We start from the raw sequence: 54,324 nt of genomic DNA, 5'->3' as shown, positions 1-54,324 counted from the left end.
CTCCTCGATGGCGGCCAGCACCCGGGCGCGGGTCTCGGGCAGCACCGCCTCGGGGCGGTTGATCACGTTGGAGACCGTGCCCACGGAGACCCCGGCCTGCCGGGCCACGTCCTTGATCCCTGCCACACGCGCCACTTGTCCTGCCCCACCGGTGCCCTCGGCCGCGCTCTTCCAGCGGCGTCGCCCCATCGTACGGACGGGCCCCGATACCGCTCGGACGGGCGTGAGTGAATTGTTTCAACCGGGTCGGGACGCTAGCCGTCGCACCGAACCTCGTCAAGGATCTTGAGTGAATCGATTCATACGGGCGGCGTTCCGACACGTCCCGGAGCGGCGCCGGCCGGGACCCGGAGCGGGCCGGGGCCGGGTCAGATGCCGTGCTTCTTCAGGATCGCCTCGATGTCACTGAAGTCCTCGTCGGGCGCACCGGAGGACCGCTTGCCCGCGTTCTGCCGTGCGGGGGCGGTGGAGCCGGTTCCGGCGCCGAGCGAGGGGGCCGAGGCCGCGGGCTCGACCGCGCCCTCCCGGGCCGCACGGGCCGCGGCCCTGCGCTCCTTGCGGGTCCCCCCACCGCGCCGTTCGACCGCACGTGTGGTGGCGAACAGCACCCAGGCGACCCCCAGCAGCCCGAAGCCGAGCCACACCCCGGGCTTGAAGGCGATGCCCGACAGCCACTCCACGGTCCCGGTCAGCACCAGGCCGATGGGCACCAGGGAGTAGGCCGCGATCCTGGCGGCGGTGAGGAAGCGCTTCCGGTACGCGGTCACCGCGGCGATGCCCAGGCCCGCCGCCGACACCGCGGAACAGATGGTCTCGGCAAGCATCGGTGCCTCCAGGCGCAGGGGAAACGTCCCTTCCATCCTGCACCGGCGACCCCGGGGGCGGCCACGCCCCCTGCCCACCTCAGGGACATTTCAGGGCCGGGCTCCTCCCCAGGTGCCGCTTCGCCCACGCCGTACGGACGAGTCCGCCCCGCTCCCCCGCGGCCCGGACACCGGTCGTGAGGAGCGCGGACGCCCTGGGAGACTGGGCCCATGAGCGATTCCACCCCCGCCGCGCCGGTCGTCCTCGACCTCTGGTGCGAGCTCCAGTGCCCCGACTGCCACCAGGCCCTCGCCGATGTCCACGCCCTGCGCGCCCGGTACGGCGACCGGATCGAGATCCGGTTCCGGCACTTCCCGCTGGAGAAGCACAAGCACGCGTACGCCGCCGCGCAGGCGGCCGAGGAGGCCGCGGTCCAGGGCAAGGACTGGCCCTACATCGAGGCGGTGCTCGCCCGTACCGACGAACTGGGGCGGTCCGGGGAGAAGCTGCTGATCGAGGTGGCGAAGGAACTGGGTCTGGACGCCGAGGAGTTCGACACCGCGCTGATCGACGGCCGGCATCTGCTGATCGTCGACGCCGACCAGGCCGAGGGCAAGGCCATCGGTGTCACCGGCACACCCACCTATGTGATCGGTGACGAGCGGCTGGACGGCGGAAAGAGCCAGGAGGGGCTGCGCGAGCGGATCGAGGAGATCGCCGACCGGCTGCTCGCCGCCCAGGGCTGAGCGGCGGACGCGGCTCGGCTCCGGACGGGGCTGAGCGGCGTACTGGGCCGGAGGGCGCCTGCCGCTCCGGCCCCGTCCCGGTCAGAGCTGTTTGACGTAGTTGTACTGGGTCGGCTCGTAGCCCAGGGACTGGTAGAGCCGCAGCGCGGGCGTGTTCGACGTGACGACGTGCAGGCCGATCCACTCCTCGCCGTCGGCCAGCGCGAGCCGTTCGGCCTGGTGCATCAGCGCCCGGCCGTAGCCCCGGCCGCGGTACCGCTCGTCCACCTCGACGTCGAAGACGTAGCTGATCAGGCGGCCGGGGTGCATCTCGAAGGGCGCCACCCAGACGCTGCCGGCCTTCTCGCCCTCGTGGAGGAGGTAGTGGAGACGCGCTCCCTCGGTGGCCAGGCCCTGCGGCATGTGCCGGGCGTGCGAGCGGCGGGCCGCCTCCGCGGCCGCCTCCGGCGGTGTCCCGCGCGTCACCAGGCTCTCCGCGTAACCGGCGATCGCGCGCTCCTCCCAGTCGGCGAACTCCTCGGGAGTCATCGACCGGGCGGTCAGCCCGTCGGGCAGGGCCGGCGGCTCGGCGAGCCGCTTGATCATGTTCCGGCTGTTGTCGGTGTAGCCGAGCCCCGCGATCAGCCGCTGTCCCGCGATGTCGTCGGCGGCGGCCTCGGTCCGCACAGCGGTGCAGCCCCAGCCGCGCAGCACCTCCTCGGCCGCGAGGCAGGCGATGGTGGCCCGGCCGCGTCGACGCGTCCGCTCGTCGATCCGCACGGATCTCAGCATCCCGTGCCCGCCCGAGGCGGGCGGGTCGGCCGCGATCTCGACGGCGCCGACCGGCCGCCCGTTGTCGCACACGTCGTACGCGCGGCTCCGCGCGCCGTCGGCGCCTGTCTGGACCGGCCCGGACGGCCGGAGTGTGGTGGTCATCAGTGTTTTTCTATCCGCTGCCCGGGGGCACGTCACCCGCTTTTACGAAGCCGTGCCTCGGGAACGCGGCCGCGCTCAGGGGTCCAGATCGTCGGCCGCGCGCTCCTCGAAGACCCGCATGGCCTTGGCGGTGACCGGTCCGGGGGCACCGGGCAGCTCCCGGCCGTCGATCCGGTGGACGGCCTGCACATCGCGGAGGGTGGAGGTCAGGAAGACCTCCTCGGCCCGGTCCAGCGCGTCGAACGGCAGGTCCGTCTCCCGGGCCCCCGTCCACTCCACGGTCAGGGCCCGGGTGATGCCGGCCAGGCAGCCGGAGGAGACCGGCGGGGTGTGCAGTTCCCCGTCCAGAACGACGAAGACATTGGAGCCGGTGCCCTCGCAGAGCTGCCCGACGGTGTTGGCGAACAGGGCCTCGGAGGCGCCGTGCTCGTGGGCGCGGGCCAGCGCCAGCACGTTCTCCGCGTACGAGGTCGTCTTGAGGCCGGTGAGCGCGCCGCGTTCGTTGCGCGTCCAGGGCACGGTGATCACCGCCGTGCTGTCGGCGCGGCGCTTCACCTCGCCGAGGGCGACGACCAGTCCGGGGCCGTCCGTGCCGCGGTCGGAGCCGAGCGGGGAGATCCCGCCGGTGTAGGTGATCCGCAGCCGGCCGAGGGCGACCGGGTTGGCCTCGATGACGGCGGCGCAGGCCCGGCGGATCTCGTCGAGGTCGGGCGCGGGCAGGCCGAGGCCGGCGGCGGAACGGGTCAGCCGGTCGAGATGGCGGGTCAGCGCGAAGGGGCCGTCCCCCGTCACCCTGACCGTCTCGAAGATGCCGTCCCCGACGGTCAGGCCGTGGTCGAGCACGGACACCCGGGCGTCGTCGGCGTCGTGCAGCCCGCCGTTGACCCAGATCCTCATGGTGCGGTCCTTCCGGTCGCTTCGTAGGTGCCCGACGCTACAGCGAGCAGCCTGGACGCCTTCAGCTCGGTCTCGTCCCATTCGCGTTCCGGATCCGATCCCCAGGTGATCCCGGCCCCGGTGCCGAAGCGCAGGACGGGCGCGGCGCCGGTGCGGTCGGTCCAGAAGGTGCGGATGCCCACGGCGAGCGAGGCGGTCCCCCGGTCGGCGTCCACCCAGCCGACGCCGCCGCAGTACGGGCCGCGCGGGGCGGTCTCCAGCTCCCCGATGATCCGCAGCGCGCTGGACTTGGGGGCGCCGGTGACCGATCCGGGCGGGAAGGCGGCGGCGAGCAGTTCGGGCCAGCCGGCGCCGTCGGCGAGACGGCCCCGCACGGTGGAGACGAGATGGACGAGCCCGGGGTGCTTCTCGACTGCGCAGAGGTCGGGGACCGTGACGGATCCGGTGGCGCAGACCCGGCCGAGGTCGTTGCGGACCAGGTCGACGATCATCACGTTCTCCGCGTGGTCCTTCTCCAGGAGATCGGCCTCGGTGCGGCCGGTGCCCTTGATCGGTCCGGACTCGACCGTGCGGCCGTCCCGGCGCAGGAAGAGCTCGGGCGAGGCCGTCGCGATCTCCACGCCGTGGCCGGGGAGCCGAATCGTTCCTGCGTAGGGCGCGGGGTTGCCGCGGGCCAGCAGCGCGGTGAGCGCGTCGACGTCGGCGGCGGCCGGATCGGGCAGCGGCGCCGTCAGCACACGGCAGAGGTTGGCCTGGTAGACCTCGCCGCGCGCGATGGCCGCGCGGATGCGCCGTACGCCGTCGGTGTAGGCGGCGCGGTCCAGGGACGAGGTCCAGTCGCCCGCCGCGGGGCCGCGCCAGGCGCCGCGCACCGGGGCGGGCACGGGCGCGGAACGCACGGTGGCGAAGCGGGCGCAGACGAGACGGCCCTCGAAGTCCGCCGAAACCCCCCAGAATCCGGATGATTCCAAGGCGGCGGGATCGTGGGTCACATCCCGGAGATCGGAGGCGACGAGGCCGCCGAAGCGGGCCATGGGGGCAAGGTCGTGCACGTCGGCGAGTCTAGGACGGTGCCCCGCCGCCCGCGCCGGGGCGAGGGCAGGTCAGCACGCTGCGGAAACGCGTTTTTGTACTGGCCCCGGAATCCGCTAGAGTTCAACACGTCGCCGGGACACGCAAGTGAACCGGAACCGACAAGCGGACGTAGCTCAGTTGGTAGAGCGCAACCTTGCCAAGGTTGAGGTCGCCAGTTCGAACCTGGTCGTCCGCTCGCAGAAGATGGGGGATCTTCCCGAGCCCCCATCCCTGGTGGAGTGGCCGAGAGGCGAGGCAACGGCCTGCAAAGCCGTCTACACGGGTTCAAATCCCGTCTCCACCTCCAAGGACGATTAGCTCAGCGGGAGAGCGCTTCCCTGACACGGAAGAGGTCACTGGTTCAATCCCAGTATCGTCCACTGGTCCGCAAGGATCCCCGCGCGATTAGCTCAGCGGGAGAGCGCTTCCCTGACACGGAAGAGGTCACTGGTTCAATCCCAGTATCGCGCACGCAGTACACGCAGGTTCACCCTGCGCGATTAGCTCAGCGGGAGAGCGCTTCCCTGACACGGAAGAGGTCACTGGTTCAATCCCAGTATCGCGCACAGCCCGAAGCCCCGGTCGTCGAGACGACCGGGGCTTCGTCGTTCCCTCTCCTGCGGTCCGTGCCGGGACGGACGCGGCGCGCACGCCCCGGCACGGCTGCGGGTCAGGAGGAGAAGAGCATGTGCCCGAAGCTCTTGTGCCGGTAGTGGCCCCCGTGGTGCCCGCCGTGGTGCTGCGGGGCGCCCCAGGCCGGCGCGGGCGCCGACGGGTAGCCCTGCTGGACCGGCGGGGCCGGCGGCGCCTGCTGGGTCCACTGCGCCTCTATGCGGCTCAGCGTCTCCAGCTCGCCGTAGTCCAGGAAGATCCCCCGGCAGCCGCTGCACTGCTCGATCTGAACGCCGTTGCGGTTGTACGTGTGCATCGCCGCGTGGCACTTGGGACACTGCATCTTCGGGCTCACTCCTCGCCGTCGGTCATCCGTCGCCGGAAGGTGGGCCCGGCGGCGTCCGGGTCAGCCTACGACGGTTCCGCCGCGGCCAACTCGGGTGGGAGTGCGGCGATTCGGGCACAGGAGTCGATCATCACCTGTTCCACCTCATCCGGATTCCGCCGCTCCGCCGCGCACTTGGCGAGCGCGAGGGCGGCCGTCTGCACGGTCAGGGCACGTGCGGCGGCGTCCAGCTCGGGCCACGGGTCGCCGTCGGCGCGGACGGCAGGCCCGCCGCCCGCCCGGTAGGCGGCCAGGAAACGGTCCCAGATCCCGGGCGGCAGCAGTCCGGCCGCGAACCAGGCGGCGGGCCGGGCGAGGTCCCAGGCGGGGTCGCCGGGCCCCAGGTCGTCGATGTCGATCAGCAGCCAGCCGCCCCACGCGGACCGGCGGACGAGCTGACCGAGGTGGAAGTCGCCGTGGCAGAGCGGGCGGATGCGGTGCGCGGGTGCGGGTTCCTCGTCGCGGGCCCAGGCGGGCAGCGCCGCCCAGGCCGCGAGCACGGGCGCGGTGGCCGGGCCGTCGGGCCGGGCGGCACGCATCCGGGCCACGGCGAGCGCGGCCTTCGCGGGGCCGCGCATGGGCGGCGGAGCGGCGGACCCGGTACGGTCCGCTCCCCCGTCCCGCGGTCCGGGCACCGGCGGCGGGGTGGCGGCGGGCCGGGGCCCGACCCGGTGCAGCCGGGCGAGCAGCGCTCCGGCCTCCTCCCAGGGCGCCCGGTCCGGATCGTCGGGGTCCACCGGCGCGCCGTACGGCCAGAGGGTGACCGGGCGGCCGTGGAGTGCGGTGAGGTACGGCGCACCGGCGCCGCCGGCCGCGGAGGGGACGGGCAGGGGCGGGAGCAGGATGCCGGCGAGCCCCGGGTCGGCGGCCGGGCCGAGCCGGGCGGCGAGCGCGGCGGTGTCCGTACCGGGGGCGTGCGCCTTGGCGACGACGGCGCCGAGGCGCACCACGGTGCCGTCCGCCCGGTCCGCGAGGACGACGGGTGCGGGACAGCCGCAGGCGGTGCCCGGCGCCTCTCGGGGCTCCCCGGTCGCGGTGGTGTGGACGGCCTCGTGGGCGAGGGCACCCAGGGCACGTACGACGTCGGCGGTCACGGGCTCCCCCGGGTGGGACGGACAGGGCGGGCCGGGCCCGGTGCCCGTCCGCCGGAGAGCGTACGCCGGTGGTCCGGTGCGCTCCGGTGTCCGGGGCCTTCCGGGCCCGGACAGCGCGATGTCCGGTCAGCTCCCCAGCTGACCGGACAAACGCTGCCGTCCGCCGCACCCCCGTCCCCACGGGGTTGTTGGCCGGATGTCCCGGTCCGGACCGCTCTTCCGGACCCGGGGCGCCGCTCAGCGCCCCAGCATCACGCCCACGGACGACGCCTGTGTGACCACCGCGTCCCAGCCGCCGAAGACGACCGTGAGCAGGGCCGCCAGAGGAAGAACCATCGCCGTGGCCACCAGCGGGTGGCGGCGGCCGGTGGCCGGACGGCCGGCGAACGGGGCGTGGGCCTTGTGTCCCCGCGTACGGACGACTGTCCGCGCTGCCGTGTCCGCCATGGTTCCTCTCCTGACCTGATCGTGGGGCGGCGGGCGTGTGACCTCGGGGGACGAGTGCGAACGCCCGCCGCTTGACCTCAACACTAGGGATCCGGGCGGCGGTCGGCGTCATGCCCTCGTACCGAATGCCGGGCCTCCCGGAGGATGAGCCGTGGGGAGCCGGCGTACTCCCCTGGGTGGAGAAGGGGCTACCGGACCCCGGGGTCATCCCCCACAGTGTGCTCGGAGGGGTCCTCCCTGGGGACCGGCTGTTCGACCAGGGCGAGCACCCTGGTCGCCATGAAACGGGCGGTGCGCACGACCGAACCGCTCCTGGTGACTTCACTCACTTCGACCACCCCGCGACGGACCGCCGTCTCCACCCTGCGGCCGGCCCTGGAGGCCACTACCTCGTAGGTCCGGGTGGTGTCCCCGGCGTCCACGACTATCTCGACCCGATCGCCCTTCATTGATCCAATCCCCCTTCTGCGACTGACCCTTGAGATCTCGCACGGGTCCGGGAGCCCGGATCCCCGGCTCCCTGACCACTCCTCAAGTTTCCCACCCGGCACTGACAATCGATTGCCCGGCGAGGGCGCGGCCTCTGAGCGCCCCGGGCGGCGGGTACGTAAGCTGTGCCTCGTCAGGCGGACCAGGCAGCGGGGATGGGCAGACATGGCGATGATGCGGCTCCGGCGCGAGGACCCGCGTGTCGTCGGCTCGTTCAGACTGCACCGACGGCTCGGGGCGGGCGGCATGGGTGTCGTCTACCTCGGTTCGGACCGTCGCGGGCAGCGGGTGGCGCTGAAGGTGATCCGGCCGGATCTGGCGGAGGATCAGGAGTTCCGTTCGCGCTTCGCGCGCGAGGTGTCGGCCGCGCGGCGGATCCGCGGCGGCTGTACGGCCCGGCTGGTCGCGGCCGATCTGGAGGCGGACCGTCCGTGGTTCGCCACGCAGTACGTGCCGGGGCCCTCGCTGCACGACAAGGTCGCCGAGGAGGGTCCGCTGTCGGCCGCCGAGGTGGCCTCGATCGGGGCGGCGCTCTCCGAGGGCCTGGTGGCGGTGCACGAGGCCGGTGTGGTGCACCGGGACCTCAAGCCGTCGAACATCCTGCTCTCCCCCAAGGGCCCCCGGATCATCGACTTCGGCATCGCCTGGGCGACCGGCGCGTCCACGCTGACGCACGTCGGCACGGCGGTCGGTTCGCCCGGGTTCCTCGCGCCGGAGCAGGTGCGCGGCGCGGCGGTGACGCCGGCGACGGACGTCTTCTCGCTGGGGGCGACCCTGGCGTACGCCGCGATGGCCGATTCACCGTTCGGGCACGGCAGTTCCGAGGTGATGCTGTACCGCGTGGTGCACGAGGAGCCGCAACTGTACGACGTGCACGACGCGCTCGCCCCGCTGGTGAGCGCCTGTCTGGCGAAGGATCCCGAGGAGCGGCCCAGCACCCTGCAACTCTCCATGCGGCTCAAGGAGATCGCGGCGCGGGAGGCGCAGGGGCTGCACGACAGCCGGCCGCCGGTCCAGCGGTCGGCCCAGGAGGCCGACCGTCCGACGGGGCGGCTGAGCGGTCCGCACACCGAGCAGCAGACGCGCCGGGCCCCGGGCCCCGGGCCGGTGTCGCGCCCGCAGGGCCGGCCGACGGCGCCGGGGCGCGGCGCCCCGCCCAGGACCGGTGGTGCGCGCCCGGGTCCGCAGCAGCACTCGCGCGGGGGCACCCAGCCGGGGAAGCGGCCGAGGCCCGCACCCGGGACGAACGGCAGGCCGGGCACACGTCCGGGCACACGTCCGACCTCGGCGGGGCGGCGCCCGGCCAACCCGCGGCTGCTGCGGCAGCGTCTGGTCGTCTTCGTGGTGGTGACGCTGCTGGTCGCCCTGGGCATTGCCGCGGCCCAGGGCTGCCAGGGGCCCGCGCGCGGGCTCGGCGCCGGGCCGGGGCACAGCCTCAGCGACGGCACCGCCCCCGGGCAGGGCGGAACGCAGCCGGCCAGGGTCGGGGACGCCGACCGGGCCGGGAACGAGCGGTAGGAGTCCGGTTCAGGACTCCGGGTGGCCGGTGGCGACCGCACGTACGGGTCAGGACTCCGGGCGGCCGGTGGCCACCGCGTAGAAGGCGACCGCGGCGGCGGCACCGACGTTGAGCGAGTCGACGCCGTGGGCCATCGGGATGCGGACCCATTCGTCGGCGGCGACGAGGGCCTGGGTGGACAGTCCGTCGCCCTCGGCGCCCAGCATCAGGGCGACCTTCTCCATCCGGTGGGGGGCGGCCTCGTCGATGCTGCTGGCCTTCTCGTCGGGGGTCAGCGCGAGCAGCTTGAAGCCCGCTTCCCGGACCGTCTCCAGGGCCTTGGGCCAGGTGTCGAGGCGGGCGTAGGGCACGGAGAAGACGGCGCCCATCGAGACCTTGACGGAGCGGCGGTAGAGCGGATCGGCGCAGTCCGGGGAGAGCAGGACGGCGTCCATGCCGAGCGCGGCGGCGCTGCGGAAGATGGCCCCGATGTTCGTGTGGTCGTTGACGGCCTCCATGACGACGACGCGGCGGGTGGTGCGCAGCAGTTCGTCGGCGGTCGGCAGGGGTTTGCGCTGCATGGAGGCGAGCGCGCCGCGGTGGACGTGGTAGCCGGTGACGCGTTCGGCGAGTTCGGGGCTGACCGCGTACACCGGTGCCGGGACCTCGTCGATCACATCACGCATCAGGTCGACCCACTTCGCCGACAGGAGCATGGAGCGCATCTCGTAGCCGGCGTGGCGGGCCCGTCTGATGACCTTCTCCCCCTCCGCGATGAAGAGGCCCTCGGCGGGCTCTCGGCGGCGCCGCAGCTCGACGTCGGTCAGACCGGTGTAGTCGCGCAGACGGGGGTCGTCGGGGTCGTCGACGGTGATGAGATCAGCCACAGCTTGATACTGCCTTGTCCGGTGTGTGGTGCCAACGGTCTGGAGGAAGATCCGTTACCGATGGTTACTCGTTGATTGCGGCGGGGGTTCCGGGGCCGACCGCGACGACGTCGCCGATGACGATGACGGCGGGCGGGCGGACGCCCTCGGCCTCGGCGCGCTCGCCGACGGTGGCGAGCGTGGCGTCGACACGGCGCTGCGCGGCGGTGGTGCCCTCCTGGACCAGGGCGACCGGGGTGTCGGGCGACTTGCCGTGGGCGACGAGCGCGCGGGCGATGGCGCCGATCTTGTCGACGGCCATCAGGAGGACGAGCGTGCCGCGGAGCCGGGCGAGTGCCTCCCAGTCGACCAGGGAGCGTGCGTCGTCGGGGGCGACATGGCCGCTGACGACGGTGAACTCGTGGGCGACGCCTCGGTGGGTGACGGGGATGCCGGCGGCGCCGGGCACCGAGATGGAGCTGGAGATGCCGGGCACCACGGTGCACGGGATGCCCTCGGCGGCGAGCGCCTGGGCCTCCTCCATGCCGCGTCCGAACACGAACGGGTCGCCGCCCTTGAGACGGACGACGGCCTTGCCCGCCTTGGCGTGCTCGATCAGCGCGGCGTTGATGGCCTCCTGGGCCATGAAGCGGCCGTACGGGATCTTCGCGGCGTCGATCACCTCGACGTGCGGCGGGAGTTCGTCGAGGAGATCGCGGGGGCCGAGCCGGTCGGCGATCACGACGTCGGCCGAGGCGAGGAGGCGGCGGCCGCGGACGGTGATCAGGTCGGGGTCGCCGGGGCCGCCGCCGACCAGGGCGACGCCGGGGACGCGGGTGCGGTGCTGGGGCGCGGCGAGCGTGCCGTCGCGCAGGCCCTCGACGATGGCGTCGCGGACGGCCGCGGAGTGGCGCGGGTCGCGGCCGTGGATGTCACTGCTGAGGACGGCGACGGTCACGCCCTCGCTGCGGCCGGTGGCGGGGGTCCAGGCGGTGGCGGCGTCGGCGTCGTCGCTGCGGACGCACCAGGTGCGGGTGCGCTCGGCCTCGGCGGAGGCGGCGTCGTTGGCGGCCGCGTCGTCGGAGGCGATGAGGGCGTACCAGGTGTCGGTGAGGTCGCCGTCGGCGTACGGGCGGCGCTCCCAGCGGATCTCACCGGCGTCGGCCATCGCCTCGACGGAAGGGGTGGCGGACGGGGAGACCAGGACGATGTCGGCGCCGGCCGCGATGAGGGCGGGGAGCCGGCGCTGGGCGACCTGGCCGCCGCCGACGACGACCACACGGCGCCCGTTGAGGCGCAGTCCGACGGGGTAGGCGGGGTGATCGGCGTGCTCGGCCATGGCGGTGCGGGCTCCTCGTGCGATGCGGGGGCTGCGGGCCGCTGCGACGGTGGAGCGGCTGTGACGTGCGGTGTCGCGGATCGTGGGTGGGGTTCACGATACGGGGTGGGGGCGGGTGCGGGGACGGTGGCCGGGTGCCGACGGCGGGCCCCGGACCTCCCGGAACGGGGTGGGGCGGGTGCGGGACGGTGGCCGACCGCGGGCCCCGGACCTCCTGGAACGGGGTGCCGCGCCGCGAGGGCCCGAGGGGTCCGTGGTGCCCCTGCGGCACCGGGTCGGGTCCGGAGCGGTCCCGCCGTGCGCCCGGAGGCCGGGGCGGGACTCTCCGGACGCGGCCCGGTGACCGGCGGGCTACTTCTCCGTCACACCCGCCGAGTCGAACGTGGCGACCTCGTGCATGGCGCGGGCCGCGCTCTGCACGATCGGCAGGGCCAGCAGGGCGCCGGTGCCCTCGCCGAGGCGCAGGTCGAGGTCGACCAGCGGGCGCAGGCCCAGCTTGTTGAGCGCGGCGACATGGCCGGGCTCGGCGCTGCGGTGGCCGGCGATGCACGCGGCCAGGGCCTCCGGGGCGATGGCACGGGCGACGAGGGCCGCGGCGCCCGCGCTGACCCCGTCCAGGACCACCGGGGTGCGGAGCGAGGCCCCGCCGAGCAGGAATCCGGCCATGGCCGCGTGCTCCAGACCGCCGACGGCGGCCAGGACGCCGATCGGGTCGGCGGGGTCCGGCTGGTGCAGTTCGAGGGCGCGGCGCACCACGTCGACCTTGCGGGCGTGCATCTCGTCGTTGATGCCGGTGCCCCGGCCGGTGACCTCGGCCGGGTCCATGCCCGTGTAGACGCAGATCAGGGCGGCGGACGCGGTGGTGTTGGCGATGCCCATCTCGCCGGTGAGCAGCCCCTTGTTGCCGGCCGCGACCAGATCGCGGGCGGTCTCGATGCCGACCTCGATCGCGGCCAGGACCTCCTCGCGGGTGAGCGCGGGGCCGGTGGTGAAGTCCGCGGTGCCGGCCCGCACCTTGCGGGGCAGCAGTCCGGGCGTGGCGGGCAGTTCGGTGGCCACGCCGACGTCGACGACGCACACCTCGGCGCCGACCTGGGCGGCGAAGGCGTTGCAGACGGCGCCGCCGCCGAGGAAGTTGGCGACCATCTGGCCGGTGACCTCCTGCGGCCAGGCCGTGACGCCCTGGGCGTGGACCCCGTGGTCGCCGGCGAAGATCGCGACGGCCGCGGGCTCCGGGATCGGCGGCGGGCACATCCGGGAGAGGCCGGAGAGCTGGGCGGAGATGATCTCCAGCATGCCGAGGGCGCCGGCCGGCTTCGTCATCCGCTTCTGCCGCTCCCAGGCCTCGCCGAGCGCCTTGGCGTCCAGCGGCCGGATGCTGGAGACGGTCTCCTGGAGCAGGTCGTGCGGCTCCTCGCCGGGCAGGGCGCGGCGGCCGTACGTCTCCTCGTGGACGACCCAGGAGAGCGGGCGGCGCTTGGACCATCCGGCCTGCATCAGCTCGGGCTCCTCGGGGAACTCGTCGACGTAGCCCACGCAGAGGTAGGCGACGACTTCGAGGTGCTCGGGCAGCCCCAGGGCGCGGACCATCTCGCGCTCGTCGAAGAAGCTGACCCAGCCGACGCCGAGCCCTTCGGCGCGGGCGGCCAGCCACAGGTTCTCGACGGCGAGCGCCGAGGAGTACGGGGCCATCTGCGGCTGGGTGTGCCGGCCGAGGGTGTGCCGGCCGCCCCGGGTCGGGTCGGCCGTGACGACGATGTTGACCGGAGTGTCGAGGATCGCCTCGATCTTCAGTTCCTTGAACTGCTTGGCCCGCGCCTTGGGGAGCGACTTGGCGTACGCGTCGCGCTGGCGCTGGGCCAGTTCGTGCATGGAGCGGCGGGTCTCGGCGGAGCGGATGACGACGAAGTCCCACGGCTGGGAATGTCCGACGCTGGGGGCGGTGTGGGCCGCCTCCAGGACGCGCAGCAGCACCTCGTGCGGGACGGGGTCGCCGCGGAAGCCGTTGCGGATGTCGCGGCGCTCGCGCATGACGCGCAGGACGGCCTCGCGCTCGGCGTCGTCGTAGCCGGGGGCGGGCGGAACGGGGTCGGCCGCCTCGTCGGTGGTGTCGGCGGGGGCGTCGTCGGGCGCGGCGACGGTCTCGGCCGGCTCGGATCCCCGGGGGCCGTGGGGCTCCTGGGCCCCGGCGTCCGCCGGAGGCGTGGTGCCGTCGTGGGCGGGGGCGTCGGGCCGGGTCTCGCCCGCGGCCTCGGCCTGTGCCGGGGCCTCCGCTCCCCGGACCACGGCTTCCGCCTCCTGGACCGGGTTCTCCGCCGGTGCCTCGGGCGCCTCGCGCACCTCGGGAGTCACTCCGTCGGACTGCTGCGGCTCCGCCGCGACCGGTGCCTCGGCGGGAACGGCCGCCTCGGCCGCCACGGCCTCCGGAAGCGTCGCTTCCGGCTGGTGCCGCGTCAGGTCGGGGGTCTCGATGACCTCGGGGCCGCTCTCCGCCTCGGGTTCCGGCACGGGGCCCAGGGCGATGGGGCCGATCCGCTTCTCCGTCACCGGAGCGGTCCCGGCGTCCGCAGCCTCGGGCTCGGGCTGGGCGGCGATCTCGGCGGGGGCCTCCGGCTCCGCCGGCGGTGCGGCCGCCGCGGGCTGCTCGGCCACCGGCTGCTCCGCCGTCGCGGGCGCGGCGGACGGCGGACCGTCCGTCAGCTGCCCGTCCCCGGGCACCGGCACGCTCCCGTCCGGGAGCACCGCGTCGGGCAGGGTCGCGGGCGCCTCGTCCACGACCACCGCTTCGGACCGCGGCTCGTCCGGAAGGGTCTCGGGGGCCGCGGCCTCCACGGCAGGGGCCTCCGCGGCCACGGCTTCGGCAGGCGGCGCCTCCACGACGGGCGCCTCACCGACGGCGGCCTCGGGACGCGCGGCCTCGTCCACCGGAGCGTCCTCCGCCGGGGCCTGAGCGATCGGGGCCTGAGCGATCGGGTCCAGCGCGACCGGCGCCGCTTCGGCGGGCACCTCCGCGACGGGGACCTCGGCGGCCGGCGCCTCGACGACGGGGGTCCCGGCGGGCACCGCGGCCGTCTCGGGCACGGGCACCCCGGCGGCGGGGGCGGCAGCGCTCCCCGCCGGGGCCGGCTTCGCCGCCCTCGCGTCGGCCACGGCCTCGGGGGCCACGGCCGCGTCGGGCACCTGTGCTGGAACGGCTTCCGGAACCGTCGCCGGGACTGTCTCCGGGACGGCTTCCGGAACCGTCTCCGGGGCGGTCTCCTGGGCGGCTTCCGGGGCCGCCGGGACGACCGTTTCTGCGGCAGGGGCCTGCTCGGCGACCGGCGCGGCGGCCGGGGCCGCCCACGGGCCGGAGCCCTGGGGCGGGATCTCGCCCAGCTGTGGGCCCGGCAGGACGGCCGCCTCGTCGGCGGACAGCTCGAAGTACTCGGGTTCGGCGGTGGCGGGACCGGCGTGCCGGGCGGCGGGCGGCTGGACGGCCGTCTGCGCGCGGGGCTGCGGTGCGCCGGCCGGGCCCCGGTCGGCCAGCGAGCGGACGACGCCGATCCCCGACGTACCGCCGTACGAGGGGGACTCGGCCGAGGCCGGACCGCGGTGCAGCGGGCGGCGGACGGGCGACGGGGCCGGGGATGCGGGCGACGGGGCCGGGGCCGGCGCGGCCTGGGGCATGCGTACCCCGCCGAGGTCGACATGACCGGAGTCCCGGCCGCCGGACTCATGGGTGCCCTGGCCGGTCTGCGCGAGCGGTTCGGCGTACTGCTGGTGACCGGCGTACACCGGGGTCTGCTCCTGGAACTGCACCGGGCCCTGCGGCTGCGCGGGGCCGGGCAGCGGGTCCGTGAGCGGGTCGTGGTGCGGCGCCGGGACGATATGGGGCTCGCCCCACGCCCCCTGGGCGCTCGGCATCAGCAGGAGGTCGTCTTCCTCGGGCGTGTGCTCGGAGTGGTCGGGGAAGGAGTAGCCGTCCGGGGCGGGGATGCCCGGCTGCTCCACCATGCCCGCGTTCTCCGGCAGTCCCTCGCCCGGGATCCGGCCGGTGTCACTCATGCGTACCCCTCGCCCATCGTCAGTGCTCCTTCGGCCCTACGCCCGGGACGCCCGAACACGGCACGCGGGCGCTCGTCCAGTGGAACGAGCGGGCACGCCGAGCGGCACGAAGCGGTCGCGGACATACTGCATTCTCGCGGCCGATCGCCGCCGCGGCAGGTCATTTCGCCACGGCTCGCTGTGGACTGCGCCACGTCGCGCGTCCCCCGGTTCTGCCGTACCACAACGGGGGCCAAAACGGTCCCCTTTTCCGGACATTGACGAACGAAGCGACGAACGGCCGGGCGCGGTGCAACGATCGGCCAGCCTACCTCCCGCCGCGTGCCGGGCGGGTCAGGGGGCAAGGTCCGAACGCAGCGCGGACAGCAGGAACACGACCGTGCGTTCGCGCTCCGACCATGCGGACGTGTCCAGTTCGACGGACTGGAGGAGGGAGCAGCGGACCGTGTAGCCGTTCTCGCCGAGGGCGGCGCCCAGGGCCTCGGCCTCGTCGCGGGTCGAGGCGTGGGTCACGATCCGTTCGGGCCTGCGGTCGGCGACGGCGGTGGCGACGGGGACGCCGCCGCCCCCGATGCGGACGACGTCGGGTTCGGGCAGCCGTTCCAGGACGTGCGGGGCGCGTCCCTCGACGACCTGGAGCTGGACGCCGAAGGTCCGGGCGGCGGCGGTGGTGCGGGCGCAGGCCTCCGGGTCGCTGTCGACGGCCAGGACCGCCGCGCCGAAGCGGGCGGCCTCCACGGCCAGCGCCCCGGAGCCGGAGCCGATGTCCCAGACGAGGTCCCCGGTGCGCGGTCCCAGATGGGCGAGCTGGGCGGCGCGCAGCTGCGGGGACTCGCCCTCGCCCGTCGTGTCGGGGAGCTTCCGGCCGGTGTCCTCCCGGTAGGCGTCGGCAGGCAGCGCCCAGCCGCGCAGGCCCCGGGGGTAGGCGGGGTGGCGGCCGGCGATCCAGCCGGCGTCGGCGCGCTGTTCGGGGCCCTGGCCGACGACGATGACGACGTTCGGGTCGCGCCAGACGTGGTCGGCGGCGGTGTCGGAGGTGACGACGGTGACCTGTTCGCGTGCGGTGCCGAGTTCCTCGCAGATGACGAAGGTGCGGTGGACGCCTTCGAGGAGGAGGGCCAGTTCGGCGGGGCCGGCGCCGGGCGAGGTGAGGACGGCGACCTTGTGGTGGGCGCGGCAGACGTTGACCGCGCGGCGCAGGGTGCGGGGGTGGGCGACGACGGTCTGGGCGTCCTCCCAGGGCATGCCGGCGCGGGCGAAGGCGGTGGCGACCGAGGAGACGGCGGGCACCACTTCGACCTCCAGTCCGTGCTCGGGGGCGCGCAGGGTGCGGACGACGCCGAAGAATCCGGGGTCGCCGTCGGCGAGGACCACGGCGCTGCCGCGGTGGCCGGCGATACGGCGGGCGGCGAGGTCGACGGAGCCGAGGCGGATGCGTTCGGCGCGTGCGGGGACCTCGGGCAGCGCGAGGTGGTGGGCGGCCCCGGCGACGAGGGTGGCGGCCGAGAGCGCGGCGGTGGCCGCTCTGGTCAGTGGTGAGCCGTCCCAGCCGATCACTGTGACCCGGTCGGCCATCTGTCGTCAGTCTCCTGGAGTCGTCGCAGGTGGGGGCTTGCATGCCCGGGGACGGGCAGGGTGAGGTTACCCGGTCCGGACCAACGCGGCGCGCCCGCCCCGGCGCCCGGTCAGTTCCAGTCCTGGTACGTGCCGTAGCCGCCGGCGTCGGCGAGCTGTTCGGCCACGCCTTCGAGGTCCTCGGGGAGCAGGCCCCAGACGATCAGGTCGGTCCGGATGTCGGTCCATCCGCCGTCCTCGGTCTGCGACCGGGCTATCCGGGCGTTGCGCAGGACGCCCTCGCTGATGCAGCCGAGCTTCTGCGCGACCTGCTGGGCGGCGGTGTTGTCGGCGGCGGTGCGCAGTTCGAGCCGTTCGAAGCCCTGGTCGCGGAAGAGCCACTGGGCGAGGGCCAGCACCGATTCGGTGGCGTATCCCTCGCCGCGCGCCCAGGGGGCCGTGATGTACGCGGCCTCGGCCGAGCGGGTGCGCCAGTCGGTGCGGCGGAGGCGGACCGAGCCGACGAGGCGCTGGGTGAGGAACTCGGTGACGGCCAGGGCGATGCCGTCGCCGCCGGTGCGCTTGCCGGGGGCGATCCGGCGGACCCAGCGTTCGGCGTCGACCCGGGTGTAGGGGTGGGGTGCGTCGGTCCAGGCCGTGACGAGTTCGTCGTTCATCATCTCGATGTACGCGGGGACGTCCGTCATGTCGAACGGGCGCAGCACCAACCGGTCCGTGCTGATGGAGATGTCCGGGAAGGTGGAAGTCATGCGCAGCTCCATGCCGAAGACCGTGTAAAGGCACAGCATGCAGCATCGGGTGGGGCGCGCGCATGGCCGGGTGGGCGCGACGGAGCCCCGCGCACCCGGGCGGGGTGTGCGGGGCTCGTCGGACAAGTGCCCTGCCGGGGTCAGGACTTGGCGGCGGTACCGAAGGCCGGGATGACCGAGCCCTGGTAGGTGTCCTCGATGAACTTCTTGACCTCGTCGGAGTGCAGGAGCTGCACGAGCTTCTGGACGCGGGGGTCCTTCTCGTCGCCCTTCTTCACCGCGACGATGTTGGCGTACGGGTTGCCGTCGGCCTTCTCCAGGACGAGGGCGTCGTCGGCGGGCTTGAGCTTCGCCTCGATGGCGTAGTTGCCGTTGATGACGGCGGCGTCCACGTCGTTCAGGGCGCGGGGCACGGTGGCGGCCTCCAGCTCCTTGAAGGACAGGCCCTTCTTGTCGGTGATGTCGCTGAGCTTGGCGCTGGTGCCGACGCCGTCCTTGAGGGTGATCAGGCCGTTCTCGGCGAGGAGCTGGAGCGCCCGGCCCTCGTTGGTGGTGTCGTTCGGGACGGCGACGGTCTGGCCGGCCTTGATGCCGGAGAGCGCCTTGACCTTCTTGGAGTAGAGGCCGAGAGGCTCCAGGTGGACGGTGCCGACGGAGACCAGGTGGGTGTTGTTCTTCTGGTTGAAGTCGTCCAGGTAGGGCTGGTGCTGGAAGAAGTTGGCGTCGACCTGGCCGGATTCGGTGGCGGTGTTCGGCAGGACGTAGTCCGTGAACTCCTTGACCTCCAGCTTGAGACCGGCCTTGGCCGCCAGGTTCTTCTGGACGAAGCCGAGGATGTCGGCGTGCGGCGTCGGGGACGCGGCGACGACGAGCGCCTTCGAGGTGTCCGCCGAGGCGCCGGACCCGCTCTTGGCGGAGGGGTCGGAGTCGGTGCCGCAGGCGCTGAGGCCGAGGGCGAGGGCGGCGGTGGCGGCGGCAGCCGCGGTGAGCTTGATGTTCTTACGCACGAAGAGTGCCTCTTTCAGGTGGTGATGGTGGTGCGCCCGGACAAGGAGTGCGGGCTCGGAGGAGAGAAGTCTCAGGAGGCGGTACGGCCGCGGCGGGCCAGCAGGCGTACGGCCGTGTCGCCGATCAGCTGGATCACGGTGACGATGACGACGAGCAGCGCGACGGTGACGAGCATGAACCGGTTGTCGAAGCGCTGGAATCCGTAGGTGACGGCCTTGGAGCCGAGTCCTTCGCCGCCGACCGCGCCGGCCATCGCGGAGTAGCCGATGAGCACGATGACGGTGGTGGTGACCCCGGAGACGAGCGACGGCAGCGACTGCGGCAGCAGGACCTTGCGCACGATCGTGGGGATGGACCCGCCCATGGACTGGACGGCCTCGACCAGCCCGTGGTCGACCTCGCGCACGGCCGTCTCGACGAGCCGGGCGAAGAAGGGGATGGCACCGACGGCGAGCGGCACGATCATGGCGGTGGGGCCGATGAAGGTGCCGACGATCCAGGTGGTGAACGGGATCAGGGCGATCAGCAGGATGATGAACGGCAGCGAGCGGCCGATGTTCACGATGACGCCGACGACCTTGTTCACCGGGGTGTTCTGGAGCAGTCCGCCCTTGTCGGTGAGGACCAGCAGGACGCCGAGCGGCAGGCCGACCAGGACCGTGACGACGGTGGACCACAGGACCATGTAGAGGGTGTCGACGGTGCCCTGCGTCAGCAGCGGCTGCATTTCGGACCAGGTCACTTCGCCACCTCCTTGGTGAGCGGTGCGGAAACGGGTGCGGTGTCCGGGGCGAGGGCGTCGTCGACGAGTTCGGCCTGGAGACCCTGCTCGCGCAGGAAGCCGATCGGGACGACGTTCTCCTCGAAGCGTCCGGGCAGTTCGATGCGCATCCGGCCGATCTGCTTGCCGCCGACGGTGTCCATGGCGGCGCCCAGGATCGAGATGTCGATGTTGTACGTACGCGAGAGCTGCGAGATCACGGGCCGGCCGGCGGCGTCGCCGTGGAAGGTGACGTCGACGACGGTGCGGTCGGGTCCGGAGGCGGTGCCGCCGACCGGGAACAGTTCGTGGGCCAGTTCGGATCCCGGGGTGGCGAGGAGGTCGCCGACGGTGCCGGACTCGACGATCCGGCCCCGCCGCATCAGCGCGGCGGAGTCGCAGACCGTCTTGACGACGTCCATCTCGTGGGTGATGAGCAGGACGGTGAGGCCGAGCTGCCGGTTGAGGTCGCGCAGTAGCTGGAGGACGGAGCGGGTGGTCTCGGGGTCCAGGGCGGAGGTCGCCTCGTCGGAGAGGAGGACCTTGGGGTCGCCGGCCAGGGCGCGGGCGATGCCGACGCGCTGCTTCTGGCCGCCGGAGAGCTGTCCGGGGTAGGCCCCGGCCTTGTCGGCGAGGCCGACCAGGTCGAGGAGTTCGAGGGCCTTGCGGGAGCGTTCGCGGCCGGTGACGCCGAGGATCTCCAGGGGCAGTTCGACGTTGCCCCGGACGGTGCGGGAGGCCAGCAGGTTGAAGTGCTGGAAGACCATGCCGATACGGCTGCGGGCCTCGCGCAGTTCCTTGCCGGCCCGGCGGCCCCGGCCCGCGAGGGCGGTGAGGTCCCGGCCGGCCACGGTCACGGTGCCGGAGGTGGGGCGTTCCAGCAGGTTGACGCAGCGGATGAGGGAGGACTTGCCGGCGCCGCTCTGCCCGATGACGCCGTACACCTCGCCCTCGCGGACGTGCAGGTCGACGCCGTCCAGGGCGGTGACCTCACGGCCGCGCGACTGATAGACCTTCGTGAGGCCCGTAGTGGTGATCACAGGGTTTCCGTCACTGTCGAGTGCGCGGCGCGGTGTCCGCCGGGCACGGGGCATTCGTCCGTCGAGACTGTCCGGACGTTTCGGTCGGACGTTCCGAGCCGGCTTCCGGCGTGGCCCTGCGCGCTGCGGCAGCGGGGCGGCGTCTCATGGAAGGGCACGTTCCGCTGGGTGCGGACGGCTGGGCTCGGTCTCGCTTCGGGGCGCGAGGCTCTGGCGTGGGCCCTCAGAAGGCGCGCATTCGACCCATACAACGAGCACCGGGCGTCGTGTTCGCCTCGGTCGCAAGGGTGCGGCTGCTCGTCGTGGTCATGCGCCAAGTAAAACAGACGTCATGGTTCCGCCGAACCCGCTGTCCGGATAGCGGACAGTGGTGGATGGTGCGGCGGACCGGCGCGGCATGGTCCCTCTACGGCTCTGACCTGCGCAAACACCGCACCACCCGAAGATTCTGCGACCCCGGGCCCGGACCGGCCCCGAAGGCGGGCTGTGGTCAAGGCCACGGCGGCCGCGGGCGGTCCCGGGGGCGCACGCGGGGGGCGGAACCGCCCGTAATACCCTCGCCTCATGCTCGACGCCCTGACGATCGCGGTCGCCGCGGCCGCCCTCGCCCTCGCCGCCTGGTGCGGATTCGCCGCCTACCGGGACCAGCCCACCAAGGACTGGCACTTCATCGGCATGGCCGTGGTCTCGGTGCTGGCACTGGCCCAGCTGGTGGTGGGCGTCGTCCAGCTGGCCCGCGGCGAGCGGCCGGACCAGGGCATGACCATCTTCATCGCCTATCTGATCGGGGCCTTCCTCGCCGTACCGGCGGCCGGCTTCCTGTCGTTGAGCGAGCGGACCCGGTGGGGTTCCGTGACGGTGGCGGCGGGCGCGGTGGTGCTGGCCGTGCTGGAAGTACGGCTCTACGACATCTGGGGAAACTGACCGTGACCGACACCGAGAGCGGCCCCGCGACGGCCGCCGACGCCAAGCGCCCCTTCGACCTGGGCACGGGCCCCGGCCGGGTGCTGGTCTGGTTCTACGGGGTCTTCACCGTGGCCGCGGCCTCGCGCGCCCTGGTGCAGATGATCCTGGACTTCGGCAGGGCGCCGCTGTCGTACGTGCTGTCGGCGGGCGCCGCCCTGGTCTACGGCTTCATCACCTACTCGCTGGTGCGCGGGGGCGAGCGGGCGCGCCGGACGGCGCTGGTGTGCTGCGCCGCCGAGCTGGCCGGGGTGCTGGTCGTGGGCACCTGGACGCTGGTGGAACCCTCGGCGTTCTCGGACGCCACCGTGTGGTCGTACTTCGGCCGGGACTACCTGTTCATCCCGGTGATCCTTCCGGTCACCGGGATGATGTGGCTGCGCCGCGCGCGCACCGCGTGAGCCCTCAGGCGCTCTGCACGTACGCGGGCGCCGTGGCCTCCTTCTCCAGCAGGATCATCCGGACGCCGTCGACGCCCGTGATGTTCCCGACCGGGGCGTAGCCCACCCGCCGGTAGAGCCGCAGATTGCCCTCGCTGCGGTGGCCGGTGTACAGCCGGAAGCGGGTCGCCGCGCGCTGGTCGGCGAGGCCCTCCTCCGCGGCGCCCAGCAGCCGGGCGCCCAGCCCGTGGCCCTGGAGCCGGGGGTGGACGCAGAGCCGTCCGATCTCGCCGGCCCCGTCCTGTCCGGTGGATCCCCGTACCGAACCGACGACCTCCTCGCCGAGCCGCGCCACGAACACCAGGTTCGTCGCGATCTCGGCGCGGACCGAGTCGAGGGTCTGGACGAGCGGGTCGATCCGGTAGTTCCCGTACAGTTCCGCCTCGCTCTGGAAACAGAGGTACTGGAGTTTCAAGATCTGCTCGGCGTCCCGCGTCTCCGCCGCCGAGATGATCACGCTCATGCCCATCTGCGCATGCCTCTCGCTCACCTGTTCCGCCGGTTGTCTACCGCTCCTTTCCCCGCAGTTCAGGAGCTACAACCTCCGCCGCGAGCATTCTGCGCAGACAACCCAGGCATCGGGAACGCATCGGGCCCAAACTCCCCTGTGACATACCCAACGCCCCCGCGATCTCGCGGTAGGTCGGATCGTGCGGGGCGAGGAGCGCCTCCAGTAAGCGGGCGCAGGGCGCGGAGAGCCGGGCGACCGCGGCGCGCAGGATCCGTCGTCGGTCGGCGCGGAGGAAGGCCCGCTCGGGGCAGCCGTCGGGGCCGGCGGGGACGGCGGCGGTCCGGTCGTCGTAGGGCTGCTCGCGGCGGGCGGCGCGCCGGGCGCGGCGGGCCTCCGCCCGGACGGTGTCGCGCACCCAGCGGCCGGGGTCGGCGGGCGCGCCCCGGTCGGCCAGCTGCTCCAGCAGCCGCAGCCAGACGGTCTGTTCGAGGTCGGCGGGGTCGACGGCCGCCCCGGTGGCGCAGGCTTCCGCCCGTGCCTCGGCCCCGACCAGCGGATACAGGGTGCGGACGAGGGCGGCGGCGCCGTGGGCGGACGGGGTGCGGGAGAGATCGGTCGTGGTCACGCCCCCACCCGACCCGGTACGGGCCCCGCCGGTCGCGGAACCGGCCGGGACCACCCGACCGGGGCACGCCCCGGCCGGGTGCTGACGCGGGCGGTTACTTGCCCGCGAAGTCCGCGGCGGCCAGGAGCGCGGTGTCGGGGTTGTCGGAGAAGATCCCGTCGATGCCGGTGGCGAAGTACGCGGCGAAGGCACCGAAGGCGTCGCCGTAGGCGTTGGGGTCGGTGCCCCGGCGGAACTCGGCCGGCAGGAAGGTGTTCTCGTTGCGCATCGTGTACGGGTGGAGGACGAGGCCCTGGGCGTGCGCGTCGCGCACCAGGGTGGTCGGCTCGGTGAGCCGGCCGGAGGCGTCCTTGGGGATGATCAGGTCCAGGGTGGGCCCGATGCCGTGGGCGTAGGAGGCCATCCACTTCAGCCCGGCCGGCCGGATCAGGTCGTCGGTGGTGCGGGGGTCGCCGGTGGCGACGAAGTCCCAGGGCCTGGAGCCTGCGCCGGAGAGCAGGACGATGCGCGGGGTGGCGACGAGCTTCGAGAGCCGCTGGACGCTGCTGGGCTCGAAGGACTGGAGGATCAGCGGGGACTGGGCGCGGTGCCGGCCGTAGCGGCGCAGCAGCTTGGCGAGCGGCTCCTCCAGGCCGAGACCCAGGCCTCGGAAGTAGGTGGGGTGCTTGGTCTCGACGTACAGCCAGACCGGCTTCGACCGGCGGCGGCCCTCGCGGTCGGCCCAGCGCAGGACCTCCTCGAAGGTGGGGACCTCCCAGCGGCCGTCGTACAGCGTGTTCTTCTGGCGGTTGCCGGGGATGCGCTCCTTGGCGCGCAGGGTCTTCAGCTCGGCGAGGGTGAAGTCCTCGGTGAACCAGCCGGTGAGGGCGGTGCCGTCGACGGTCTTGGTGGTCCTGCGGCTCGCGAACTCGGGGTGGTCGGCAACATCGGTCGTGGCGGTGATGTCGTTCTCGTGGCGGCAGACGAGATGGCCGTCCCGGGTCGGCACCAGGTCCTGCTCGATGATGTGGGCGCCCATGTCGAGGGCGAGCTGGTAGGAGCCGAGGGTGTGCTCGGGGCGGTAGCCGCTGGTGCCGCGGTGGCCGATGACCGTGGGGACGGGCAGGTCGAGGCGGTGTCCGGCGCCGTGTCCCGCGGACGTTCCGGCGTTCTTCTCCGCGGCCCGTGCCGTGCCGGTGACACCGAGGGCGGCGGCTCCGACTACGGCGGCCCCCGCGCCCATGACGGTCCGTCGTCCGGGGGCGGCCTGCGCACGCTCTGACATGAATGCTCCTCGCATGTGATGTACGGCACCTGTCGTGCGAGGATCGAGCGTAGGCAGCGGTGCCGTCCGGACGGCGGCACCTGGGCGAACATGGCGGAAACACGCATCAACACTGCGTATCCACTGGATGAACCCGATGTGCGTGCGGCGAGTACCCACGAGTATCGTCCTCACCTGCACGGACCCGCTCAATCCCCTGCCTCGGCCGGCCCGGCCACTACACCGGAGGAACCGTTGTCCCGTCTCGCACTCATCAAGGCAGTGCTCGGACCGATCCTGCGTCTGATGTTCCGTCCGCGGATAGAGGGCATCGAGAACGTTCCGGGCACCGGGCCGGTGATCCTCGCGGGCAACCATCTGACGTTCATCGACTCGATGATCATGCCGATCTGCTGCGACCGTCCGGTGTTCTTCATCGGCAAGGACGAGTACGTCACGGGCAAGGGGCTCAAGGGCCGGCTGATGGCCTGGTTCTTCACCGGCGTCGGCATGATCCCGGTGGACCGGGACGGCGGGCGCGGCGGTGTCGCGGCACTGATGACGGGACGCCGGGTGCTGGAGGAGGGCAAGGCCTTCGCGATCTACCCGGAGGGCACCCGCTCCCCCGACGGCCGGCTCTACCGGGGCCGTACGGGCATCGCGCGGCTGACGCTGATGACCGGCGCGCCGGTGGTGCCGTTCGCGATGATCGGCACGGACAAGCTCCAGCCGGGCGGCGCGGGCCTGCCGCGGCCGGGCAAGGTCACGGTGCGCTTCGGCGAGCCGATGGAGTTCTCCCGCTACGAGGGCATGGACCGCGACCGCTATGTGCTGCGGGCGGTGACGGACTCGGTGATGGCCGAGGTGATGCGGCTCTCCGGCCAGGAGTACGTCGACATGTACGCCACGAAGGCCAAGGCGGCCTGACGCCCGTCGGCCGTGCTCGCGAAGGGGCCCGTACCACTCGGTACGGGCCCCTTCGCGGTGTCCGGTGCACGGCTCAGTCGTGCACGATGCCCTCCTCCAGTTCCTGCCCGCGCAGCAGGAACCAGGCGGCGACCGCCGTGGCCACGAGGACGACGGCGCCGACCGCCGAGGCCGTGCCGAGTCCGTCGACGAACGACTGCTGGGCGGCGGAGACGAGGGTCTCCGCCTCGTGGGCGGGCAGCGCCTTGGCCGATTCGACCGCGCCGCCCAGCGATTCGTGGGCGGCGTCCGCGATGGCCGGCGGGGTACCGGCGGGGGCGGTGAACTCCGCGTAGACCCCGGTGACGATGGAGCCGAGCAGGGCGATGCCGAGGGCGGCGCCGAGTTCGTAGGCCGTCTCGGAGACCGCGGACGCGGAGCCGGCGTGCTCCTTGGGGACGCTGGAGAGGATCACGTCGGAGGTGACCGTGAAGGCGAAGCCGGCGCCCACCCCGACGACGAGCAGGAGCGCGCCGATGAGCGGGTAGCCGGTGTCCTTGTGGACGGCGGCGACCGCTGCCAGGGCGAGTCCGATGGCGGCGAGGCCGCCGGAGACCACCGTGCGCACGGAGAAGCGGCGGGCGGCGGTGCCGGCCAGCAGACCGGCCGTGACCGCGCCGACGGCCGCGGGCAGTTCGGCGAGTCCGGCCTCCAGCGGTCCGCGTCCCTGGACCAGTTGCAGGAACTGGGAGAGGAAGAAGACGAGGCCGGAGAGGCCGAGGATGGTCAGCAGATCGGCGAGGACCGCGCCGGAGAAGCCCCGGTGGTGGAAGAGCCGCATGTCCAGCAGGGGTGCGGGGAGCCGGAACTGCCTGCGGACGAACCAGACGAGGGCCGCCAGTCCGCCGATGCCGGCGAGCGCGACCTCCCAGCTGCCGCCGTGCGCGGCCAGTTCCTTGATGGCGTAGACGACGCCGATCATGCCGACCAGCGAGAGCAGCACGCTGAGCAGGTCCCAGGGGCCGGGGGCCGGGTTCTTCGACTCCGGGATCATCTTGATCCCGACGGCCACGAGCACGGCCATGACCGGCAGATTGATCAGGAAGACGGAGCCCCACCAGAAGTGCTCCAGCAGGAATCCGCCGACGACGGGTCCGACGGCCGCGCCGGCCGAGGCCATCGCGCCCCAGATGCCGATGGCGAGGCTGCGCTCGCGGGCGTCGTGGAAGAGATTGCGGATCAGGGCCAGGGTCGACGGCATCAGCGTGGCACCGGCGACACCGAGCAGCGCCCGCGCCAGGATCATCATCTCGGGGGAGCTCGCGTAGGCGTTGAGCACCGAGACCGCGCCGAAGGCGGTGGCGCCGCAGAGCAGCAGCTTCTTGCGGCCGATGCGGTCACCGAGGCTGCCCATCGAGACGAGGAGCCCGGCGATGACGAAGGAGTAGACGTCGCCGATCCACAGGAGCTGGGTGCCGGTCGGTTCCAGGTCCTCGCTGAGGAACGGGGTGGCGAGGCCGAGGACGGTGGCGTCGACCGCGACGAGCAGGACGGCGAGGACGAGCACCGCGAGCGCGATCCACCGTCCCGGCCGGTACGCCTCGGGTGCGGGTTCGGGCCGTTGTTCCAGGGTGCTCATTGCTCCACGCTCCGGCGTGCGCCGCCGAGCAGCAACTCGACGATCATGTGGGAGAAGTCCTGTGCGGCCACCCGGCCGGCCTGGACGGACCAGGCGGCGCTGCTGATCAGCCCGTACAGCGCCTCGGTCAGCCAGGCGGGGGTGAGGTCGATGCGGATCTCGCCGCGTTCCTGGCCGCGGCGGAAGAACGCGGAGACGCGGGCGTCCAGCCGGTCCCAGCCCTCGTTCTGCTCGTCGCCCTCGAAGAGCTGGTTCTCGGTCACCAGGAAGGAGAGCAGTCCGGCGCTGGGCTCCACCGCGACGACGAAGCGCCGCAGGGCCTCCTCGACCGTGCCCTCGTCCAGGGCGGCGGCGTCGAGCGCCGCCCCGAACTCCTGGATGCCCAGCTCCTCCAACGCCCTGACCAGGGCGTCCCGTCCGGCGAAGTGCCGGTGCAGGGTGGCGCGGCCGATGCCGGCCGCTCGGGCGACCTCGTCCATGGTGGCGGTGGACTTCCGGGTCAGCAGGGCGGCGGCGCTGCGCAGGACCTGCTCACGATCAAGCGTCATGAGACGACACTAACCCATTTGAGACATCAATGTCTCACCGGAAAGTGGCTCGCGCCGCCGTCGCCGTCCGGAGGACCATGGCGGAATGAAGCCGCTGCTGCTGATCGACGTCGACGGTCCGCTCAATCCGTACGCGGCGCTCGACCGCCGGGTGCCGCCCGAGGGCTTCACCCGGCATCTGACCCGGCCGACCGGCTGGACCTCCGGCCGGCCCCTGCCGGTGCTGCTCGACCCGCGCCACGGCGAGGAGCTGCGGGCGCTCGGCAGCCGCTACGAGCTGGTCTGGGCCACCACCTGGAAGGGCGAGGCGAACGAGTGGATCGGCCCGCGTCTGGGCCTGCCCGAACTGCCCTTCATCGACTGGCCCGAGATGCACGGCAGCGCCCCGGCCGGAACGTACTGGAAAACCCGGTACGTCGTGGAGTACGCGGCCGGGCGGCCGTTCGCCTGGGTCGACGACGAGATCACCGACCACGACCGGGCGTGGGTGACGGAGCACGGCGGGGGCGTCGCGGCCCTGCTGCGGTGGACGGACCCCCGGGTGGGGCTGGAGCGGGCCGACTTCGAGGCGCTGGCCGCGTGGGCGGACGGGCTGGGGGCACGCGGCTGACCGGCCGGGCTCAGCTCCAGGGCAGGGCGGCGCGGTGCCGCCAGTACGCCTCCGGCTCCTCCACCAGCTGGTCCAGCCCGGCCCGCCGCTCCTCGTCGAGGCCGAGGACGGGCGCGTGGAGGTTCCCGGCGAGCTGGGCGACGGTCGCCGCTCCCGAGAGCACGACCCCGGCCCACGGCTGGTGCAGCACGAGGGCGAGGGCGACCGCGTCGGCGCCCAGCCCCTCGGCGTCCGCGATCTCCCGCAGCACGGCCGGGGCCTCGGTGCCCGCGAGGCGGCCGTTGGCCATGGCCTCCTTGACGATGACGGTGAGCCCGGCGTCATGGGCCTCGGCGAGCGCGGGCCCGGCCGAGGTCTCCAGCGCGTTGTACGTGGCCTGGACCGTACGGAACAGCGGTTCGCCGTCCACGGTCACGGTGAGGGCGGCCCGGATCGCGTCGGCCTGGCCGGGTCCGCTGGTGGAGAGGCCGACACTGACGCCGTCGGCCGCGAGCGCGGCGAGCCGGGTGTGCAGTTCCTTGTCGGTGAGCGCGGGGCTGTCGGCCGTCACCGAGTGGATCTGGTAGAGGTCGAGCCGGTCGCCGAGCAGGGCGGCGGTCTCGGCGCGCTGCCGCTCGAAGGTGGCGAGGGAGTGGTCCTTGACCTCGTGGGCCTCGGCGTCGACGCTCCAGTCGGCGGTGTAGGTGTAGCCCCATTTGCTGCCGACGACGACGTCGCGGACCTCGGGCCGGGCGGCCAGCCACGCGGCCAGGAACTCCTCGGAGCGGCCGTAGGACCGGGCGGCGTCGAAGTAGCGCACGCCCTGCGCGTAGGCCGCGTCCAGCAGTTCGTGCGTGCGCTCGCGCAGCGCGTCCACCGTGCGGGCCTCCGGCAGGTCCCGGTCGCGGTGGAGGTTGATGTAGCCCGGCCTGCCGACGGCCGCCAGGCCGAGCCCGATGTGGGCGGTCGGGGTGGTCGCTTCGGCAAGTCGGGCGAACGGCATCGCGGGCTCCTCGGTAGGCGGGGTCCTCACCCCCTACCCCCAACGTAGCCCGCGATGCGCGGACGGCTACTTGCGCGCCGCCGCCCAGGCGTGCTGGACGGCGAGGTCGGCCTTGACCTCGGCGAGCTGGACCGCGACGGCCGAGGGGGCCGTACCGCCCCGGCCGCTGCGCGAGGCCAGCGCGCCGGCCACGTTGAGGACCGTGCGGACCTCGGGGGTCAGATGCTCGGAGATCTTCGCGAACTGCTCGTCGGTCAGCTCGTCCAGCTCGATGCCGTGGTGCTCGCACTCCTTGACGCACTCACCGGCGACCTCGTGCGCGACCCGGAACGGGACGCCCTTCTTGACCAGCCACTCGGCGATGTCCGTGGCGAGCGAGAATCCGGCCGGGGCCAGTTCCTCCATGCGGGCGCGGTTGACGGTCAGGGTGGCCATCATGCCGGTGAAGGCGGGGAGCAGGACCTCCAGCTGGTCGCAGGAGTCGAAGACGGGCTCCTTGTCCTCCTGGAGGTCCCGGTTGTACGCGAGCGGCAGGGCCTTCAGCGTGGCCATCAGCCCGGTCAGGTTGCCGATCAGCCGTCCCGACTTGCCCCGGGCCAGTTCGGCGATGTCCGGGTTCTTCTTCTGCGGCATGATCGAGGAGCCGGTGGAGAAGGCGTCGTGCAGGGTGACGAAGGAGAACTCCTTCGTGTTCCAGATGATGATCTCCTCGGCGATCCGGGAGAGGTTGACGCCGATCATCGCGGTGACGAAGGCGAATTCGGCGACGAAGTCCCGCGAGGCCGTTCCGTCAATGGAGTTGCCGACCGAGCCGCGCTCGAAGCCCAGGTCCGCGGCGACCGCCTCCGGGTCGAGCCCGAGCGAGGAGCCGGCGAGCGCGCCGGAGCCGTACGGCGAGACGGCGGTCCGCTCGTCCCACTGCCGCAGCCGCTCCGCGTCCCGGGACAGGGACTGGACATGGGCGAGGACATGGTGGGCGAAGAGCACCGGCTGCGCGTGCTGGAGGTGCGTCCGGCCGGGCATCGCCACGTCCGGGTGCGCCTCGGCGAGGCCGACCAGGGCGTCCTGCAGATCGGCCACGAGGCCGCCGACGATCCTGGCGTGGTCGCGCAGGTACATCCGGAACAGCGTGGCGATCTGGTCGTTGCGCGAGCGCCCGGCCCGGAGCTTGCCGCCCAGGTCCGGCCCCAGCCGCTCCAGCAGCCCCCGCTCCAGCGCGGTGTGGACGTCCTCGTCGGCGATGGTGCCCGTGAAGGAACCGTCCGCGACGTCCGCCTCCAGCTGGTCCAGCCCGGCGATCATCCGGTTCAGCTCGTCCTCGGTGAGCAGCCCCGCCTTGTGCAGCACGCGTGCGTGAGCGCGGGAGCCGGCGATGTCGTACGGGGCGAGCCGCCAGTCGAAGTGGACGGACGCGGACAGCCGGGCCAGCGCCTCGGCCGGTCCGTCGGCGAAGCGGGCGCCCCAGAGACGTACGTCGCCGTTGCCGTTGGCGTTGCTCACTGCGTGCTCCTCGGAAGAACCAGGGGGATCGGGCACGGGGCGGCCTGCGCCGTCCACCTACGGCCGCCGCCACGATCACTGACAGGCATAACTATGCAGAGGTCTGCATGCCTTGTCAAAGTCGGCTCACCCCCTCGCGGTGCCGCGCCTCTCGGCGCGAGCCGCCGGGAGCGCCCGTCCCACGGGCTGAAATGCCCCCGGCTGCCGGGGAGTCGGGGCCGATACTCGTCGTATGGGAAAGACATACGAACGCATCGACGGCCGGCTGCGGACCTTCATCGAGGCGCAGCCCCTCTTCTTCACGGCGACCGCGCCGCTGGACGCGGACGGCACGGTCAATCTGTCTCCCAAGGGGGTCAGGGGTTCGTTCGCGGTGCTGGACGAGCACCGTGTGGCGTATCTGGACTTCGCCGGGAGCAATGCGGAGACGGTCGCGCATCTGCGGGAGAACGGGCGGATCACCCTGATGTGGTGCGCGTTCCAGGGCCCGCCGAACATCGTGCGGGTGCACGGCCGGGGGGAGCCGGTCTTCCGCGACGATCCGAGGTTCGCGGAACTCGTCGCGCGCTTCGACGGGGTCGACGTCACGGACCACGGGCTGCGCGCGGTCGTCCTGGTGACGGCCGAACTCATTCGGGACACCTGCGGATACGGCGTGCCGTTCATGACGTACGACGAGGACCGCACCCTGCACGGGCAGCGCTTCGCCCGGGAGGACGACGCCTCGCTCAGCGCCTACTTCGAGAAGAAGGAGCACATCGCCACCAGCATCGACGGGCTGCCGGGGCTCCCGCTGCCACTGCCGGTCATGCCGCCGGCGCCGTGAGCGGTTGGGCCGTACGGAGCAGGTGCGCGGGTGGGCGGGGCGCGCACGGCCTACGGTCCGGGGCATGCGCAGACTTCTGGTGGCCGGTTCCGTTCTGTTCGCCCTCGCCGGACTGGTCGGGGCCCGGCCCCCGGACGCCGGTCCGCTGCCGCTGCGGCTGGCGGACACCGGCGGGGGCCGTCAGCTGATCACGGCGGTGGCGGCCGGGACGGGTTCGACGACGGGCACCGTCACCTGGTGGAGCCTACGGGCCGGGCGGTGGGTGGCGGAGGGGTCCGCGCCCGCCCGTTTCGGGGCGAACGGTCTGGCCGAGGGCGCCGCGCGGGAGCAGGGCACCTCCACCACGCCGACCGGTCTGTTCGACCTGCCGTACGCCTTCGGGGTACGGGCCCCGTGGCCCGGACTGCGCTACCCGTACCGGCAGGTCACCGACGACTCCTGGTGGTGCCAGGACAACGCCTCGCGCGCGTACAACCGGTGGACCGAACCGCGGCCCGCCGACTGCCGGGCCGGGGAGTCGGAGCATCTGATCACGTACCGGACGCAGTACGCGCGGGCGCTCGTCGTCGGCTTCAACTACGACCGACCCGTGCGCGGCCGGGGCGCCGGGATCTTCCTGCACGTGAACGGGCGCGGTGCGACCGCCGGCTGCGTCTCCGTGCCGGCGGCCGCGATGGACCGGATCCTGGCCTGGGCGGATCCGGCCCGCCGTCCGCACCTCGCGATCGGCACCCGCTCGGGCCCGACCGCGATCACCCGCTACTGACTCAGCGCTCGTTCTGGGCGAGCCGCAGCAGATGGTCGGCGAGGGCCTGCCCGCCGGCCGGGTCGCGGCTGATCAGCATGAGCGTGTCGTCGCCCGCGATGGTGCCCAGGATGTCGTGCAGCTCGGCCTGGTCGATCGCCGAGGCGAGGAACTGGGCGGCACCCGGAGGGGTGCGCAGCACCACGAGGTTGGCCGACGCCTCCGCCGAGATGAGCAGTTCGGCGGAGAGCCGCCGCATCCGCTCCTCCTTGGCGGAGCCGCCCAGCGGGGCCTGCGGGGTGCGGAATCCGCCCTCGCTGGGCACCGCGTAGATCAGCTCGCCGCCGGTGTTGCGGATCTTCACCGCGCCCAGCTCGTCGAGGTCCCGGGAGAGCGTCGCCTGGGTGACGCTCAGTCCGTCGTCCGCGAGCAGCTTGGCCAGCTGGCTCTGCGAGCGCACCGGCTGCCGGTTCAGGATGTCCACGATCCGGCGGTGGCGCGCCGTGCGGGTCTGCGGCACGGAGGGCCCTCCGTGCTCGGTGTCCTGCGCGTCGGTCATCGTCGTCGCCCCGTTCCCCGGTACGTCATTTCGCGGATCCCCCGTCCTCGTGCGCGGCCGCCGCGTCGAGGATGCCGGGCAGCGCCCGGAGGAACGCGTCGACCTCGGCGTCCGTGACGACCAGCGGGGGCATCAGCCGGACGACGTCGGGGGCGGGCGCGTTCACCAGGATCCCGGCCTCCAGGGCCGCCTGCTGGACCTGGGCGGCGCGGGGCGCGGTGAGCACGATACCCAGGAGCAGTCCGGAGCCCCGTACATGGTCCAGGAGGGGGTGGCCGAGGCCCTCGGCGCCGTCGCGGATCCGTTCGCCGAGCCGCTTCACGGTGTCCAGCGCGCCGTCGGCGGCGAGGGTGTCCAGGACCGCGAGACCGGCCGCGCAGGCGACCGGGTTGCCGCCGAACGTGGTGCCGTGGTGTCCGGGGGCGAGCAGGTCGGCGGCCGCGCCGAAGGCCACGGTGGCGCCGATCGGCAGTCCGCCGCCCAGCCCCTTGGCGAGGGTGACCACGTCGGGTTCGACGCCCTGGTGGGCCTGGTGCTCGAACCAGGTGCCGCACCGGCCGATGCCGGTCTGCACCTCGTCGAGGACGAGCAGGGTGCCGGTGGCGCGGGTGATCTCCCGGGCCGCCTCCAGATAGCCCTTGGGCGGGACGACCACGCCGTTCTCGCCCTGGACGGGCTCGATGATCACGAGCGCGGTGTCGGTGGTCACCGCGGCCCGCAGCGCCTCGGCGTCCCCGTACGGGACGTGCGTGACGTCGCCGGGCAGCGGGGCGAAGGCCTCGCGCTTCTTGGGCTGGCCGGTGAGCGCCAGGGCGCCCATGGTCCGGCCGTGGAAGCCGCCGTCGGTGGCGACCATGTGGGTGCGCCCGGTGAGCCGGCCGATCTTGAACGCGGCCTCGTTGGCCTCGGCGCCCGAGTTGCAGAAGAAGACCTTGCCGGTGCGGCCGAAGAGCTGGAGGAGCCGTTCGGCGAGCGCGACGGGCGGTTCGGCGACGAAGAGGTTGGAGACGTGGCCAAGGGTGGCGATCTGCCGGGAGACGGCCTCGACGACGGCGGGGTGGCCGTGGCCGAGGGCGTTGACGGCGATGCCGCCGACGAAGTCGAGGTAGCGGGTGCCGTCGGCGTCCTCGACGTACGCCCCCTCGCCGCGCACCAGGGACAGCTTCGGGGTGCCGTAGTTGTCCATCAGCGACTGCTGCCACCGCTGCGCGAGCTCGGCGTTGCTCATGATTCCCCCTGTCCGTCGGGGACGACCATCGTCCCGATTCCCTCGTCGGTGAAGATCTCCAGCAGGATCGAGTGCTGGACCCGGCCGTCGATGACCCGCGCGGTCTCCACGCCGTTGCGCACGGCGTGCAGGCAGCCCTGCATCTTCGGCACCATGCCGCTGGAGAGTTCCGGCAGGAGCTTCTCCAGTTCGGTGGCGGTGAGGCGGCTGATCACGTCGTCGCTGTTCGGCCAGTCCTCGTAGAGGCCCTCGACGTCGGTGAGGACCATCAGCGTCTCGGCGTTCAGCGCGGCGGCGAGCGCGGCCGCGGCGGTGTCGGCGTTGACGTTGTAGACGTGGGCGTCGTCGGCGGAGCGGGCGATCGAGGAGATGACCGGGATCCGGCCGTCGTCGAGCAGCGCCTGGATGGCGCCGGTGTCGATGGCGGTGATCTCGCCGACCCGGCCGATGTCGACGGCCTCGCCGTCGATGACGGGCCGGTGCTGGGTGGCGGTGATGGTGTGGGCGTCCTCGCCGGTCATGCCGACGGCCAGCGGGCCGTGCTGGTTGAGCAGGCCGACCAGCTCGCGCTGGACCTGCCCGGCCAGCACCATGCGGACGACGTCCATCGCTTCGGGCGTGGTGACGCGCAGCCCGGCCTTGAACTCGCTGACCAGGCCGTGCTTGTCGAGCTGGGCGCTGATCTGCGGGCCGCCGCCGTGCACGACGACGGGCTTGAGGCCGGCGTGCCGCAGGAAGACGACGTCCTGGGCGAAGGCCGCCTTCAGCTCCTCGTCGATCATGGCGTTTCCGCCGAACTTGATGACGACGGTCTTGCCGTTGTGCCGGGTCAGCCAGGGCAGGGCCTCGATGAGGATCTGCGCCTTCGGGAGTGCGGTGTGCTTCCGCGCCGTGGTCATGAGCTGTACGCGCTGTTCTCGTGGACGTAGTCCGCGGTGAGGTCGTTGGTCCAGATGACGGCCGACGCGGTGCCCGCGGCGAGGTCGGCGGTGATGGTGACCTCCCGGTAGCGCATGTCGACCAGCTCGCGGTCCTCGCCGACGCCGCCGCCCCGGCAGACCCAGACGCCGTTGATGGCGACGTTCAGCCGGTCGGGCTCGAAGGCCGCCTTCGTGGTGCCGATCGCGGAGAGCACCCGGCCCCAGTTGGGGTCCTCGCCGTGGATGGCGCACTTGAGGAGGTTGTTGCGGGCGATGGAGCGGCCCACCTCGACGGCGTCGTCCTCGCTCGCGGCGTTGACGACCTCGACGCGGATGTCCTTGGAGGCGCCCTCGGCGTCGCCGATGAGCTGCCGGGCGAGGTCGTCGCACACGGTGCGGACGGCCTCGGCGAACTCCTTCTGCTCCGGGGTGACGCCGCTGGCGCCGGAGGCGAGCAGCAGCACGGTGTCGTTGGTGGACATGCAGCCGTCGGAGTCGACCCGGTCGAAGGTGGTGCGGGTGGCGTCGCGCAGGGCCGCGTCGAGTCCGGCGGCGTCCACGTCGGCGTCGGTGGTGAGGACGACGAGCATCGTGGCGAGGCCCGGGGCGAGCATGCCCGCGCCCTTGGCCATGCCGCCGACCGTCCAGCCCTCGCCGCCGGCGACGGCGGTCTTGTGCACGGTGTCGGTGGTCTTGATGGCGATGGCGGCCTTCTCGCCGCCGTGCTCGCTGAGGGCGGCCGCGGCCGTCTCGATGCCGGGGAGCAGCTTGTCCATGGGGAGCAGGACGCCGATGAGCCCGGTGGAGGCGACGGCGATCTCTCCGGCGCTGTGGCCCTCCAGCACCTCGGCGGCCTTCTCGGCGGTGGCGTGGGTGTCCTGGAAGCCCTGGGGACCCGTACAGGCGTTGGCCCCGCCGGAGTTGAGGACGACGGCGGTGACCTCGCCGCCCTTGAGGACCTGCTCGGACCAGAGGACCGGGGCGGCCTTGACACGGTTGGAGGTGAAGACGCCCGCGGCGGCGCGGCGGGGGCCGTTGTTGACCACGAGGGCCAGGTCCGGGTTACCGCTCTGCTTGATTCCCGCGGCGATGCCCGCCGCGGAGAATCCCTGTGCTGCCGTGACGCTCACGGTGCGACTCCGATCGTGGAAAGTCCGGTGTCCTCGGGGAGTCCGAGGGCGATGTTCATGCTCTGCAGGGCGCCGCCCGCGGTGCCCTTGGCGAGGTTGTCGATGGCGCTGATGACGAGGGCGCGGCCGGCCGCCTCGTCGTACGCGACCTGGATCTGCACGGCGTTGGAGCCGTAGACGGCGGCGGTGGCCGGCCACTGTCCCTCGGGCAGCAGGTCGACGAACGGCTCGTCGGCGAAGGCCTTCTCGTACGCGGCCCGCAGCGATGCGGCGCTCGTCCCGGGCTTCGCCTTGGCGCTGCACGTGGCGAGGATGCCGCGGGCCATGGGGGCGAGCGTCGGCGTGAAGGAGACGGAGACGGGCTCACCGGCGGCGGCGCTGAGGTTCTGGATCATCTCGGGCGTGTGGCGGTGCCCGCCGCCGACGCCGTACGGCGACATGTTGCCCATGACCTCGGAGCCGAGCAGATGCGGCTTGAGGGCCTTGCCGGCGCCGGAGGTCCCCGAGGCCGCGACGATCACGGCCTCCGGCTCGACGAGCCCGGCCGCGTACGCCGGGAACAGCGCCAGCGAGACCGCCGTCGGGTAGCACCCCGGCACCGCGACCCGCTTGCTCCCGGCGAGCGCCACCCGTCCCCCGGGCAGCTCGGGCAGCCCGTACGGCCAGGTGCCGGCGTGCGGCGAGGCGTAGAATTTCTCCCAGTCCGCGGCGTCCTTCAGCCGGAAGTCGGCGCCCATGTCGACCACCAGCACCTCGTCGCCGAGCTGCTCGGCGACGGCGGCGGACTGCCCGTGCGGCAGGGCGAGGAAGACCACGTCGTGCCCGGCGAGCACCTCCGCGGTGGTCGGCTCCAGGATCCGTCCGGCGAGCGGCCGCAGATGCGGCTGCAGGGCGCCGAGGGGCTGCCCCGCGTTGGAGTTCGCCGTGAGCGCGCCGATCTCGACCTCGGGGTGGACCAGCAACAGGCGCAGCAGTTCCCCGCCGGCGTATCCGCTCGCTCCTGCCACCGCTGCACGTACCACCATCGAAACCCTCCTCGTCGATGGCATGACTATACGCATGCATGCACTTTTATGCAAAGAGTGGTGATCATGCGGCGGGTGGCGGGTGCGGGGCCGGCCGGGCCGATTTCCGCCCGTCCCCGCGCGGCCGATGAGTTCGCGGCTTCCCGCCGGTCCAAGCTCATGACACCCGAGGAAAGGACACCGCCATGTCGGAGCTTCTGGTCGACTTCATCACGTCGCTCGACGGATACGCATCGGGAGAGGGGTGGCCGGGGTTCTGGGGCCTGGAGGGTCCGGAGTACCTCGCGTGGCTCGGTGAGCAGCCCGAGGTCACCTATCTGATGGGGGCGAACACCTACCGGCTGATGTCGGGCTTCGCCGAGGGCGAGGTCCCGGGCGGTCAGGACGAGTTCCGGCCGGAGGAGGAGGCGTCCGTGGACGAACTGACGCGGGCGTCCAAGGTGGTGTTCTCCTCCTCGCTCAAGGAGCCCCTGACCTGGCCCAACTGCACGCTCGTCCGGGGCGACGCCGTCGAGGCGGTCCGGGCCATGAAGTCCGACGGTACGGGGCTCCTCAGCACGATCGGGAGCCTCGCCCTGTGCCGGTCCCTGCTGCGGGCCGGACTCGTCGACCGCTTCCGGGTCGTGATGTTCCCGGTGATCACCGGGGCCACGGGCGAGGAGCGCATCTACGACGGCTATCCGGACGTCGCCCTCGACATGACCGGGCACCGCACCTTCGACGACAGCATCCAACTGGTCGAGTACAAGCCCCGCGTGCTCGACGGGCCGCCTCTCGGCACCCCCGCGTGAGGGCGCCGGTGCGACCGACCCCGCTGTCAGTGGCTCCCCCTACGCTCTGCGCATGGATGATCAGCAGTGGAGCGGTGTCCGCCGGCGGGTGGCCGCGCTGGGCGCCCAGCCGTCCGGCGGCGAGGTGTTCGGTTCGCGCGGACACGGGTGGGTCCTAGAGGACCCGCTGACGGACGACGAGCTCGCCGAGCTCGAAGCGCAGACAGGGGTGCGGCTGCCGGACGACTACCGGAGTTTCCTCACCTCCGTGGCCGCGGGCGGCGCGGGTCCCGCCCACGGCCTCTTCCCGGCCCGTCGGGTGGACGGCCGCTGGCGCTGGGAGGGGGACGGCGCGGACCTGACCGATCCCTCGCTGCTCGCCCGGCCCTTTCCCGACCGGGGCCCGGACCCCGAGGTCCTCGACGCGCTGCTGGCCGTGCGCCCCGAGGAGGAGGACTTCGAGGAGATCGAGGACTTCGACGACGCCATGGAGGCGTGGGACGAGCGCTGGGCATCCCTCGTCTTCGCTCCCGAGCGCACCGCGGGCGCCCTCGTGATCTGCCATCTCGGCTGTGCCCAGCGGGAGTGGCTGATCGTCAGCGGCACCCATCGCGGCACCGTCTGGTCCGACTGCCGGGTGGACGACATGGACCTCGCCCCGCTCCTCGACGCCGCCGGACGGCCGGTCACCTTCGCAGACTGGTACCTCGGCTGGCTGCGGGAGGCGGAGGAGACCGTACGTCGAGCGGCCGCGCACCCCTGATGAGGCAGCGGCCAGGCCGTGGACGACCCGGAGCGCGCGTCGCCCAGGCGGACCGCGTTGATCAGCACGTCGTCCAAACCCGCCCCCGGTCGTCCCCGGACGCCCCGCTCGGACCGGCCGGAGCAGGGCTACGGCGGTGCCCGCTTGACCTTGACACCGTGACAAGCACTTCACTGCGGTGCGAGGAGGTGGTCACGATGGCGATCACGGAACGGGACGGCGACGCGGTGACGCGGGGGCTGGAGGACGGGCGGGCGTCCGTGCGGCTGCGGGCGGCGATGGCGGTGGGGTCGGCGCCGGACGTGCGGTTCGTCGGGGTGCTGGTCGAGCGGTGCGGGGTGGAGCCCGAGTTCTTCGTGCGGGACATGCTGACGTGGGCGCTGACCCGGCATCCGGTGGAGGCTACGCTTCCGCCGCTGCTGCGGGAGCTGCGTTCGGAACGGGCGCAGGCGCGGGGTCAGGCGCTGCACACGCTCTCGAAGATCGGGGACCTGAGTGCCTGGCCGGCGATCACCGAGGCCCTGCTGACGGACGCGGACGACACGGTGGCGCGGAGCGCCTGGCGGGCCGCGGCCGTGCTCGTGCCGGAGGGCGAGGAGCGGGTGCCGGCCGCGGTGATGGCGGGGCAGCTGGGGCGCGGCGGGCGGGAGACGCGGCTGAGTCTCAGCCGGTCCCTGGCCGCGCTGGGCGAGGCGGTCGAACCGGTCCTGGAGGCCGCGGCGGCGGCCGGGCGGCCCGAAGCACGGGCGCACGCCCTCGCGACCCTGCGAGTGTTGCGTGATCCCGACGCGGATCTCGGGTACGCGATCGAGGAGGCCAAGCGCGTCGTGGCGCTGGGCGGGCCCGGTGAGGAGGGACGGTAACGCGTGCTGATCGGTGAGGTGGCGCGGCGGTCCGGGGTGAGCGCCCGGATGCTCCGGCATTACGAGTCGCTCGGGCTGGTGCGGCCCTCGGGCCGTACCGACTCGGGATACCGGGAGTACTCCGGCGAGGACATCCGGCGGATCTTCCACATCGAGAGCCTGCGCTCGCTCGGGCTGTCGCTGCGCGAGATCGGGCGCGCGCTCGACGATCCCGGTTTCGCGCCCTCCGCCCTGGTCGGCGATCTCGTCCGGCGCACGCGCGAACGGCTCGCGGCCGAGCGGGAGCTGCTGACCCGGCTGCGCCGGATCGACGCCGCCGGGCCGGCCGGCTGGGAGGACGTGCTCCAGGTGGTGGCGATCCTGCGGGCGCTCGGATCGCCGAGCCCCGACGCCCGTCAGCGGGCCGCCCTCTCCTCGGCCGACGAGGTGCCGGTCCCGGCGGAGGCCCTGGTGGAGGCCGCGCTCGCCGAGACCGATCCGGTGGTCGCCGGGGCGCTGCGCTGGGCGCTGGCCCGGTCGGAGGACGGCCGGGCGACGGCCCTGCTGGCCGAGGGGCTGAACGCGGCCGACCCGGCCGTACGCGAACGCGCGGTGCTCGCCCTCGCCGAGCTGTCCGGCGAACGTGCCGCCGCCCGGCTGGAGGGGGCCCTGGACCACGGCGACCCCGTGGTCCGCCGCCGAGCGGCGCTCACCCTCGGGGCGCGGGGCGCGGGCGCCGCCGTCGCCACCCTCGTCGACCTGATCGTGGCGGGCAGGAACGACACCGAAGCGGCCGACGCGCTCGCCGTCCTCGCGGACGACCCCGGCGCCGCCGACCGCATCACGGCGGACCTGGTCGGCCGTCTCTCCGGCACCACCCCGCCGGCCGCACGCGGCCGGCTGACCCAGGCGCTGGCCGGCATCCCCGGAGCGGCGGCCGACCGCGCGCTGGAGGACCTCGCACACGACCCCGACCGCGCCGTGGCCCTCACCGCCGCCTATCTGCTGCGCCTGCGGGCCGACGCCAGGGGGGTGGACGGCAGGGGTACGCGGGACGGGGGTACGCGGGACGGGAACGCCCCGGGGTCCGTAGACACCCGGGGTGTTCCCGACGCTTCCTGATCCGGAACGTCAGCGCGTCCCGGCGACCCTCCCGTCCGCCAGTTCCAGACGCGTGCCGTCGAACCGGGACCGCATGCGCCGGTCGTGCGTGACCAGCACCAGCGCGCCGCCGTATCCGGCGAGGGCCGCCTCCAGCTCCTCAACCAGCGCGGGGGCGAGGTGGTTGGTCGGCTCGTCCAGCAGGAGCAGGTCCACCGGTGCGCTGACCAGCCGGGCGAGTTCCACGCGGCGGCGCTGACCGTACGACAGCTCGCCCATGCGCCGTCCGAGGACGTCCGGTTCGAACAGGCCCAGGGACAGCAGCCGTTCGGCGTGGGTGTCGCGGTCGCCGGGGCGGCCGTGGGCGTAGGCGCCGAGGACGGAGAGGCGCGCGGGCCACGGCGTCTCCTCCTGCCGGAGGTGCCCCACCCGGCCCGCCACCGACACCGTGCCCGCGTCCGGGCGGAGTTCACCGGCCAGGACCCGCAGCAGGGTGCTCTTGCCCGCGCCGTTGGGCCCGGTGACCAGCAGCCGTTCGGTGCGGCCGATCCGCAGTTCCGGCAGGCCGAGCCGGCCGTCGACGACCACGCCGTCCAGCGCGGCCGCCGGCCCCTCCCCCGGGCCCGGCCCGGTGCCGGTGGTGATCCGGGCCGTGAACACCAGCGGGTCCGGCGGGGGCGCGACCGGGTTCGCGGTGAGCCGGGCGACGCGCTCCTTCGCGCTGCGGATACGGCTCATCGCTCCGTGGGCCCGGCCGCGGGCCCGGAACGCCCCGGCACCGGAGCCCGGCTTCTCCAGCTTGCGCGGGATGGCGGCCAGCCGGACGGCGTTGGACGCCGAGACCGTACGGCTGCGGTCGAGTTCGGCCCGCCAGGCCTCGTACCGCTCCTGGCGTCTGCGGCGCTCGGTGGCCTTGGCGGTGAGGTATCCCGCGTAGCCGTTCCCGTGCCGGGTGACCCGGCCGCCGTCGACCTCCAGGACCGTGTCAGTGATCCGCTCAAGGAACACCCGGTCGTGGGTGACGGCCACGACGGTCCCCCGGTGGGCCCGCAGCTGGTCCTCCAGCCAGCGCACCGCCCGGTCGTCGAGGTCGTTCGTCGGTTCGTCCAGGAGGAGCAGTTCGGGCCGGGAGGCGAGCGTCGCCGCGAGCGCCAGCCGGGAGCGTTCACCGCCCGAGAGCGTGCCGAGGCTCCGGTCCCGGGCGAGCCCCGGCAGTCCGAGCGCGTGCAGGGCGGCGTCGACGCGGGCGTCGGCACCGTAGCCCTCGCGTGCCTCGTACCGCTCGGTCAGACGCGCGTACGCCGCGAGTGCCGTGTCCAGCTCCGGGCCCGGTGCCGCCGTGGCCAGGGCGGCCGCGGTCCGGCGCAGGTCCGTCTCCAGGGCGCGCAGGTCCGCCTGGGCGACGTCCACGGCGTCCTGGACCGTGGCCCGCGCGCCCGGGGAGAGCGCCTGGGCCAGGTAGCCCGTGCCGCCCGGGGCGACGACGGTCACCTCGCCCGCGTCGGGCCGCTCCTCCCCCGCGAGAAGACGGAGCAGGGTCGATTTACCGGCCCCGTTGTCCCCGATGACGCCCGCCTTCTCGCCGGGGGCGAGGGTCAGCGAGACTTCCGCGAGGACGGTCCGCCCGTGGTAGCGCTTGGTGACGTCGCGCAGGGCGAGCTGCGAAGGCTCCACGGGGTGCGGGGAGCGTGGTGTACGGGACGAATGTGGTGCATGGGTAGCTGCTGAGTGCATGAGGAAGCCCCTGTTCCCGGCCGTGCCGGCGGAACGGATTCGATACGGACGCGTCGGGCGCCACGACGGCGGAGCGAGGCTCTACGCGGTCGTGGGCGGGGCGATCACAGCGTTCCCATGCGCATCACGGTAGACGGCGGGCCGGCCGCCCGTCATCCGGTTTTCCGGGCCACCGCCGCGGACGCGACGTTCTCCGGGCCCTGTCCGGCGTACGGACGTGGGGGCGGCCTCCGGGCCGCCGGTGAGCGGCGGTGCGGAGACCGCCCCCACGGCGGTGTCGGTACGGAACGGGTTACGAGCGCGCCCGGCGCTCCGCGTCGCGCTCCTTGATGCGCACGGTTTCCTTGCGGACCTCGGCCTGCGTGGCGCGCTCCTTGCGCAGCCACTCGGGGTCCTCCTGCTTGAGCGCGTCGATCTGCTCGGTGGTGAGGGCCTCCGTCACACCGCCGCGGGCCAGGCCGGAGATGGAGACGCCCAGCTTGGAGGCGACGACGGGGCGGGGGTGCGGACCGGTGCGCCGCAGCTCGCGGAGCCACTCGGGCGGGTCGCTCTGGAGCGCCGCCAGTTCGGCGCGCGAGACGACACCCTCCTGGAACTCGGCGGGGGTGGCCTCGAGGTACACACCCAGCTTCTTCGCCGCGGTCGCGGGCTTCATGGTCTGGGCGGTCTGGTGCGACGTCATGGCTCCAGGGTATCGAGCGTGTGCGCCGGCTCCGACCACGGCCGGTAACCTGGCGGGGTGACAGGCTCGGACGTATCCCCTTCGTTCCGGCTCGCGTATGTCCCGGGGGTGACGCCCACCAAGTGGGTGCGTATCTGGAACGAGCGCCTGCCCGGCATCCCCCTGACCCTCGTCCCGGTGCCCGCCGCCGGGGCACAGGCGCTGCTGCTCGACGGCGGCGCCGACGCGGGCTTCGTCCGGCTGCCCGTCGACCGTACGGCGCTCAGCGCGATCCCCCTGTACACCGAGCAGACGGTGGTCGTGATCCCCAAGGACCACGTGGCCGCGGCCGTCGACGAGGTCTCGCCGGAGGAGCTGGCCGACGAGGTGGTGCTGCACCCGCTCGACGACACCCTCGACTGGGAGCGGCTGCCCGGGAAGCCGGCGGTCGAGCGGCCCGCGACGACGGCGGACGCCGTGGAGCTGGTGGCGGCCGGGATCGGGGTGCTCGTCGTGCCCCAGTCGCTGGCCCGGCTGCATCACCGCAAGGACCTCACCTACCGCCCGCTGACCGGGGCGCCCGAGTCGCGGGTCGCGCTGTCCTGGCCCGAGGACCGGACCACCGATCTGGTGGAGGACTTCATCGGGATCGTGCGCGGCCGGACCGTGAACAGCTCCCGGGGCCGCACCACCGCTCCCCCGGCCAAGGACAGGTCCGCACGCGGCGACGGCGGCGCGCGCCGGGGGACGGCGGGGAAGAACCCGCGCGGCGGCTCCGGCGGTCCGAAGGGGTCCGGGGGCGGCGCCAAGGGCGGCAAGGGGGCCAAGGGCGGCGCCCGGGGCACGAAGGGCGGCGGGCCGGCCAAGCGCGGCAAGCCCCGCGGACGTTCGTAAGCCCGTACCGCGGGTCGTTGAAGCTCCTATAGATCGTCAAGCTGGTCGGTGGTAGCGGCTGAGCCGTACTGTGTCTGGGTGCGCTACTTGGCGGAGTCCTTCATCCTCGGGGCCTTGAGGCGAAGCCGTTCGGTCGAGCAGTTCCTCGGGCCGGTCGGCCCGCCCGAGCGCCGCGGTGTGCGGTATGTCGAGGTCCGGGCGGCGAGGACGTCATACGAGGTCTACGTCCATGCCGTCGAGGACGTCGGGCACGAGGGCTTTGTGGACTTGGACGTATTTCCGCCGTTCGATCAGGACGCCGAGGAAGAGGACTTCGGCCAACTCCTGGGCACCACTGAGGACCCGCAGGACGCGCTGACTCTTGCCGAGGAGCGCACGGGAGCTGTGCCCGGGCGATGGGTCAACCAGGGTGTCGTGCAGGACGAGTACCGCGACTTCGTCCGGGCCGGCCGCCGGTCCGGCATGTCGCCGGACGGGGCGTCGGAGCCGGGACGCCGGTGGCTTTGATGTGCCTGTAGACCTCGCGGGCGACAAACCTCTTCAGGCACCGCATGACGTCCTTGGTGGACATGCCTTCGGCGGTGCGTCTGGCGACGTAATCCCTGGTCCGTGAGTCGTATTGCATACGAACCAGGACGATGGTGTAGAGGGCGCTGTTGGCGTGCCGGTCTCCACCGCGGTTGATGCGGTGGCGGTTGGTGCGCCCTGAGGAAGCGGGGATCGGGGCGGCCGCGCACAGGTGCGCGAAGGATGCTTCGGACCGGAGCCGGTCGGGGTTGTCTCCGGCGGTGATCAGAAGCTGTCCGGCCGTCTCGATGCCGACTCCGGGCAGGGCGACGAGGCTGGGGGCCGCCCGGGTCACGAGGGGGGCAAGGTCGGCGTCGGCTTCTTTGATCTCCTGCTGAAGGGCCTGGTAGCGGCGGGCGAGGCGGCGCAAGGCCATCCTCGCCGCCAAGGCGGGGTCGGTCAGGTCCCCGGTGGGCCGGGTCCGAGCGAGGGTGTCGATGAGCACGGCGGTGGGCAGTCCCCGCAGCTTCTCCCGCAGGGCGGAGGGCGCGGTGACCATGAGAGAGCGGATCTGGTTGATGGTCTGGGTGCGGGCTTTGACCGCGCTCTTGCGGACCACGCGCAGCGCGCGGATGGCTTCCACGATCCCGTTGCGGCTCTTCGGCGTTCCGCTTGCGCGGCCGGAGAGGACGGCGGTGGCTGCCGCATAGGCGTCGATCGGGTCGGACTTGCCGTGGGCCCGTCTGGCCCTGCGGTCCGGGCGGTCGACTTCCACAACCGTGATGCCGTTGGCTGTCAGGAACCGGGCGAGTTCGGCGCCATAGGCTCCGGTGCCCTCCATCCCGACCGCGATGACGTCGCCCTGGGCACAATGCCAGGCCAGCAGCTGCTCGTAGCCGGCCGATGTCGTCTCGAACGACTGCGTGACCAGGTGGCGACCGACCGAGTCGATCACTGCAGCTTGGTGGATGTCCGTGTGGGTGTCGACTCCGCCGATCACCGCTATCCCGGGCGCGCTCATGCCAGTTGTGCCGTCCTTCGTACGAGGCGTAGGGGAACAGCGTGTGCTGCCCGGGCAGACGGACGAGACAGTGAAGAGGCCCGACGGCCAAGCTCCTATGAGGTCACGGACGCCCGCGAATACACGCAGTGACATCACCCGCGGGCCGACGATTCAACGCACAGGCAGCATAAGCGCCAGTCAGACCCAGAGTCAGACCCCCGAGCGATACCGCGTACATCCTCACTGTCAGACCCTGCTGGCACCATCGGTGATCATGACGCACACCGAACGCCCGATGCCGCCCCTGAACGCCGACGAGCACACCTCCCTGGCCGCCTGGCTGGACTTCTACCGCGCCACCGTCGCGCTGAAATGCGAGGGCCTGTCCGACGCCCAGGCGCGGACGGCCTCCGCCGCCCCGTCGGAGCTGACGCCGCTGGGTCTCGTCCAGCACCTCACGGAGGTGGAGCGGAACTGGTTCCGCAGGGTGCTGGGCGGGGAGGACGTGCCGCCGGTGTACGGGGACGCGCCCGGTTCCGGTGGCCACGACGGGGGCTTCGACCTGGCGCGGGACGCCACCCTCGCGGACGCCGTCGCCCGCTGGCAGGAGGAGATCGCCGTCGCGCGGGCCGCCTGTGCCGCGCGCTCGCCGGAGGACACCGCCCCGTTCATGGGCGGCGAGGTGAGCCTGCGGTGGATCTACACGCACATGATCGGGGAGTACGCCCGCCACTGCGGCCACGCCGACCTGCTGCGGGAGCGGATCGACGGCGCCACCGGGGTGTGACGGCGCCCCGCCCGGCGGTGCCCGGAATCCGGGCGCGCGCGGGCGTGAGCGACGTATCACCGCTCCCGCCCGTCACGGACACACCGGGGGATGTCAGGATGGTTGTATGACGAGCCAGGTTTACTTCGACATCACCATCAACGACGAGCCCTCCGGGCGGATCGTCTTCAACCTTTTCGACGACATCGTCCCCAAGACCGCGCAGAACTTCCGCGAGCTGGCGACCGGCCAGCACGGCTTCGGTTACAAGGGTTCGTCGTTCCACCGCGTCATCCCCGAGTTCATGCTCCAGGGCGGTGACTTCACCCGCGGTGACGGCACCGGCGGCAAGAGCATCTACGGCGCCAAGTTCGACGACGAGAACTTCAAGCTGGCCCACACCAAGCCGGGTCTCCTGTCCATGGCGAACAGCGGCCCGAACTCCAACGGTTCGCAGTTCTTCATCACGACGATCGTGACCTCGTGGCTGGACGGCAAGCACGTGGTCTTCGGCGAGGTCGCCGACGAGACGAGCATGGCCCTGGTCAAGAAGATCGAATCGCTGGGCTCGCAGAGCGGCCGCACCAAGGCGAAGATCACCATCGCCGACTCCGGCGTTCTCTGATCCCCGCACGGCGCAGCCGAACCGGAAGCGCCGGCCGACGTACACCGTCGGCCGGCGCTTCCGTCGTTCCCGGGCGGCGGCGCGCGGTCCCGGAATCGCACACATCTTCACTGTCAACCGAAGGTTGACACTCCCTCCACTGTCAACCTATCGTTGACACATGACGCAACCCAAGGGCATGAGCCACCCCGTCCGTCTCGACGACCTCATCGCAGCCATCAAGAAGGTCCACACGGACGCCCTGGACCAGCTCCAGGACGCCGTCATCGCCGCGGACCACCTCGGCGACATCGCCGACCACCTGATCGGTCACTTCGTGGACCAGGCCCGGCGCTCGGGCGCCTCCTGGACGGAGATCGGCAGGAGCATGGGCGTGACCCGCCAGGCCGCCCAGAAGCGCTTCGTCGCCAAGGACCCCGGCGAGGCGTCCGGCCTCGACCCCAACCAGGGCTTCGGCCGCTTCACCACCCGCGCCAGGAACGTCGTGATGGCCTCGCAGAACGAGGCACGGGCCGCCGGCAGCACCGAGATCGGCACCGCGCACCTCGTGCTGGGCCTGCTCAGCGAGCCGGAGGCGCTCGCGGCGGTCTTCATCAAGGGCCAGGGCGTGGTGCTGGACACCGTCCGCCAGGCCGCCACCGAGGCGCTTCCGGCGGCCACCGAGGGCGAGGTGCCCGAGCTGGTCCCGTTCGACGCCGACGCGAAAAAGGTCCTGGAGCTGACCTTCCGCGAGGCCCTGCGGCTGGGGCACAACTACATCGGCACCGAGCACATCCTGCTGGCCCTGCTGGAGCACGAGGACGGTGCGGGCCTGCTCACCGGACTCGGCCTGGACAAGGCCGCCGCCGAGGCGGCCGTCACCGAGATGCTCGCGGTCCTCACCGCGGGCGCCCCGGACACCGGCGAGAAGGACTGACCCGGCCCCCGAAGGGTCCGGCGGCGTCGCGGAACCCCGTCACGCCGCCGGACCTCCACCGGCCCCGGGGCCGCCGGTCACAGCGACGCGTACACCGCGCCGATCAGAGCCGTCTTGCGCGGGTCGTTCGCCAGGTGCGGGCCCATCCGGTTCATGACGTACCCGAGGGCGACCCCGTTCTCCGGGTCGGCGAGGCCGAAGGAGCCGCCCGCACCGTCGTGGCCGACGGCCCTCGGATTGGGTCCGTAGGTGCCGTCCGGCCCGCTCAGCCAGAGCCCCAGGGCGATCTCCGTCTCCTGGGCGAAACCACCGCCGAGCACCAGGTCGTGACAGCGGCCCTGCCCCTCGCGGACCCGTTCGGCGGCCTCCGGCGATAGGATCCGGACTCCGTCGAGGCTGCCGCCCCCGGCGAGGACGCCGTAGAGCGCGGCGACCGCGCGGGCCGTGCCGTGGCCGTTGGCCGCGGGTATCTCGGCGGCGCGCCAGCCGGAGCTGTTGGCGGCCTTCGCGCCCGTGGGCGGGTTGAGCAGGGCGGCGACGGCGACCGGTCCCAGCTGTGCGAGGAGCGCGGCCTGTGAACGCCGGCCGGACCCCGGGGCGACGAGGTCCGCGACCCGGTCCGCCGCCTTCTCGGGCAGCCCGACGGAGAAGTCCGCGCCGAGCGGTTCGGCCAGCTCCCGTCGCAGGAACTCCCCCGGCGGCATCCCGGCGACCCGCCGGATCACCTCGCCGACCAGGAAGCCGTACGTCAGGGCGTGGTAGCCGGAGCGCGTGCCGGGCTCCCACCAGGGGGCGGTCGCCGCGAGCCGGGATGTCGTCAGCTCCCAGTCGTACAGTTCCTCCAGCGCGTGCGGTTCGCGGAGCCCGGCCAGGCCGGCCCGGTGCGAGAGCAGATGCCGGACGAGGACGTTCTCCTTGCCGGCCGCGGCGAACTCCGGCCAGTAGGCGGCGACCGGGGCGTCGAGGTCGAGGAGCCCCCGGTCCGCCAGGACATGGGCGCAGAGCGCCAGCGGCCCCTTGGTCGTGGACCAGACGTTGACGAGGGTGTCGCGCTCCCAGGGGCGGGTGCGGGCGGCGTCCGCCCAGCCGCCCCAGAGGTCGACCGCGGGCCGGCCGTCGACCAGCACGGTGAAGGCCGCCCCCAGCTCGTCCCGCGTGTCGAAGTTGGCCTCGAACGCGGCGCGCACCGCGGCGAACCGCTCGTCGCAGTGGCCCTGGATCGGTAGCACTGGGGATCTCTCCTCGCCCGGTCGCGCCCGGTGTACCCGGTGCGCGTTCAACGTACCGACTGGTCGGACCGGCGGGAAGGGGCGGGCCGCGGTGATCCACGGGGAATCCCGGTCAGCGGACCCCGGTCTCCAGGCACAGGCTCCAGCGGCGCGGCAGCCCCGTGAGCGTGATCGTGGAGAGCGGGCGGACGTCCACGTTCCAGTACGTCGGGGGCGGGGCCTTCAGCGCGTAGACGAGGGCGGCCCGGACGACGGCCGGTTCGGCGACCGCGACGATGGAGCCCTCGACGGCGGGGCGGGTGTCCAGCCAGCCGCCGATCCGCGAGATGAAGGCGAGGAGGGATTCGCCGCCGTGGGGCGCGGAGCGCGGGTCCGCCAGCCAGGCGTCCACCGCCGCCGGTTCGCGGGCGGTGACGTCGGCGAGGGTGCGGCCGCGCCAGCGCCCCATGTCGCAGTCGCGCAGGGCGGGCTGGACCAGCGGCGCGAAGCCGAGCATGTCGCCGGTGGCACGGCTGCGGGCGGTCGGCGAGCAGTAGCGCAGTTCGGCCGCCCCCAGCGGGAACAGCGCGGGGGCGGCGAACTGCACCTCGTGCCAGCCGGCCTCGTCGAGCGGCCGGTCGTCGTCGAAGCGCTCGCCGAGCAGCGCCGAACTGCGTGCCGCTGCGACGAGCGAGACTCGAACACTCATGGCCGAGATCGTGGGTCCGAACACGCGCCGGGTCAAGAGCGCCTTCGCGGCTCGTTCTCAGGCGAGCCGCAGGCTCATCCACTGGTCCGGCTGCTCCAGTGGCCGGAATCCGACCTTTTCGTACACGCCGTGGGCGTCGTCCGTGGCGAGCAGCAGCCGGCGGACCCCGGCCGCGGCGAGGTGGTCGCGCGCCTCGCCGGCGAGGCGTACGCCGAGCCCGTGGCCCCGGGCCGCGGGGTCGACGTACACATCACAGAGCCAGGCGAAGGTGGCGGAGTCGGTCACCACCCGGGCGTAGCCCACCTGCTCGCCGGAGCCGACCGCGTACGCGCCGAAGTTCAGGGAGCCGGCGATGGCCCGGTCGTGGTGCTCGCGGGTGCGCCCCTCGGCCCAGTAGGTGGTGGAGAGCCAGTCGTGGATCCGGGCGGCGTCCAGCCGGGAGGGGTCGGACGATATCTCGTAACGTTCCTGGGACGTCTGCGTCATGTCCGGACCCTACCGGGCGGGACCGTCGTGGCCCGGCGGCCGGTGGCCGTCCGGTCATAGACTTGTCGACATGGACGCCATCCCGTGAGGAGGTCACTCCCGATGGAGGCACACACGGGCGACCGGCTGCTGACGCACGGCAGGACCGTGGGGCAGCACGACCGGGAAGCCGAGATCCTCGAAGTGCTCGGGGACGGGGGCACTCCCCCGTACCGGGTCCGCTCCGAGGACGGACATGAACACCTGATCGCCCCCGGCCCGGACAGCGTCGTGCGGCACGGCGCCTGCCGGGACGGGGATCCGCGGTCCTGACAGGGGCCGGTCAGCGGGGTGCGCGGGCCCGCGACCGGTAGTGGTCGGCCACGAGCCGGTCCATCGCGCCGATCCGGTCCGTGACCACGCTCTTCGCGGAGAAGTAGGCGTGGCCGCGGACCTGGTCGTAGCCGGCCGCGACATCGAGGTGGCGGGAGAGTTCCGCCGGGTCCTGCCAGGCGGCGGGCTGGGCGGGGTCGCCCGCCTTGTACAGGGCCTCTCCGATGAACAGGTCCACCTCCGTGCCCCGGACCGTCGTGTCCCACCAGCCCACCAGCTTCCGGTAGTCGGCGGCGGCGAGGCCGATGTTCCAGTAGAGCTGGGGGCAGATGTAGTCCACCCAGCCCTTGCGGACCCAGCCCCGGGTGTCGGCGTACAGGTCGTCGTAGGTCTCCACCCCGGCCGAGGTCGGTGAGCCGAGCGCGTCCGTGGAGGCGTTGCGCCACACCCCGAAGGGGCTGATCCCGAACCGCACGCCCGGCTTGAGCGCCTTGATCCGCTCACCGGTCTCCCGCACCAGCCGGTCGATGTTGTCGCGCCGCCAGGCCGCCCGGCCGGAGAAGCCCCCGCCGTACTTCTTGAAGGCGGCGTCGTCGGCGAAGCTCTGGCCCGAGACGGGATACGGGTAGAAGTAGTCGTCCCAGTGCACGGCGTCGATGTCGTAGCGGCGGACCGCGTCCAGCATCGCGTCCTGGACGAAGGACCGGACCTCCGGCAGACCGGGGTTGTAGTACAGCTTCCCGCCATAGGGCACGACCCAGCCGGGGTTGCGGCGCGCGGGGTGGGAGGCGGTGAGCCGGGAGGGGTCGGTGTGGTTGGCGACGCGGTACGGGTTGAACCAGGCGTGCAGTTCCAGATCGCGGGCGTGGGCCTCCTCGACGGCGGTGCCCAGCGGGTCCCAGCCCGGGTCCTTGCCCTGGGTGCCGGTCAGACAGGCCGCCCACGGTTCGTAGGTGGAGGGCCACAGCGCGTCGGCGCTGGGGCGCACCTGGAGGATCACGGTGTTCAACCGCCGGTCGACGGCCTCGTCCAGATAGGAGACGAGTTCGGCGCGCTGCTTCGCGGCCGTGAGACCGGTCTTCGAGGGCCAGTCGATGTTCGCCACGGTGGCGATCCACATCCCTCTCAGCTCCCGGTGGACCACCTCGCGCGCGCCACCGGCCGGACCTGCCGCTCCGGCCGCACCTCTCCCGGTCGCCGCGGCGTCTCCGGCGAGGGCCGCGGCGGCCACCACCCCCGCCACCGTGCCGGTGGCCCCGGTCATGAACGCCCTGCGGTCCATCCGTCCCATCGCCCCGCTCCTGCCGTCTCGGTCCGCGTCCTGTCCCCGGGAATCCGGGGGGGGTGGAACGAGCATGCCCGCCCCAGCCCCCGATCCCGGGGAGGCGCGGAGTAACGTCGTGGGGTCGTGGTGGAGCCCGGAATCAGACGGAAGCCGCCGAACGTGAACAGCGAAAGGCACGAGGTGACGGACTCTATGGCCGACATTGCACGCGTCGGAGTGGTGGGCTGTGGCCAGATGGGCGCGGGCATCGCGGAGGTGTGCGCCCGCAGCGGCCTCGACGTCAAGGTGGCCGAGACCACCGGCGAGGCGCTGGAGATCGGCCGCACCCGGCTCCACAACTCCCTGTCCAAGGCCGCCGAACGCGGCAAGATCACGGCGGAGGAGCGCGACGAGACGCTCGGCCGCCTCAGCTTCACCACCGACCTCGGGGAGTTCGCCGACCGCGATCTCGTCATCGAGGCCGTCGTGGAGAACGAGCAGGTCAAGACCGAGATCTTCCAGGTGCTCGACCAGGTGGTGACCCGCCCGGACGCCATCCTGGCCTCCAACACCTCCTCCATCCCGCTGGTGAAGCTGGCCGTCGCGACCTCCCGCCCGGACCAGGTCATCGGCATCCACTTCTTCAACCCGGCGCCGGTGCAGAAGCTCGTCGAGCTGATCCCCGCGCTGACCACGTCGGACGAGACCGTCACCCGGGCCGAGGCCCTGGTCCAGGACGTCCTGGGCAAGCACCCGATCCGCGCCCAGGACCGCTCCGGCTTCGTCGTCAACGCGCTGCTGATCCCGTATCTGCTCTCCGCGATCCGGATGTTCGAATCGGGCATCGCCAGCCGCGAGGACATCGACAACGGCATGGAGATGGGCTGCGCCCACCCCATGGGCCCCCTGAAGCTGGCCGACCTGATCGGTCTGGACACGGTCGCCTCGGTCGCCGACTCGATGTACGCCGAGTACAAGGAGCCCCTGTACGCCGCTCCCCCGCTGCTCCAGCGCATGGTCGACGCGGGGCGGCTCGGCCGCAAGACCGGGTCGGGGTTCTACCCGTACGCCTGATCCGGCCGTGGGGGGGGGGGGGGGGGGGCCGCCCCCCCCCCCCCCCGGCGGGGGGGGGGGGGCGGCGCCCCCCCCCCCCCCCCCCCCCGCCCCCCCCCCCCCCCCCCCCCCCCCGCGCCCCCCCCCCCCCCCCCCCCCCCCCCGTCGCGCCGGGGGGGCCCGCCCCCCCGGGGGGGTGGGGGGTCGCGCCCCCGGCCCCCCCGGGGGGGGGGGGGGGGGGGGCCCGCCCCCCCCCCCCCACGACGGAGGTTCCTCACAGCGGTACGCGCAGCGCCCCCTCGACCAGAGCGGCGGCCCGTCCGGCCTCGGCGCTGCCGCTGGCCACCAACTGTCCACGCACCTCGCGCAGCCGGTCGCGCAGCCGCCGCGACTCCATGCCGCCGGCACGCTCCGCCATCTCCGTCGCGATGACCGCGGCCCGGTCGGCCTCGCCCCGGCGCAGTTCGATCGTGGTGAGGATGGCCAGCCGGTGGACGCGGCCCCGGTCGTGCGCCGGGGTGCGCACCGCGGCGGCGGCGTGCTCGACGGCGGCCGGCAGGTCCCCGAGGCCGAGGAGCGCCTCCGCCACCTGGACGTCGACCAGCCCCGGCTGCACGTACCCGGTCTCGTCCGGCTCCCGTTCGGGACGGATCCGCGCGGCCTCGGACTCGGCGTGCCGGATGCACCGCCGGGCGTTCGGTCCGTCGCCGAGATGGGCGTACGCCTTGGCCTGCATCGCGTGGAGATCGGCGGCCAGTGCCGGGGTGATCTCGCCCCCGGCGGCCCGCAGCGCGGACTCGGCGAAGGCGACCGACTGCCGGTACTCGGCCAGGAACAGCGACTGGTTGACCAGCAGCGCGATCACATAGCCGCCGAGTCCCCGGTCGCCGCTCGCCTTGGCCAGCCGCAGCGCCTGGTGGAAGTAGCGCTGGGCCAGTCCGTGCGCGTCGGAGTCGTAGGCGCAGATCCCGGCGACGGCCACCAGCGCGCCGGTCGCGCGGTGCAGCTGACGCCCCGTCGCATCGCTGTAGCCGCCGCGCAGCAGCGGGGCCGTCTCGGCGTTGAGGAAGCCGATGATGCGCGAACGCGTCGCGATTCCGCCCGCCTTGCGATACATCAGTTCGTAGTGGGCGCGCGCGGCCCGCAGCATCGCTATGTCGGCCGTACCGACGCGGCGCGGCCCGGTCCGGGAGACGTCGGCGTCCTCCGGCGGGTTCTCCCATTCCCAGACGGGCATCACCGCCGTGGTCCCCGTGGCGGCCGGGGCGGCGGCCAGTCCGTGGCGCTGCTGTTCGTCCGAGCGCCACAGGGCGGTGGTCCGTTCGACGAAGCCGGTGAGCGAGGAGGCGGGGGCGGCCGGACCGCCGGCGGGGAACGCCATGCCGATGTCGTCGAGCGAGAGCGCCCTGCTCAGACGGTGGCCCAGCACCTCGCAGATGAGGTCGGGGACCTGGCCGCGCGGGCGCTGGCCCTTCAGCCAGCGGGCCACCGCGGTGTGCTCGTAGCGCAGACACAGTCCCCGGTCCCGCCCCGCCCGGTTCACATGGGCCGCCAGTCCGGCCCGGGAGACACCCGCCTCGTCGATCAGCGCCTCTAGCAAGGTATTGGGCTCCATTGCCCCCATCGCCCCCTCCGGGTGGATCGGCACGCCACGGACGTGTCGCCCCAGTGGAGCACGATTCACACGGGGTGTGAACGGAATGCCCGAACCGTCCCGTCGCGCACGCTGTCGCGGCGCTGCGCGGACGGTTTGAATGGTTGTCCTCGCAAGAGGCGGCCGGGTCGTCTGCTCCCCCTCGTACAGCACGACGGCCCGCTCCCGCGCCGTCCGCCCTGCCGACCTGCCCGACACTCCGCGGCAGCGCGGGCGGCGCCGGATCGCACGACCCACTGCCCAGGGATCGGAGGGTGGCCACGGGGTCGGCCGACGGCCGGGGTTGCCCCCGGCCCGTGCCGGGCCCGTATGCGGTCCGTGCCGCCCGGCGAGTACGGAGGAGGGGCGTGTCCGGTGGCCGGACACGCCCCTCC

Annotated in this window: 56 protein-coding genes and 5 tRNA genes (1 of these 61 cut by a window edge); 24 read left to right on the top strand and 37 right to left on the bottom strand. The window is 73.2% G+C overall.

Features of this window, described 5'->3' with window-relative positions:
- Both ACFVDM_RS27815 and ACFVDM_RS27810 read right to left on the bottom strand, forming a co-directional pair.
- Positions 1-135 carry the 5' end (the start) of a LacI family DNA-binding transcriptional regulator gene (locus tag ACFVDM_RS27815; protein ID WP_383645897.1) on the bottom strand. 885 nt of this gene lie to the left of the window's left edge, so 135 of the gene's 1,020 nt are visible here — the first part of the coding sequence; its start codon is at positions 133-135; the stop codon falls past the left edge of the window.
- A gap of 233 nt (positions 136-368) precedes the next feature.
- Positions 369-824: a hypothetical protein gene (locus ACFVDM_RS27810; RefSeq protein WP_383645892.1), complete on the bottom strand. Its 456-nt coding sequence runs from the start codon at positions 822-824 to the stop codon at positions 369-371.
- A 210-nt stretch (positions 825-1,034) separates the two neighbouring features.
- Here ACFVDM_RS27810 and ACFVDM_RS27805 point away from each other — a divergent pair, with 210 nt between their 5' ends.
- Complete coding sequence (locus ACFVDM_RS27805) at positions 1,035-1,550, top strand: DsbA family protein (RefSeq protein WP_383645886.1); 516 nt, start codon at positions 1,035-1,037, stop codon at positions 1,548-1,550.
- An 81-nt stretch (positions 1,551-1,631) separates the two neighbouring features.
- Here the strand turns inward: ACFVDM_RS27805 and ACFVDM_RS27800 are convergent, their stop codons facing one another.
- The 3 genes from ACFVDM_RS27800 to ACFVDM_RS27790 all read right to left on the bottom strand — a co-directional run bounded on the left by ACFVDM_RS27800 (position 1,632) and on the right by ACFVDM_RS27790 (position 4,396).
- Entirely contained in the window at positions 1,632-2,465 is an 834-nt protein-coding gene (locus ACFVDM_RS27800; protein WP_383645882.1) for a GNAT family N-acetyltransferase, read from the bottom strand.
- Positions 2,466-2,540: 75 nt separating this feature from the next.
- On the bottom strand, positions 2,541-3,362 hold the full coding sequence (locus ACFVDM_RS27795; RefSeq protein ID WP_383645878.1) for an aminotransferase class IV: 822 nt from the start codon (positions 3,360-3,362) through the stop codon (positions 2,541-2,543).
- A complete protein-coding gene (locus ACFVDM_RS27790; protein WP_383646160.1) occupies positions 3,359-4,396 on the bottom strand; it encodes a chorismate-binding protein in 1,038 nt (345 codons plus the stop codon). Before ACFVDM_RS27790 ends, ACFVDM_RS27795 begins: the two co-directional genes overlap by 4 nt.
- 163 nt (positions 4,397-4,559) lie before the next feature.
- On the opposite strand from ACFVDM_RS27790, the gene ACFVDM_RS27785 reads away from it, so the two are divergent.
- From ACFVDM_RS27785 to ACFVDM_RS27765, 5 genes are all read left to right on the top strand, one after another.
- Positions 4,560-4,632, top strand: a tRNA-Gly gene (locus tag ACFVDM_RS27785).
- A 37-nt stretch (positions 4,633-4,669) separates the two neighbouring features.
- Positions 4,670-4,743 (top strand) — tRNA-Cys (locus tag ACFVDM_RS27780).
- A 1-nt stretch (position 4,744) separates the two neighbouring features.
- Positions 4,745-4,816: transfer RNA gene (locus ACFVDM_RS27775), tRNA-Val, on the top strand.
- 19 nt (positions 4,817-4,835) lie between these two features.
- Positions 4,836-4,907 (top strand) — tRNA-Val (locus tag ACFVDM_RS27770).
- Between the two features lie 23 nt (positions 4,908-4,930).
- Positions 4,931-5,002 (top strand) — tRNA-Val (locus tag ACFVDM_RS27765).
- Between the two features lie 104 nt (positions 5,003-5,106).
- On the opposite strand, the gene ACFVDM_RS27760 is transcribed toward ACFVDM_RS27765, so the two are convergent.
- The 4 genes from ACFVDM_RS27760 to ACFVDM_RS27745 form a co-directional block, all read right to left on the bottom strand.
- Positions 5,107-5,391, bottom strand: coding sequence for a zf-TFIIB domain-containing protein (locus ACFVDM_RS27760; RefSeq protein ID WP_383645873.1), 285 nt, complete (start codon positions 5,389-5,391; stop codon positions 5,107-5,109).
- A gap of 68 nt (positions 5,392-5,459) precedes the next feature.
- A complete protein-coding gene (locus tag ACFVDM_RS27755; protein WP_383645868.1) occupies positions 5,460-6,527 on the bottom strand; it encodes a phosphotransferase in 1,068 nt (355 codons plus the stop codon).
- A 237-nt stretch (positions 6,528-6,764) separates the two neighbouring features.
- Positions 6,765-6,974 (bottom strand): hypothetical protein, encoded by a 210-nt coding sequence (locus tag ACFVDM_RS27750; protein ID WP_383645863.1) that lies wholly within the window; start codon positions 6,972-6,974, stop codon positions 6,765-6,767.
- A gap of 188 nt (positions 6,975-7,162) precedes the next feature.
- A complete protein-coding gene (locus ACFVDM_RS27745; protein ID WP_383645860.1) occupies positions 7,163-7,423 on the bottom strand; it encodes a hypothetical protein in 261 nt (86 codons plus the stop codon).
- A 205-nt stretch (positions 7,424-7,628) separates the two neighbouring features.
- Between ACFVDM_RS27745 and ACFVDM_RS27740 the strand changes: the two genes are divergently transcribed.
- Positions 7,629-8,981 (top strand): protein kinase, encoded by a 1,353-nt coding sequence (locus tag ACFVDM_RS27740; protein ID WP_383645854.1) that lies wholly within the window; start codon positions 7,629-7,631, stop codon positions 8,979-8,981.
- Between the two features lie 48 nt (positions 8,982-9,029).
- On the opposite strand, the gene ACFVDM_RS27735 is transcribed toward ACFVDM_RS27740, so the two are convergent.
- The 8 genes from ACFVDM_RS27735 to ACFVDM_RS27700 all read right to left on the bottom strand — a co-directional run bounded on the left by ACFVDM_RS27735 (position 9,030) and on the right by ACFVDM_RS27700 (position 20,342).
- The gene (locus ACFVDM_RS27735; RefSeq protein WP_383645849.1) at positions 9,030-9,848 is read right to left on the bottom strand and encodes a TrmH family RNA methyltransferase; all 819 of its coding nucleotides are present in this window, start codon (positions 9,846-9,848) and stop codon (positions 9,030-9,032) included.
- A gap of 64 nt (positions 9,849-9,912) precedes the next feature.
- Positions 9,913-11,166: a uroporphyrinogen-III C-methyltransferase gene (gene cobA, locus ACFVDM_RS27730; protein WP_383645843.1), complete on the bottom strand. Its 1,254-nt coding sequence runs from the start codon at positions 11,164-11,166 to the stop codon at positions 9,913-9,915.
- 351 nt (positions 11,167-11,517) lie between these two features.
- Entirely contained in the window at positions 11,518-15,210 is a 3,693-nt protein-coding gene (cobT, locus tag ACFVDM_RS27725; RefSeq protein ID WP_383645835.1) for a nicotinate-nucleotide--dimethylbenzimidazole phosphoribosyltransferase, read from the bottom strand.
- Positions 15,211-15,543: 333 nt separating this feature from the next.
- Positions 15,544-16,785, bottom strand: a complete 1,242-nt coding sequence (cbiE, locus tag ACFVDM_RS27720) for a precorrin-6y C5,15-methyltransferase (decarboxylating) subunit CbiE (protein ID WP_383645828.1) — start codon at positions 16,783-16,785, stop codon at positions 15,544-15,546.
- Between the two features lie 110 nt (positions 16,786-16,895).
- On the bottom strand, positions 16,896-17,573 hold the full coding sequence (locus ACFVDM_RS27715) for a GNAT family N-acetyltransferase (protein WP_383645822.1): 678 nt from the start codon (positions 17,571-17,573) through the stop codon (positions 16,896-16,898).
- Positions 17,574-17,674: 101 nt separating this feature from the next.
- Positions 17,675-18,541: a MetQ/NlpA family ABC transporter substrate-binding protein gene (locus tag ACFVDM_RS27710; RefSeq protein WP_383645816.1), complete on the bottom strand. Its 867-nt coding sequence runs from the start codon at positions 18,539-18,541 to the stop codon at positions 17,675-17,677.
- A gap of 71 nt (positions 18,542-18,612) precedes the next feature.
- Positions 18,613-19,284: a methionine ABC transporter permease gene (locus ACFVDM_RS27705; protein ID WP_383645810.1), complete on the bottom strand. Its 672-nt coding sequence runs from the start codon at positions 19,282-19,284 to the stop codon at positions 18,613-18,615.
- Positions 19,281-20,342 (bottom strand): methionine ABC transporter ATP-binding protein, encoded by a 1,062-nt coding sequence (locus ACFVDM_RS27700; RefSeq protein ID WP_383645806.1) that lies wholly within the window; start codon positions 20,340-20,342, stop codon positions 19,281-19,283. The genes ACFVDM_RS27705 and ACFVDM_RS27700 overlap by 4 nt, the downstream gene beginning before the upstream one ends.
- Positions 20,343-20,906: 564 nt before the next feature.
- On the opposite strand from ACFVDM_RS27700, the gene ACFVDM_RS27695 reads away from it, so the two are divergent.
- Together ACFVDM_RS27695 and ACFVDM_RS27690 are read left to right on the top strand one after the other, a co-directional pair.
- A complete protein-coding gene (locus ACFVDM_RS27695; protein WP_383645803.1) occupies positions 20,907-21,266 on the top strand; it encodes a hypothetical protein in 360 nt (119 codons plus the stop codon).
- 2 nt (positions 21,267-21,268) lie between these two features.
- Entirely contained in the window at positions 21,269-21,706 is a 438-nt protein-coding gene (locus ACFVDM_RS27690; protein WP_383645797.1) for a hypothetical protein, read from the top strand.
- A gap of 4 nt (positions 21,707-21,710) precedes the next feature.
- On the opposite strand, the gene ACFVDM_RS27685 is transcribed toward ACFVDM_RS27690, so the two are convergent.
- From ACFVDM_RS27685 to ACFVDM_RS27675, 3 genes are all read right to left on the bottom strand, one after another.
- Positions 21,711-22,214, bottom strand: a complete 504-nt coding sequence (locus ACFVDM_RS27685; RefSeq protein WP_383646157.1) for a GNAT family N-acetyltransferase — start codon at positions 22,212-22,214, stop codon at positions 21,711-21,713.
- 37 nt (positions 22,215-22,251) lie between these two features.
- Complete coding sequence (locus ACFVDM_RS27680; protein ID WP_383645792.1) at positions 22,252-22,821, bottom strand: sigma-70 family RNA polymerase sigma factor; 570 nt, start codon at positions 22,819-22,821, stop codon at positions 22,252-22,254.
- Between the two features lie 94 nt (positions 22,822-22,915).
- Positions 22,916-24,085 (bottom strand): glycerophosphodiester phosphodiesterase, encoded by a 1,170-nt coding sequence (locus ACFVDM_RS27675; RefSeq protein ID WP_383645786.1) that lies wholly within the window; start codon positions 24,083-24,085, stop codon positions 22,916-22,918.
- Between the two features lie 234 nt (positions 24,086-24,319).
- On the opposite strand from ACFVDM_RS27675, the gene ACFVDM_RS27670 reads away from it, so the two are divergent.
- Entirely contained in the window at positions 24,320-24,991 is a 672-nt protein-coding gene (locus tag ACFVDM_RS27670) for a lysophospholipid acyltransferase family protein (protein ID WP_383645783.1), read from the top strand.
- Positions 24,992-25,064: 73 nt separating this feature from the next.
- Here ACFVDM_RS27670 and ACFVDM_RS27665 read toward each other — a convergent pair whose 3' ends face one another.
- Positions 25,065-26,609, bottom strand: coding sequence for an MFS transporter (locus ACFVDM_RS27665; RefSeq protein WP_383645780.1), 1,545 nt, complete (start codon positions 26,607-26,609; stop codon positions 25,065-25,067).
- Entirely contained in the window at positions 26,606-27,157 is a 552-nt protein-coding gene (locus ACFVDM_RS27660) for a TetR/AcrR family transcriptional regulator (protein WP_383645776.1), read from the bottom strand. Before ACFVDM_RS27660 ends, ACFVDM_RS27665 begins: the two co-directional genes overlap by 4 nt.
- A gap of 85 nt (positions 27,158-27,242) precedes the next feature.
- Between ACFVDM_RS27660 and ACFVDM_RS27655 the strand changes: the two genes are divergently transcribed.
- Entirely contained in the window at positions 27,243-27,767 is a 525-nt protein-coding gene (locus ACFVDM_RS27655; protein ID WP_383645771.1) for a hypothetical protein, read from the top strand.
- Positions 27,768-27,777: 10 nt separating this feature from the next.
- Here ACFVDM_RS27655 and ACFVDM_RS27650 read toward each other — a convergent pair whose 3' ends face one another.
- Positions 27,778-28,749, bottom strand: a complete 972-nt coding sequence (locus ACFVDM_RS27650) for an aldo/keto reductase (protein WP_383645764.1) — start codon at positions 28,747-28,749, stop codon at positions 27,778-27,780.
- A gap of 66 nt (positions 28,750-28,815) precedes the next feature.
- Positions 28,816-30,249 (bottom strand): argininosuccinate lyase, encoded by a 1,434-nt coding sequence (gene argH / locus ACFVDM_RS27645; RefSeq protein WP_383645757.1) that lies wholly within the window; start codon positions 30,247-30,249, stop codon positions 28,816-28,818.
- 232 nt (positions 30,250-30,481) lie between these two features.
- On the opposite strand from argH, the gene ACFVDM_RS27640 reads away from it, so the two are divergent.
- Together ACFVDM_RS27640 and ACFVDM_RS27635 are read left to right on the top strand one after the other, a co-directional pair.
- Entirely contained in the window at positions 30,482-31,075 is a 594-nt protein-coding gene (locus ACFVDM_RS27640; protein ID WP_383645751.1) for a pyridoxamine 5'-phosphate oxidase family protein, read from the top strand.
- Between the two features lie 64 nt (positions 31,076-31,139).
- A complete protein-coding gene (locus ACFVDM_RS27635) occupies positions 31,140-31,841 on the top strand; it encodes a L,D-transpeptidase (RefSeq protein WP_383645748.1) in 702 nt (233 codons plus the stop codon).
- Between the two features lies 1 nt (position 31,842).
- Here ACFVDM_RS27635 and ACFVDM_RS27630 read toward each other — a convergent pair whose 3' ends face one another.
- Genes ACFVDM_RS27630 through argC form a run of 5 tightly spaced genes read right to left on the bottom strand, consistent with a single transcriptional unit; the run spans position 31,843 to position 36,682 of the window.
- A complete protein-coding gene (locus tag ACFVDM_RS27630; protein ID WP_383645741.1) occupies positions 31,843-32,379 on the bottom strand; it encodes an arginine repressor in 537 nt (178 codons plus the stop codon).
- A gap of 25 nt (positions 32,380-32,404) precedes the next feature.
- Complete coding sequence (locus ACFVDM_RS27625; RefSeq protein WP_383645735.1) at positions 32,405-33,607, bottom strand: acetylornithine transaminase; 1,203 nt, start codon at positions 33,605-33,607, stop codon at positions 32,405-32,407.
- On the bottom strand, positions 33,604-34,506 hold the full coding sequence (gene argB / locus ACFVDM_RS27620; protein WP_383645730.1) for an acetylglutamate kinase: 903 nt from the start codon (positions 34,504-34,506) through the stop codon (positions 33,604-33,606). The genes ACFVDM_RS27625 and argB overlap by 4 nt, the downstream gene beginning before the upstream one ends.
- Positions 34,503-35,657 carry a bifunctional glutamate N-acetyltransferase/amino-acid acetyltransferase ArgJ gene (gene argJ, locus ACFVDM_RS27615; RefSeq protein WP_383645725.1) on the bottom strand — a complete coding sequence of 385 codons (1,155 nt, stop codon included), beginning with the start codon at positions 35,655-35,657 and terminating at the stop codon, positions 34,503-34,505. Before argJ ends, argB begins: the two co-directional genes overlap by 4 nt.
- Positions 35,654-36,682, bottom strand: coding sequence for an N-acetyl-gamma-glutamyl-phosphate reductase (gene argC, locus ACFVDM_RS27610; RefSeq protein WP_383645721.1), 1,029 nt, complete (start codon positions 36,680-36,682; stop codon positions 35,654-35,656). Before argC ends, argJ begins: the two co-directional genes overlap by 4 nt.
- A 185-nt stretch (positions 36,683-36,867) precedes the next feature.
- Here argC and ACFVDM_RS27605 point away from each other — a divergent pair, with 185 nt between their 5' ends.
- The 4 genes from ACFVDM_RS27605 (at position 36,868) to ACFVDM_RS27590 (ending at position 40,179) form a co-directional block, all read left to right on the top strand.
- Entirely contained in the window at positions 36,868-37,473 is a 606-nt protein-coding gene (locus tag ACFVDM_RS27605; RefSeq protein ID WP_383645714.1) for a dihydrofolate reductase family protein, read from the top strand.
- 52 nt (positions 37,474-37,525) lie between these two features.
- Entirely contained in the window at positions 37,526-38,215 is a 690-nt protein-coding gene (locus ACFVDM_RS27600) for an SMI1/KNR4 family protein (RefSeq protein WP_383645708.1), read from the top strand.
- 197 nt (positions 38,216-38,412) lie between these two features.
- Positions 38,413-39,078 (top strand): HEAT repeat domain-containing protein, encoded by a 666-nt coding sequence (locus ACFVDM_RS27595; RefSeq protein ID WP_383646154.1) that lies wholly within the window; start codon positions 38,413-38,415, stop codon positions 39,076-39,078.
- 3 nt (positions 39,079-39,081) lie between these two features.
- Positions 39,082-40,179, top strand: coding sequence for a HEAT repeat domain-containing protein (locus tag ACFVDM_RS27590; RefSeq protein WP_383645703.1), 1,098 nt, complete (start codon positions 39,082-39,084; stop codon positions 40,177-40,179).
- Positions 40,180-40,188: 9 nt separating this feature from the next.
- Here the strand turns inward: ACFVDM_RS27590 and ACFVDM_RS27585 are convergent, their stop codons facing one another.
- Complete coding sequence (locus ACFVDM_RS27585; RefSeq protein ID WP_383645699.1) at positions 40,189-41,832, bottom strand: TlrC/CarA/OleB/SrmB family ABC-F type ribosomal protection protein; 1,644 nt, start codon at positions 41,830-41,832, stop codon at positions 40,189-40,191.
- A 352-nt stretch (positions 41,833-42,184) separates the two neighbouring features.
- A complete protein-coding gene (locus ACFVDM_RS27580; protein ID WP_383645696.1) occupies positions 42,185-42,574 on the bottom strand; it encodes a DUF5997 family protein in 390 nt (129 codons plus the stop codon).
- 57 nt (positions 42,575-42,631) lie between these two features.
- Between ACFVDM_RS27580 and ACFVDM_RS27575 the strand changes: the two genes are divergently transcribed.
- Positions 42,632-43,447 (top strand): LysR family substrate-binding domain-containing protein, encoded by an 816-nt coding sequence (locus ACFVDM_RS27575; protein ID WP_383645690.1) that lies wholly within the window; start codon positions 42,632-42,634, stop codon positions 43,445-43,447.
- A 78-nt stretch (positions 43,448-43,525) separates the two neighbouring features.
- Complete coding sequence (locus ACFVDM_RS27570; protein WP_383645686.1) at positions 43,526-43,954, top strand: hypothetical protein; 429 nt, start codon at positions 43,526-43,528, stop codon at positions 43,952-43,954.
- Here ACFVDM_RS27570 and ACFVDM_RS27565 read toward each other — a convergent pair.
- Positions 43,848-44,975 carry an IS110 family transposase gene (locus ACFVDM_RS27565; protein WP_383645681.1) on the bottom strand — a complete coding sequence of 376 codons (1,128 nt, stop codon included), beginning with the start codon at positions 44,973-44,975 and terminating at the stop codon, positions 43,848-43,850. The two genes, ACFVDM_RS27570 and ACFVDM_RS27565, sit on opposite strands and share 107 nt — an antisense overlap.
- Before the next feature lie 256 nt (positions 44,976-45,231).
- Here ACFVDM_RS27565 and ACFVDM_RS27560 point away from each other — a divergent pair, with 256 nt between their 5' ends.
- The 3 genes from ACFVDM_RS27560 (at position 45,232) to ACFVDM_RS27550 (ending at position 47,264) form a co-directional block, all read left to right on the top strand.
- Positions 45,232-45,744, top strand: a complete 513-nt coding sequence (locus ACFVDM_RS27560; protein WP_383645676.1) for a DinB family protein — start codon at positions 45,232-45,234, stop codon at positions 45,742-45,744.
- Positions 45,745-45,850: 106 nt separating this feature from the next.
- Positions 45,851-46,348, top strand: coding sequence for a peptidylprolyl isomerase (locus ACFVDM_RS27555; RefSeq protein ID WP_383645673.1), 498 nt, complete (start codon positions 45,851-45,853; stop codon positions 46,346-46,348).
- A gap of 160 nt (positions 46,349-46,508) precedes the next feature.
- Entirely contained in the window at positions 46,509-47,264 is a 756-nt protein-coding gene (locus ACFVDM_RS27550; RefSeq protein WP_383645670.1) for a Clp protease N-terminal domain-containing protein, read from the top strand.
- Between the two features lie 77 nt (positions 47,265-47,341).
- On the opposite strand, the gene ACFVDM_RS27545 is transcribed toward ACFVDM_RS27550, so the two are convergent.
- The 3 genes from ACFVDM_RS27545 to ACFVDM_RS27535 form a co-directional block, all read right to left on the bottom strand.
- On the bottom strand, positions 47,342-48,493 hold the full coding sequence (locus tag ACFVDM_RS27545; protein WP_383645667.1) for a serine hydrolase domain-containing protein: 1,152 nt from the start codon (positions 48,491-48,493) through the stop codon (positions 47,342-47,344).
- Positions 48,494-48,605: 112 nt separating this feature from the next.
- Positions 48,606-49,181, bottom strand: a complete 576-nt coding sequence (locus ACFVDM_RS27540) for a histidine phosphatase family protein (RefSeq protein ID WP_383645664.1) — start codon at positions 49,179-49,181, stop codon at positions 48,606-48,608.
- Positions 49,182-49,238: 57 nt separating this feature from the next.
- Positions 49,239-49,667, bottom strand: coding sequence for a GNAT family N-acetyltransferase (locus tag ACFVDM_RS27535; RefSeq protein ID WP_383645661.1), 429 nt, complete (start codon positions 49,665-49,667; stop codon positions 49,239-49,241).
- A gap of 102 nt (positions 49,668-49,769) precedes the next feature.
- Here ACFVDM_RS27535 and ACFVDM_RS27530 point away from each other — a divergent pair, with 102 nt between their 5' ends.
- A complete protein-coding gene (locus tag ACFVDM_RS27530; protein WP_383645657.1) occupies positions 49,770-49,979 on the top strand; it encodes a DUF1918 domain-containing protein in 210 nt (69 codons plus the stop codon).
- 10 nt (positions 49,980-49,989) lie between these two features.
- On the opposite strand, the gene ACFVDM_RS27525 is transcribed toward ACFVDM_RS27530, so the two are convergent.
- Positions 49,990-51,243: a glycoside hydrolase family 10 protein gene (locus tag ACFVDM_RS27525; protein ID WP_383646151.1), complete on the bottom strand. Its 1,254-nt coding sequence runs from the start codon at positions 51,241-51,243 to the stop codon at positions 49,990-49,992.
- Positions 51,244-51,456: 213 nt separating this feature from the next.
- On the opposite strand from ACFVDM_RS27525, the gene ACFVDM_RS27520 reads away from it, so the two are divergent.
- The gene (locus ACFVDM_RS27520) at positions 51,457-52,317 is read left to right on the top strand and encodes a 3-hydroxybutyryl-CoA dehydrogenase (RefSeq protein ID WP_383645654.1); all 861 of its coding nucleotides are present in this window, start codon (positions 51,457-51,459) and stop codon (positions 52,315-52,317) included.
- A 253-nt stretch (positions 52,318-52,570) separates the two neighbouring features.
- Here the strand turns inward: ACFVDM_RS27520 and ACFVDM_RS27515 are convergent, their stop codons facing one another.
- Complete coding sequence (locus ACFVDM_RS27515; protein ID WP_383645648.1) at positions 52,571-53,911, bottom strand: transcriptional regulator; 1,341 nt, start codon at positions 53,909-53,911, stop codon at positions 52,571-52,573.
- Positions 53,912-54,324 lie beyond the last annotated feature (413 nt).

The sequence above is a fragment of the Streptomyces sp. NPDC057682 genome, from assembly GCF_042799575.1.
In the GTDB taxonomy this organism is placed as follows: Bacteria; Actinomycetota; Actinomycetes; order Streptomycetales; family Streptomycetaceae; genus Streptomyces.
Note: the sequence above shows the minus strand (reverse complement) of the source record. Positions and strands in the feature narration are given on the sequence as shown.

Bases quoted from the DNA above. Each gene is read 5' to 3' on its own strand.
- ACFVDM_RS27535 (WP_383645661.1), bottom strand. From the start codon at position 49,667: ATGACGCAGACGTCCCAGGAACGTTACGAGATATCGTCCGACCCCTCC.
- ACFVDM_RS27675 (WP_383645786.1), bottom strand. From the start codon at position 24,085: ATGTCAGAGCGTGCGCAGGCCGCCCCCGGACGACGGACCGTCATGGGC.
- ACFVDM_RS27595 (WP_383646154.1), top strand. From the start codon at position 38,413: ATGGCGATCACGGAACGGGACGGCGACGCGGTGACGCGGGGGCTGGAG.
- cobT (WP_383645835.1), bottom strand. From the start codon at position 15,210: ATGAGTGACACCGGCCGGATCCCGGGCGAGGGACTGCCGGAGAACGCG.
- argC (WP_383645721.1), bottom strand. From the start codon at position 36,682: ATGGTGGTACGTGCAGCGGTGGCAGGAGCGAGCGGATACGCCGGCGGG.
- ACFVDM_RS27660 (WP_383645776.1), bottom strand. From the start codon at position 27,157: ATGACGCTTGATCGTGAGCAGGTCCTGCGCAGCGCCGCCGCCCTGCTG.
- ACFVDM_RS27800 (WP_383645882.1), bottom strand. From the start codon at position 2,465: ATGACCACCACACTCCGGCCGTCCGGGCCGGTCCAGACAGGCGCCGAC.
- ACFVDM_RS27540 (WP_383645664.1), bottom strand. From the start codon at position 49,181: ATGAGTGTTCGAGTCTCGCTCGTCGCAGCGGCACGCAGTTCGGCGCTG.
- ACFVDM_RS27650 (WP_383645764.1), bottom strand. From the start codon at position 28,749: ATGCCGTTCGCCCGACTTGCCGAAGCGACCACCCCGACCGCCCACATC.
- ACFVDM_RS27550 (WP_383645670.1), top strand. From the start codon at position 46,509: ATGACGCAACCCAAGGGCATGAGCCACCCCGTCCGTCTCGACGACCTC.
- ACFVDM_RS27640 (WP_383645751.1), top strand. From the start codon at position 30,482: ATGGGAAAGACATACGAACGCATCGACGGCCGGCTGCGGACCTTCATC.
- ACFVDM_RS27555 (WP_383645673.1), top strand. From the start codon at position 45,851: ATGACGAGCCAGGTTTACTTCGACATCACCATCAACGACGAGCCCTCC.
- ACFVDM_RS27795 (WP_383645878.1), bottom strand. From the start codon at position 3,362: ATGAGGATCTGGGTCAACGGCGGGCTGCACGACGCCGACGACGCCCGG.
- ACFVDM_RS27810 (WP_383645892.1), bottom strand. From the start codon at position 824: ATGCTTGCCGAGACCATCTGTTCCGCGGTGTCGGCGGCGGGCCTGGGC.
- cobA (WP_383645843.1), bottom strand. From the start codon at position 11,166: ATGGCCGAGCACGCCGATCACCCCGCCTACCCCGTCGGACTGCGCCTC.
- ACFVDM_RS27745 (WP_383645860.1), bottom strand. From the start codon at position 7,423: ATGAAGGGCGATCGGGTCGAGATAGTCGTGGACGCCGGGGACACCACC.
- cbiE (WP_383645828.1), bottom strand. From the start codon at position 16,785: ATGGCCGACCGGGTCACAGTGATCGGCTGGGACGGCTCACCACTGACC.
- ACFVDM_RS27805 (WP_383645886.1), top strand. From the start codon at position 1,035: ATGAGCGATTCCACCCCCGCCGCGCCGGTCGTCCTCGACCTCTGGTGC.
- ACFVDM_RS27665 (WP_383645780.1), bottom strand. From the start codon at position 26,609: ATGAGCACCCTGGAACAACGGCCCGAACCCGCACCCGAGGCGTACCGG.
- ACFVDM_RS27685 (WP_383646157.1), bottom strand. From the start codon at position 22,214: ATGGGCATGAGCGTGATCATCTCGGCGGCGGAGACGCGGGACGCCGAG.
- ACFVDM_RS27655 (WP_383645771.1), top strand. From the start codon at position 27,243: ATGAAGCCGCTGCTGCTGATCGACGTCGACGGTCCGCTCAATCCGTAC.
- ACFVDM_RS27580 (WP_383645696.1), bottom strand. From the start codon at position 42,574: ATGACGTCGCACCAGACCGCCCAGACCATGAAGCCCGCGACCGCGGCG.
- ACFVDM_RS27740 (WP_383645854.1), top strand. From the start codon at position 7,629: ATGGCGATGATGCGGCTCCGGCGCGAGGACCCGCGTGTCGTCGGCTCG.
- ACFVDM_RS27515 (WP_383645648.1), bottom strand. From the start codon at position 53,911: ATGGAGCCCAATACCTTGCTAGAGGCGCTGATCGACGAGGCGGGTGTC.
- ACFVDM_RS27525 (WP_383646151.1), bottom strand. From the start codon at position 51,243: ATGACCGGGGCCACCGGCACGGTGGCGGGGGTGGTGGCCGCCGCGGCC.
- ACFVDM_RS27635 (WP_383645748.1), top strand. From the start codon at position 31,140: ATGCGCAGACTTCTGGTGGCCGGTTCCGTTCTGTTCGCCCTCGCCGGA.
- ACFVDM_RS27760 (WP_383645873.1), bottom strand. From the start codon at position 5,391: ATGCAGTGTCCCAAGTGCCACGCGGCGATGCACACGTACAACCGCAAC.
- ACFVDM_RS27565 (WP_383645681.1), bottom strand. From the start codon at position 44,975: ATGAGCGCGCCCGGGATAGCGGTGATCGGCGGAGTCGACACCCACACG.
- ACFVDM_RS27600 (WP_383645708.1), top strand. From the start codon at position 37,526: ATGGATGATCAGCAGTGGAGCGGTGTCCGCCGGCGGGTGGCCGCGCTG.
- ACFVDM_RS27530 (WP_383645657.1), top strand. From the start codon at position 49,770: ATGGAGGCACACACGGGCGACCGGCTGCTGACGCACGGCAGGACCGTG.
- ACFVDM_RS27695 (WP_383645803.1), top strand. From the start codon at position 20,907: ATGCTCGACGCCCTGACGATCGCGGTCGCCGCGGCCGCCCTCGCCCTC.
- ACFVDM_RS27605 (WP_383645714.1), top strand. From the start codon at position 36,868: ATGTCGGAGCTTCTGGTCGACTTCATCACGTCGCTCGACGGATACGCA.
- ACFVDM_RS27750 (WP_383645863.1), bottom strand. From the start codon at position 6,974: ATGGCGGACACGGCAGCGCGGACAGTCGTCCGTACGCGGGGACACAAG.
- ACFVDM_RS27630 (WP_383645741.1), bottom strand. From the start codon at position 32,379: ATGACCGACGCGCAGGACACCGAGCACGGAGGGCCCTCCGTGCCGCAG.
- ACFVDM_RS27715 (WP_383645822.1), bottom strand. From the start codon at position 17,573: ATGCTGTGCCTTTACACGGTCTTCGGCATGGAGCTGCGCATGACTTCC.
- ACFVDM_RS27790 (WP_383646160.1), bottom strand. From the start codon at position 4,396: ATGGCCCGCTTCGGCGGCCTCGTCGCCTCCGATCTCCGGGATGTGACC.
- ACFVDM_RS27560 (WP_383645676.1), top strand. From the start codon at position 45,232: ATGACGCACACCGAACGCCCGATGCCGCCCCTGAACGCCGACGAGCAC.
- ACFVDM_RS27520 (WP_383645654.1), top strand. From the start codon at position 51,457: ATGGCCGACATTGCACGCGTCGGAGTGGTGGGCTGTGGCCAGATGGGC.
- ACFVDM_RS27625 (WP_383645735.1), bottom strand. From the start codon at position 33,607: ATGAGCAACGCCGAGCTCGCGCAGCGGTGGCAGCAGTCGCTGATGGAC.
- argB (WP_383645730.1), bottom strand. From the start codon at position 34,506: ATGACCACGGCGCGGAAGCACACCGCACTCCCGAAGGCGCAGATCCTC.